The following is a 57,671-nucleotide window of genomic DNA, read 5'->3' on the forward strand; positions in this document are numbered from 1 at the left end:
GGCGTTGACTTTTGGCACGCTGTTGAGTTCTCAAGGAACGGACGCTTCCTTCGTACTCACCCTCTCGGGCTTTCCTCCGGGCGCTTCCCTTCGGTGTTTCCAACTCTACCAGTGTTTTTCCGGCCCTCCGACCACCGTTCTGCGGGCATGCAGAAGGGGACCTGGAGATCAGGATCTAGAAGAGTTGGTTTGCTGCCCGGGCCAGCACGCTTGGCCGCGTCACTCACCCCCTGGCAGGAGTACGACAGTACACGGGGTCGCGGAGCGCGTGCAAATCGATTATGGTGAGGTGGTCTAGACCTCTGGTTCGGGAGCAGTCGCCCGAATCGGTACGTCATATGACATACGCTGCTGCACAGTGCGCCGTCGGGCACGAGCAGTGACGGCGCCCATGTAGATCTCCACCTCTGGGAGGCTTCCCATGACCACCGTGACGTCCCCGCTCGCTGGTCGGGCCATCGGCCTGGCGTCCGTGCCCGATCCGGTCTTCTCCCAGGCCATGGTCGGTCCGGGCACTGCGATCGACCCCGTGCGGGAGCCCTCCGAGGCCGTTTCCCCCGTCGACGGCGTCATCGTTTCTCTGCACCCGCACGCGTTCGTCGTCGTAGACGAGAGCGGGCACGGGGTGCTCATTCACCTCGGCATCGACACCGTGCAGCTCAACGGCGAGGGCTTCGAACTGCTCGTGAACAAGGGCGACACCGTGACGCGGGGGCAGAGCATCGTGCGCTGGGACCCGGCCGCCGTCGAGGCCCTCGGCAAGTCCGCCGTCTGTCCGATCGTGGCGCTGGAGGCCACGGCCGACTCCCTCTTCGAACTTCGCGACCAAGGTGATGTGAAGGCCGGCGACAGCCTCTTCCTCTGGAAGTGACGTCAGTGCCGTCGTACGACGGCGAAGAGAACGACCACCGCGGCGGCACGTCCCGCCGCTCTATGGGAGACGGGTGAGATGGAGACAACGCTGCGAGGCGTCGGCGTGAGCCACGGAGTGGCGATCGGCGAGGTTCGGCACATGGGAACGGCGGTGCTCGAGCCGCCGGCCAGGCAGATCCCGGCCGAGGACGCGGAGCGTGAGCAGGGGCGCGCCCGCAAAGCCGTGGAGGCTGTCGCGGCCGATCTGATGGCGCGCGGCAACCTGGCGGGGGGCGAGGCCCAGGCCGTGCTGGAAGCGCAGGCCATGATGGCCCAGGATCCGGAGCTGATGGCGGACGTGGACCGGCGCATCGCCGTCGGCAGCACCGCCGAGCGCGCGGTGTACGACGCGTTCGCCGCGTACCGGGAGCTTCTGGCGGGTGCCGGTGAGTACCTGGCGGGCCGCGTCGCCGACCTGGACGACGTGCGGAACCGTATCGTCGCCCGTCTGCTCGGAGTGCCGATGCCGGGTGTGCCGGACAGTGACGCGCCCTATGTGCTGGTGGCGCGGGATCTCGCGCCGGCGGACACGGCGCTGCTCGACCCGACCCTGGTGCTCGGCTTCGTCACCGAGGAGGGCGGGCCGACCAGTCACAGCGCGATTCTCGCGCGGGCACTCGGCGTCCCGGCCGTGGTGGCGCTGCCGGGTGCCGGCGAGCTGGCCGAGGGCACGGTGATCGCGGTCGACGGCAGCACCGGTGAGATCTTCGTGGACCCCAGTGCGGAGAAGAAGGCGCAGCTCGAAGCCGCGGCCGCCGAGCGCAAGGCGGCGCTGGCCGCCTCGACCGGCCCGGGCGCCACGGCGGACGGTCACAAGGTGCCGCTGCTCGCCAACATCGGTGGCCCGGCGGATGTCCCGGCCGCCGTCGATGCCGGGGCGGAGGGCGTGGGTCTCTTCCGGACCGAGTTCCTGTTCCTGGACGACAACAGGCAGGCTCCTTCCGAGGAGAAGCAGATCGCGGCCTACCGTCAGGTTCTGGAGGCGTTCCCCGAGGGCCGTGTGGTGGTGCGGGTACTGGACGCGGGGGCGGACAAGCCGCTGGACTTCCTCACTCCGGCCGACGAGCCGAACCCCGCGCTGGGCGTGCGCGGTCTGCGGACCCTGCTCGACCACCCCGAGGTGCTGCGGACACAGCTGACGGCGCTGGCCAAGGCCGGCGAGGGATTGCCGGTGCACCTCGAGGTCATGGCCCCGATGGTGGCGGACCGCGCGGATGCCAAGGCATTCGCCGACGCCTGCCGGGCGGCGGGGCTCCGGGCCAAGTTCGGTGCGATGGTCGAGATCCCCTCGGCCGCGCTGCGGGCGCGTTCGATCCTGCAGGAGGTGGAGTTCCTGTCGCTGGGGACGAACGACCTCGCGCAGTACACGTTCGCCGCCGACCGTCAGGTGGGCGCGGTGTCCCGCCTTCAGGACCCCTGGCAGCCCGCGCTGCTCGACCTGGTGGCGCTGTCCGCGGAGGCGGCGAAGGCCGAAGGCAAGAGCTGTGGTGTCTGCGGTGAGGCCGCGTCCGACCCGCTGCTGGCGTGTGTGCTGGCCGGTCTGGGTGTCACCTCCCTCTCCATGGGCGCGGCGTCCATCCCGTATGTGCGGGCGGCGCTCGCGAAGTTCACGTTGGCCCAGTGCGAGCGGGCAGCGGCAGCGGCCCGGGCGGCGGACAGCGCCGAGGAGGCGCGCAACGCCGCTCAGGCGGTGCTGTCGGGCGAGTAGCCGGAGCGGTCGCGTCGCGGCGTCTTCGGTGAGGGGCGCTCCACCCCTGGTGGGGCGCCCCTTTTCCGCGCGCGCCTCAGTGGTGGTGGTCCGGGCCGGGGTCCTCCCCGAGCGGGGGAGCCTGGCAGTAGTCGACGTTGGACTCGGGTGAGATGAGGTCTCCGGTTTCGATGTCGGTGCAGTAGGCGTCGAAGACCTCGCCGGCGGTGAGGGGCTCGAGACCGTGGGCGCGCAATCGCCAGCCGTGGACGCGGTCCGGGGCGCCGGGGGCGGTGGTGCGCATGACGAGTCCGCCGGGGCGGTCGGTGGCGATGCCGGCGGCCAGGACGGTGGTGAACTCCAGGGCCTCGGTGTCGTCGAGGTCCACGCGGCCGGTGGTGTCGTCCGGGGCATGGAGGACCGCGACGAGGGTGTCGGGTGGTCCGGAGACGCTGCACACGAGGTGCCGGTCGCCGGGCGGGGCGGTGTCGAGGATGCGGACGAGCAGCTGGGAGGCGCGGGCGAGGGCGGCTCGGCCCAGGTCCTCGCCGCAGGAGGCGCAGGGGCCGAGCCGGGCGAGGAGGGTGGTCGCGTACTCCCAGGTTGCCTGGCGGACGGCCTCGTCGACGAGGGTGGGGAGAAGGTCGGTCAGCGGCTGCCCCTCATAGGGAACGCTGGGGCCGGTCGCCGCGAGTTCCGCGGTGAACCGGGTGCGGCTGGCCGGGGTGTCGGGGTCGAGGCCCTTCCGCGCGCAGAAGTCGGCGTACTCCTCCGGGTCGAACAGGGCGAGGGTGGTGTGGGCGCCTTGGAGGCTGCGGGTCCTGAGGAGGCCTTCGACCTGTTTGAGGTAGGTGGTGTGGTCGTCGAAGGTGAAGCTGCGGTAGCGCCGCATGGTGCGGAAGTCGTGCTCGTCGGCCAGCAGGCCGATGGTTCCGGCGATCTCACGGCGCAGGACGCGTCGCATGGTCCGCTGGTCGGTGTGCGTCATGGTTCCCCCTGTGAGCGGTCGTCGATCAATGCTCACTCACAGTAATCGGAGGCACTGACAACGGGGGCCCGGTGAGGCGGTCGCGGAGCAGGCGGTGCTGGACGAGGCAGGTCAGGGCGATGGTGGTGCCGTAGACGGTCCAGCCGAGGGGGCCGGCGGCGATGGCCAAGGTGACGGCGAGTGGTCCGACGCTGCGTTGGGCGGACTGGGCGAGCCCGTGGACACCGAGGTAGCTGCCCTGTGCGGTGTCCGGGGCCAGGGCGACGGAGAGTTCCCACGAGACGGTGGCGTGGAGCATCTCCGCCACGGTGAAGGTGATGGCCGAGGCGATGAGCAGCAGGGTGGCGGTGACGGTGCCGCCGGTCGCGGAGAGGGCCAGGGTGAGGCCGCCGAGGGCGAAGAGGGCCGAGAGGGGCAGCAGCAGGGCGCGGGCGGCGGCCGTGGTGGCGCCCAACCGGGCCAGGGGGACCTGGAGGGCCACGACCATCACGTTGTTCAGGACCATCAGCAGGGGTGCGAGGCCGTGCGGTGCCTGGGTCGAGTGGGCGATCCACAGGGGCAGGCCGATCTTGAAGACGGCGTCGTCGAGGAAGAGGACGGTCTCGGTGGCCACGAAGGCGAGGTAGGTCCGGTCCCGCCAGGGGTTCGTGGGCTCGGCCTGGGCCTTCGGGCCCTTGGACGTCCGGACGGTGCGGGAGGGTGACGGGGGTTCGCCGCAGCGCAGGGTGAGGAGGGCGCAGCCGAGGAAGGAGAGGGCGTCGCCGATCAACAGGGCCCGGTAGGCGCCGGTGCTGCCGAGGGCGAGGGCCGCTGCCGCGGCCAGGCCTCCCAGGGCCCAGCCGGCGTTGGCCGCGGTGCGGTGGACGGCCTGGTAGCGGACGCGGTCGGCGCCGGCGACGCGGGCCGCGTAGAGCTTGGTCAGGACGTTGCCAGCGCGGTCGCCGAGGCCGCCGACGGCGCAGAAGGCGAGGAGCAGGGCGTACCGGTCGGTGGTGAGAAGGGCGAGGGAGGCCAGGGCGCGGGTGATCTGGACGGCGATCAGCAGGCGGGTGAGGGGCAGGCGGTCGGCGAAGCGGCCCGCCAGGGGCGCACCGGCGATGCCGATGGTCCCGGCGACGGCCACCAGGGTTCCGATCTCCGCGAGGTCGAGGTGGGAGACGAAGGTGAAGTACAGGACGGAGACGGAGGTCCACAGGCCGCTGCCGACGCGGTCGACGAAGGCGATGGTGACCATGCGGCGGCCGTCCCGTCCCCCGGGTATGCCTTGCGGCCGGGTGAGTGCGCGACGCACTGGATTCACTGCTCCCCCTTGTGTGAAATTATGTACTGATACATCATCAGCAACGTGGTAATACAATATGCGTTCAGTGGTTCGACGGCCAAGGGGATTGCCGTGTCCGTCGAACGCGGCGTGGTCGAGGGTGCGTTGGGCCCCGGGACGGCACTGCCGCCGGTGCGGCGGCTGGCGGACGACCTCGGGGTCAGCCCGGGCACGGTCGCGGCGGCGTACAAGGAGTTGCGCCGGCGCGGCATCGTGGTCACGCGCGGACGGGGCGGCACGGTGGTCGCGCCGGGGCCGGCGGTGGCGTCCCGGCGGCCGCCCAAGGTGCCCGAGGGCCTGCGGGACCTGGCCGGCGGACATCCCGATCCCGCTCTGCTCCCGGGCCTGCCGCCCGCCGTGCGCTTCTCCCCCGGGGCCCGGTCGCACCGCTCCACGCCCAGGCTGGAGCGGTTGGAGGAGACCGTGCGGGACTGGCTGCGGCCCGACGGCGTACCGGTGGAGCACGTGACGTTCGCGCACGGCGCTCTGGATCTCATCGGGCGGCTGCTGTCCGTGGAACTCCGCCCCGGGGACGCGGTGGCCATGGAGGACCCCGGCTATCACCATCTGCTGGATCTGCTCACGGCACTGGGCCTGCGGGCGGTGCCCGTGGCAGTGGACGGTGAGGGCATGCGGCCGGACGCGCTCCAGGGTGCGCTGCGGGCGGGGGTCCGCGCGGTGGTGTGCAGCCCGCGGGCGCAGAATCCCTACGGCGGCTGTTTCTCGGAGGAGCGCCGGGACGCACTGGCCGGCCTGCTCTGTGACGAGCCGGACGTGCTCGTGGTGGAGAACGACCACGGGTCCGCGGTCGCCGGAGTGCCCCTGCACACGGTGACCGCCTGCGGGCTGACGCGCTGGGTGCACGTGCGGACCGTGAGCAAGGTACTGGGGCCGGATCTGCGGTGGGCCGCGGCGGCCTGCGATCCGGTGACGCTGGCCCGGCACGACGGACGGCTGCTGCTGACCTCCGGCTGGGTCAGCCATCTCCTCCAGGAGGTGGTGCACGAACTCCTCGTCGACGACGGCACGCGCGCGTCGGTCGCCGGCGCCAGGCGCGCGTACGGGCTGCGCCGCGACGCCCTCCTGCGGGAACTGCAGCAGCGGGGCGTCGCGGCGCACGGGGGGAGCGGGCTGAACGTGTGGGTGCCGGTGGAGGACGAGTCCGCCGTCGTGAACGGGCTGCGCTCGCACGGCTGGTGGGTGGCCGCGGGGGCGCGGTTCCGACTGGCGTCCGCGCCGGGCGTGCGGATCACGACCGCCGGACTCGAACCGGCCGACGCGGCGCGGCTGGCCTCGGACTTCACCGCCGTGCTGGGCGAGTCCGAGGCCACCTACGGAGGCTGATCGGCCTCCTCGGGCCGCTCGGCGAGGGGATCAGGCGCGCTTGCGGGCCAGATCCTCGTAGAAGGCGAGCAGCCCGAGGTTGTCGATGGATCCGGGATTGACCGCCTTCTCCAGCGGGGTCCCCTGGAGGAGGCGCTTGACCGGGACCTCGATGCGCTTGCCGGTGAGGGTGTGCGGGATGCCGGGCACCTCGATGACCTCGTCGGGGACGTGCCGCGGCGACAGTTGTTCCCGGATGGTCGCTTTGATGCGGTTCAGCAGATCCTCGTCGAGGGTCGCGCCCGGTGCGAGGTGCACGAACAGGGGCATCCAGTAGCCGCCGTCGGGTTGTTCGACGCCGATGACGAGGGACTCCCTGATCTCGGGGAGGCGCTCGACGGCTTCGTAGATGTCGGCCGACCCCATGCGCACGCCCTGGCGGTTGAGCGTGGAGTCGGAGCGGCCGTGGATGACGACGGAGCCGCGCGAGGTGACGGTGATCCAGTCGCCGTGCCGCCAGACGCCGGGGTACGTGTCGAAGTAGCTGTCGTGGTAGCGGCTGCCGTCGGGGTCGTTCCAGAAGCGGATCGGCATCGAGGGCATGGGGTTGGTGACCACCAGTTCGCCGACCTCGTCGATCAGCGGCTTGCCGCTCGGGTCCCAGGACTGGAGGTCGGTCCCCAGGCAGGGGGCCTGGAGTTCGCCCACGTGGACCGGGAGCGTCGGGACCGCGCCCGCGAAGCAGGAGCACACGTCCGTGCCACCGCTGACGGAGGCGATCCACAGGTCGTCGCGGACCTCGTCGTGCAGCCAGCGGAAGCCGTCGGGCGGCAGGGGGGAGCCGGTGGTCGCGACGCACTTCACGGCGGACAGGTCGAAGTCGCGCGCCGGATGCACGCCCGCCTTGCGGCAGGCCATCACGTACGCGGCGGAGGTGCCGTAGAGGGTTGCGCCGGTGCGTTCGGCGATCCGCCACTGGGCACCGGTGTCGGGGTAGCCGGGGCTGCCGTCGTAGAGCACGACCGTGGTGCCGGTGAGGAGGCCGGAAACGAGGAAGTTCCACATCATCCAGCCGGTCGAGGTGTACCAGAAGAAGCGGTCCTCCGGTCCGAGGTCGCAGTGCAGGCCGAGCTGCTTGAGGTGTTCGACCAGGATGCCGCCCTGGGACTGGACGATGGCCTTGGGCAGCCCCGTGGTGCCGGAGGAGTAGAGCACCCACAGCGGGTGGTCGAACGGCACCTGCTCGAAGACCGGTTCGGTGTCCCCGGCCGTGAGGGCCGACCATTCCAGGGCCCCTTCGGAGGCCTCCGTGCCGAGCAGGGGGATGTGCACGACCGCGCGCAGGGTGGGCAGCTCCCGGCGCAGCTCCGCGACGACGTCGCGGCGGTCGTGCTCCTTGCCGCCGTAGCGGTAGCCGTCGACGGTGAACAGGACGACCGGTTCGACCTGCTGGAAGCGGTCGAGGACACCGCGGGCGCCGAAGTCGGGCGCGCAGGAGGTCCACACGCCGCCCACGGCGGCCGTGGCCAGCAGGGCGACGACGGCCTGCGGGATGTTCGGGAGGTAGCCGCTGACGCGGTCCCCGGGGCGTACGCCGAGGGCGCGCAGCTCGGTGGCGAGCGCGCCGACCTGGCGGTTCAGCTCGGCCCAGGTCACGGGGCGCGGTTCGTGGGTCTCGTCGACGTACAGGAGGGCCGGTTCGTCCGCGCGGGTCGCGGCCGCGCGCAGGGCGTGCTCGGCGTAGTTCAGGGTCGCTCCGGGGAACCACTGGGCACCCGGCATGGCTCGCTCGCCCAGCACGCGCGTCCACGGGGTCGAGAAGCGGACGTTGAACCACTGCGTGACCGCTTCCCAGAAGGATTCCAGTTCCTCGACGGACCAGCGGTGCAGGGCCGCGTAACCGCCTTCGGCGGGGGCACCGTGGTGTTCGGCGGCCCAGGCCTGGAACTCGGTGATCCGGGCGGTGCGGTCCGGATCCGGCTGCCAGAGCGGCTGGAGGTTCTCGGTCGACATGGGGCGGCTCCCGGACTGTGCGCGTCGTGTGCGTCCTCCGCGCACGGGCTGGGTGTGCGCGTGACGCGGCTGACAGGGACGATGCCATGTGATCGACTTCTGCACCAGGGTGTCCCCCACACAGTCCCCGACGTGAAGATGTGGTCCGATCACGGGTGAACGGCAGTTGAACGACACGTCCACGGACGCCGGTCGGTGGCAGGGTGAGGTCCATGAACGGTCGTGACCTGGTGCGTTCGGTGAAGTCGGTCGGTTGGGTGGGGGCGGCTAAGGGGTTGCGTACCGTACGAGCAGCGTGGCGCAGGCGGCAGGCGGACGCCACCGGGCTGCCCCCGCGTGGGGCGGAGCGCGCCCGCGTGCCGGGTGCGGTGCGCGAGGTGGAGCACGGGCCGGGTGGCGGAGTCGTCCGGTTCGCCCGCTCCGAGCTGCGGATCCTCGTGGCCGTGAACGGTGCGGTCTTCCTGGGCTGGGACGGCGCCCGCCCGGAGCCGTCGTACGCGCTGGCGGGCCGGTGCCCCGAGCCGGACCCGCGGGCGGTGCTGGAGCCGGACAAGGACGGCGGCTGGCGCGTCGTGGCCGAGCGGGTCACGGTCGCCGTCTCGCGGCACGGGGCGGTGGACGTGCTCACCCCGGGGGGCATGCTGCTGCGCCGCGAGCTGCCGCCGAGGTGGTGGGAGCCGGTCGGCGGCGGCACCGCGCGCTGGATGCAGCGGTCGGAGGTGGCGTCGGACGCCCGGTTCTTCGGGCTCGGGGGGCGCGCCTCGGGCCCTCGGCTGCGCGACGGCACGTACCGGCTGTGGAACTCCGGTCCGGGCCGCGCCTTCACGCCGCAGGACGATCCGCTGTACGTCACGATGCCGGTGCAGTTGGTGGTGGCGGACGCCGGTACGCACCTGGTGTTCCACGACGTCTCCTGGGACGGCGCGGTGACTGTTCGGGAGGGCGAGGAAGGGGCGGGTTCCGGGCACGACCGCCCCGGGGCGAGCGAACTGCGGATGGACGGGGGGCCGCTGCGCCGCTGGGTGCTGGTGGGCACTCCCGCGCGTGTGCTGCTCACCTGGGTCTCCCTGACCGGTGCACCCGCGCTGCCACCCGTGTGGGCACTCGGCCACCAGTGCGGACGGTGGGGCTTCAGCGGCGAGCAGGAGGTGCGCGAGGTCGTGACGGGTCACCTGGAGCGCGGCCTGCCGCTCGACGCCGTTCACCTCGGTGCCGACGACCGCGACGCCGGTCGTCCGTTCACCGTCGACCAGGAGCGCTTTCCCAAGCTGCCGGTCCTCGCCGACGAGCTGCGCCGGAACGGGATCCGTCTGGTGTCCGTCGTCGACCCGGCGGTGCGGGCGGAGCCCGGCGACGCCGTCTTCCAGGCGGGGGCCGCGCGGGACGCGTTCGTGCGGGACGCCTCCGGGGAGCTCGTGCAGGGTGTCGCGCGGCCCGGTGAGGCGGTCTTCCCGGACTTCACGCACGCGCGCGTGCGTGAGTGGTGGGGCGGTCTGTACGCGGAGTGCCTGGGGCACGGGATCGCGGCTTCGTGCACGACCTGAACGAACCGACCTCGTTCACCGCGTTCGGAGAAGCGACGCTGCCGCGCTCGGCCCGGCACGATCTGGAGGGGCGCGGCGGTGACCATCGCGAGGCGCACAACGTGTACGCCCTGTGCATGGCCCGGGCCGCGTTCGAAGGGCTGCGCGAACTGGCCCCGGAGGAACGGCCGTTCCTCCTCTCGCGCTCCGGGTGGGCGGGCCTCCAGCGTTACGGCGGGGCCTGGTCGGGTGAGGTGGCGGCGGGCTGGCCGGGGCTGCGGGCGTCGCTGGCGCTCGTCCTGGGGCTGGGGCTGTGCGGCATTCCCTACTCCGGGCCGGACGTCGGCGGCTTCGACGGGGATTCCTCACCCGAGCTGTACCTGCGGTGGTTCCAGCTCGGCACCCGTCTGCCGCTGTTCCGCACCCACGGCGGGCCGCGGGCGGGACGGAGGGAACCCTGGGAATTCGGTGCCGAGGTGCTGGAGCACGCGCGCGCGGCGCTCGTCGAGCGGCGCCGGCTGCAGCCGTACCTCATGACGCTGGCCCATCTGGCCCGGCGTACCGGAGCGCCCTACGTACGGCCGCTGTGGTGGTCGGCGCCCGAGGAGCGGGCCCTGCGCGACTGCGAGGACGCCTTCCTGCTGGGTGACAGCCTGCTGGTGGCGCCGGTGCTCGAACCGGGCGCCCGCCGACGGGCCGTGCTGCTGCCGCGCGGGCGCTGGTACGACACCGCGACGGAACGAGCGTACGAGGGGCCGGCCCGGGTGGTGGTCGAGGCGCCACTGGAGCGGATACCCGTGTTCGCGCGCGGGGGGTCGGTTCTCCCGGTGCGCGGCGGGAACGGCGCACTGGAACTGGAGGTGTGGGCCCCCGCGAGGGGACGGACCGGGGGCGGGCTCGTCGTACCGGACACGGGTGAGGGATGGGACGAGCCGGAGATCGAGCGCTACACCGCCCGCTGGGCGGGCCCGCGGGTCGTGGTCGAGCGGGACGGTGAGGACGGCGTGAGCGGGCCGTCCCACCCGGTGCGCGTCCGCGGGCTCGGACCGCACTGAGGGCCGGACCGGCCGAGGGGCCGCCCGGGACGGCCCCCTCGCTCAGACGTACCGGCCCGCGAACCAGGCCCGCACGGCCAGGGTGTGCAGGGGAAAGGCGAGTTCTTCGGGGCGGCGCAGCAGGTGCCGGCCCTCCGTCTCGTCGGTGGCGGCGAAGGGCGGCAGGCCCTCCGCCGGACGCTCGGGGAGGAGCCCGAACAGGAGCAGGTGTCCGTCGGGCGAACTCATGGCGTCGACGAGCCGTACGTCCCGGCTCTCGGCGTTGATGCCGGTCTCCTCCTCGAGCTCACGCACGACGGCCCGCCGCCAGTCCTCGCGGTCGTCGATGTAGCCGCCCGGCAGGGCCGTGCCCCCTCGCGCGGGGGCGACGGTCCGGGTGATGACGACCAGGGCGGTGCCCTGGGTGTCGTAGACGGGCTGGAGGGCGACCGCTACCGGCAGCGGGTTGCGGTAGGCCACCGTGCCACATGCCGGACAGGTGCGGGGCCAGCCGGTGACGCCCTCGTCGAAGGGCGTGCCGCAGCTCGCACAGTGGGAGTCCGGCGCGGGGTTGGGCGCGGAGTGCTGATTCTCGGACACGCGGCGGACTGTATCCGATCACAGGAGCGATTTCTCCCGGAGGCCGCTCAGGGGCGGCCGGTGAGAGACCTGCGGGACACCGGGAAGTCGAAGTACGTGTCCGGGTGGGGTTCGGGCTTGAAGGTGTAGTGCCACCACTCCTCGGCGAGGTTCACGAAGCCGAGGTCCTCCAGGGTGCTCCTGAGCAGCAGCCGGTTGGCGCGCTGGTCTTCGTCGACGCGCGGGTCGAGCGTGTGGGAAAGCGTGTCGAAGCAGTCGTAGCCGGTGCCCATGTCGACGGAAGTGTCGGGGAACCGCTCGCCCACCGGTGCGACGCAGGGCGTGAGGGGTTGTCCGGGGCGGTACGGCCGGGTCGGCGCGGCGGGGAGCTTCACGAGGGTGAGGTCCACCGTCGAACCCCGGCTGTGGCCGGACTTCTCCGCGAGGTAACCGTCGGCGAAGAGCCGGGTCTTGTCCATGTTCGGGTAGAATTCGGCCTTTATGGCCTGGGCGTCGAGGCCCTTCACCCAGCACACGAAGTGGTCGACGGCGCGCTGGGGCCGGTGGCAGTCGTACACCTTGAGGGGGTAGCCCTGACGCAGCAGCTCGGTCTGGGCCTCGCGGAGGGCCAGGGCGGCGGGGCGGGTGAGGATGCACAGGGACTGCGCATGGCCGTCGATGCGCTCGGCGACGAAGTTGTGCGGGGTGGAGTAGCGCATCTCCTGGACGATCGTCGGGTCGAGTGCGCCCGGTGCCACTAAGTCCTTCGGCGCACGGGGCCCGGTGCCTGCCTCCGCGGGGGTGACGGCGGCCAGCAGGGTGGCGAGGGCGATCGCGGGAACGCGTACCACGGGGGAGAGGCGTGTCATGTCTCCCGCATCCATGAGGGAGGGACCCCCGGCAGGCGCTCCGCCGTCCCGGGGCCGGCGGGGGCACGCTGCTGACGGTGCCTCTGCCGTGCCGCCTTCGACACGACCATGCAGCAGATCATACGCTGAGTGACGGTGCCATAATCCTCCGTGAACGTCTCATGAACTGGGCCCCGGCGCATGGGAGCGGCGCCACCATGCTCCCGTGCGCTCTTGGACGGAAAGTCTTCGCTTCGCCTTCCAGCCGGTGGTCAACCTGACCACCTCAGGGGTGGCGGGCCTGGAGATACTCGCCCGTCCGGAGACCGGCGACATCCTGGCCGAGGCCAGGCGCCACCCGGAACTCGACGCCCGGCTGGCGGTGTCGGCACTCCGCGCGGCCACCCGCAGGGAGACGCTGCTCCCGCTCTACATCAACGTGTTCGCCGGAACCCTCGCCGACCTCGGCGGGCTCCGCCCACTGCACGACGCCGTACGGGAGACGGGACGGTTGCCGTGGGAGGTGACGGTCGACATCGGCCCGCCCTACACCCATGTGCCGCACCGGGCACTTCTGGACGCGGTGGCCGGCCTGCGCGGCCAGGGCTTCCGGATCTGCGCGGACGGTGTCGGAGACGGGGACCTTCCGCTGCGCCTGCTCGCGGACCTGGCACCCGACCTGGTCAAGCTGGACGCGTCGCTGCTCGCACGGCCCGCGGCGGTGCGAGCGATGCGGGCGCTCTGCGACGAACTGGGCGGACTGCTGTGCGTGGAGGGCGTCGAGACCGAGGGACAGTGCGCGGCGGCACTGGCGGCCGGTGCCCAGCTGGCGCAGGGCGAGCTGTTCGCTCCGCCCGCCCGGCTGCCCGCGGCCGACGTGTATGTACCGCCCCGTTCGTCGGGGTTCGTGGCGGCGCCGCGATCCGGGCCGTCGGTGCGGGAGTTCGTCCGGCCCGCCGCGCTGCTGCCCGCCAGCGCGTCCGCCGGACAGGTGCGGGCGCTGCTCACCGGCTCGCCGGACGTGTCCGGGGTGCTGCTCGTGGACCGGACGGGGGTTCCGGTGCGGTCGGTGCACCGGTCCCGGTTCCTGCTGTCGATGTCCGCGCGTTACGGGCACGCCCTGTACGCCGACCGGCCCGCCGCCAAGCTCGGGGACCCGCCCCGGACGGTCGGCGTGGACGCCACGGCCTGGGAGGTCCTGGACGTCGTGGCGGTCGGCGACCGGGGCCGCGCCTCGGACGACGTGGCCGTGGTGGACGCGTACGGGCGGTGCGTGGGCGTCGTGCATCTCGCGGACCTGCTGCGGGCGTTGGCCGAGACACGGGTGGAGGAGGCGGCCGGGCTGAATCCGCTGACGCGGCTGCCCGGATCGGACGTGATCACCGAAGAGGTGGACCGGCGGATCGCGGGCAACCGGGTCTTCGCGCTGAGCTGGCTGGACATCGACCACTTCAAGAAGGTCAACGACGGCGCCGGCTTCGCGGCCGGTGACGAGCTGATCCGGACGGTCGGGCGGGCCCTGCACCAGGCGGCGACCGGCGTCACGCGCGTGGGGCACATCGGCGGGGACGACTTCCTGGTGCTCGCCGACCCGGAGGCGCTCGAACCGCTGGCGTCGCGGCTGCTGGACGCCCCCTGGGCGGCCGCTGGCCACCCGGTCACCCTGTCACTGGCCACGGTGCTGTGCGTGCCGGGCAGCGTGGCCGACCACCGTCAGGCGGCCGCCTGTCTGACACCCCTGAAGAAGGCGGCGAAGGCCTTGGACGGGGCGAGTTGGGTGCTGGGTCGGGCGGGCCTGCCCGGGCACGAGATCCGCCGCGGCGGGGAGGGGACACCGCAGCGGGCGGAATGCGCGGTGGTGGAGCCGGGCAGGGGGTGAGCGAGGGGAGACCCCGGGTGGGGATCGCCGGCGTTCCGGTGTCTCCTCGCCTCCTCCGTCCGGCCCGGCGGAGCCCGCTGCTCGGGGGGCTCGTCACGAACGGTTCTCGTCAGTGACCTTGACGGCCCCTGAGCGCCGGTGAACACTTCCGGTGTCAGTCGACATCGTCGTACATCTCGGCGCATTCCGGAACGGCGCCGCTCGGGCCCCTGTGTGTCAGGGCCACTCCCCCACAGGCGATTCGACTGCGTCGGCACGCTCGTCACGGACGCCGGGCGGGGCGCGGGACCTCCCTGCCTTCGGCTGAAGTCGCCATGGGAAACGCACCCTGCACGTGAGGTCCGGGGCCGATCGTCCCGGGCCGGGCCTAGGAGCCGCCATGAGCAACGGAGACATTTTCGTCGGGGAGATCATCGGCACGGCCATCCTCATCCTGTTCGGCGCCGGAGTGGTCGCGGCCGTCGTCCTGAACTACTCGAAGGCGAAGGACGCCGGCTGGGTCGTCATCACGTTCGGCTGGGGTTTCGGCGTGCTGGCCGGGGCCTACACCGCCGCCCCGCTGTCGGGCGGCCACCTCAACCCGGCGGTGACCCTCGGGATCGCCATCGACACCGGAGACTGGGACCAGGTCCACATCTACGTCGCCGGGCAGATGGTCGGCGCGATGCTCGGCGCCTTCCTGTGCTGGCTGGTCTACTACGCGCAGTTCCGGGCGAACGCCGAGGAGGACATCGCCCAGCCGACGCTCGGGATCTTCTCCACGGCGCCCGCGATCCGCAATCCCGTCGCGAACCTCATGACCGAGATCATCGCGACCATCGGCCTGGTGCTGCCGATCCTGGCCTTCGGACTCACCGAGGGCCTGGGCGAGTCCGGGACCGCGATCCTCATCGTGGCGTTCCTGGTCGTCGGCATCGGCCTGTCGCTCGGCGGTCCGACGGGATACGCCATCAACCCGGCCCGCGACCTGGGGCCGCGCATCGTGCACGCCCTGCTGCCGATCCCCAACAAGGGCACGTCGGACTGGGGATACGCGTGGGTTCCCGTCGTGGGACCGCTGATCGGTGGTGCGCTGTCCGGGCTCATCTTCAACGCAGCCTTCTGAACGAACCGACGAAGGGGACGTCATGACGGACAAGTTCGTCGCCGCGATAGATCAGGGCACCACCTCCAGCCGCTGCATCGTCTTCGACCGGAACGGTGCCGTCGTCGCCGTCGACCAGCGCGAGCACCGCCAGATCTTCCCGAAGCCGGGCTGGGTCGAGCACGACGCCACTGAGATCTGGTCCAAGGTGCAGGCGGTGGTGGCGGGTGCGCTCGCCAAGGCCGGCCTGCGCGCCGACCAGCTCAGCGCGCTCGGCATCACCAACCAGCGCGAGACGACCGTCCTCTGGGACCGCGCGACGGGCAAACCGGTGCACAACGCGATCGTCTGGCAGGACACGCGGACCGCCGCGCTGTGCCACCGGCTGGGCGGCACGGACGGGCAGGACCGTTTCCGCGAGACGACGGGGCTGCCGCTGGCCAGCTACTTCTCCGGCCCCAAGGCGGCCTGGCTGCTGGAGAACGTGCCCGGTCTCAGGGCCCGTGCGGAGAACGGCGAGATCGCGTTCGGCACCATCGACTCCTGGCTGATCTGGAATCTCACGGGGGGCACGGACGGCGGGCGGCACGTCACCGACGTGACCAACGCCGGGCGGACCATGCTGATGAACCTCGAGACGCTCCAGTGGGACTCCACCATCCTGTCCGCGATGAACGTGCCGGAGGCGGTCCTGCCGGAGATCCGGTCCTCCGCCGAGGTGTACGGCACCGCGGTCGGACAGCTCTCCGGCGTGCCCGTGGCCTCAGCGCTGGGCGACCAGCAGGCGGCGGTGTTCGGGCAGGCCTGCTACGACGTGGGCACGGCGAAGAACACCTACGGCACGGGCAGTTTCCTGCTGCTCAACACCGGCAACCGGCCGGTGCCGTCGAAGAGCGGGCTGCTCACGACGATGGGCTACAAAATCGGAGGCGAGGCGCCCGTCTACTGTCTGGAGGGGTCGATAGCCATAACGGGCGCACTCGTGCAGTGGTTCCGCGACCAGCTCGGCATCATCCGGACGGCGGACGAGATCGAGCCGCTCGCGGCGAGCGTGGAGGACAACGGCGGGGCGTACATCGTGCCGGCGTTCTCCGGTCTGTTCGCGCCGTACTGGCGCTCCGACGCCCGCGGTGTGGTCACCGGGCTCACCCGGTACGTGACCAAGGCGCACCTCGCGCGGGCGGTGCTGGAGGCGACGAGCTGGCAGACGCGTGAGGTCGTGGACGCCATGTACCAGGACTCGGGGGTGCGGATCACCACCCTGAAGGTCGACGGCGGCATGACGAAGAACCATCTGCTGATGCAGCATCAGGCAGACGTCCTGGGCGTACCCGTGATCCGGCCGAGGGTCTCGGAGACGACCTGCCTGGGTGCCGCCTACGCGGCCGGCCTCGCCACGGGCGTGTGGAACGACCTCGACGAGCTCAAGTCCCACTGGCAGCGGGACGCCGAGTGGACGCCCGCCATGGAGGCGTCGGTCCGGGACCGCGAGTACCGCAACTGGCGCAAGGCCGTTGAGAAGAGCTTCGGCTGGCTGGAGGACGGCGACGACTGACCACGCGCGCGTGGCGCCTCGTTCCGTTGATCGCGCGCGTGGCGCCTCGTTCCGTTGATCGCGCGCGTGGCGCCTCGTTCCGTTGATCGCGTGCGTGGCGCCTCGTTCCGCGGTTCGCGGGCCCGCATCCCCGTGCCGAAGGGGTGCGGGCCGCGTGGGGCGGCGTCGGCCGTCGTCAGGTGGTGACCGCCTGACGGCGTTGCGCGGCCTGTGCCATCGCGTGCTGGACGACGCCGACAAGCACCTCCTTGACGGACTCGCGGTCCCGCGCGTCGCACATCGTCAGGGGCACGTGGTCGTCGAGATCGAGCGCCCGGCGGACGGCCTGCGCGGGGTAACGCGCGGCTCCTTCGAAGCAGTTGACACCGACGAGGAACGGGATGGAGCGGCGCTCGAAGTAGTCGATGGCCGCGAAGCAGTCCTCCAGCCGACGGGTGTCGGCGAGGACGACCGCTCCGAGGGCGCCCTCGGAGAGCTCGTCCCACATGAACCAGAACCGTTCCTGACCGGGCGTGCCGAACAGGTACAGCACCAGGTCCTCGCGCAGGGTGATGCGGCCGAAGTCCATGGCCACGGTGGTGGTGTTCTTCGCCTCCACCCCGCTGGTGTCGTCGACCGGGCGCCCGGCCTCGGTGAGCAGTTCCTCGGTGCGCAGCGGCCTGATCTCGCTGACCGCGCCGACGAGCGTGGTCTTGCCCACGCCGAAGCCGCCGGCCACGAGGATCTTGAGCGTGACGGGCTCGACCGGGGGCTTGCCGCGCTCAGAACGCCCGAAGATCATCGATCTCTTCTCCTGCTCGGTGGTGGTCGGGCGGTGGTGGGCCGTAGCCACCCCCGCCGGGGGTTTCGACGACGAGTACGTCGCCGGGTCCGACGTCCGCGGATCCGCTGCCGCCGAGCCGGGTGCTCGTCCCGTCGGCGTGTTCCACCCGGTTGGCACCCGGCGCGCCGGGCTCGCCGCCCGCCATGCCGTAGGGCGGGACCCGGCGGTGCTGGGACAGCGTGGAGACGGTCATGGGTTCCAGGAAGCGGATGCGGCGCACCGCTCCGTCCCCGCCGCGCCACCGTCCGGCTCCGCCGCTGCCGCGCCGCACCGCGAACTCCTCGAGGCGGACGGGCAGTCGCCACTCCAGGATCTCGGGGTCGGTGAGCCGCGAATTGGTCATATGGGTCTGGACGACGGGCGCGCCGTCGAAGCCGTCGCCCGCTCCGGAGCCGGAGGCGACGGTTTCGTAGTACTGGTGGCGCGCGTTGCCGAAGGTGACGTTGTTCATGGTTCCGGAGCCCTCGGCCTGGACGCCGAGCGCCGCGTAGAGGGTGCCGGTGACGGCCTGGGAGGTCTCCACATTGCCCGCGACGACGGCGGCCGGCGGCTCGGGGGCCAGCATGGAACCGGGCGGCACGACGATGTCCAGGGGACGCAGGCAGCCGTCGTTGAGCGGGATGTCGTCGGCGACCAGGGTGCGGAAGACGTACAGGACGGCGGCGTTGACGACCGACAAGGGGGCGTTGAAGTTGGTGGGGAGCTGGGCGGAGGTGCCGGTGAAGTCGATGGTGGCGCGGCGGTTCTCGCGGTCCACGCGCACGCGGACGCGGATGACGGCGCCCGAGTCGGTCTCGTAGGCGTACTCGCCGTCGTCCAGGGCGTCGATGACACGCCGCACCGCCTCCTCGGCGTTGTCCTGGACGTGCCTCATGTACGCCTGGACGACGTCGAGGCCGAAGTTGTCGATCATGCGGCCGACCTCGTCGACGCCCTTCTGGTTGGCGGCGATCTGGGCGCGCAGGTCGGCGAGGTTGGTCCGGGGGTTGCGGGAGGGGTGGGGGGCCTCGGTGAGCAGTCGGAGGGTCTCCTCCTCGCGGAAGCGCCCGTCCTCGGCGAGCAGCCAGTTGTCGAAGAGGACGCCCTCCTCCTCGATGGTGCGGCTGTGGGCGGGCATGGAGCCCGGCGCGATCCCGCCGATCTCTGCGTGGTGGCCGCGTGAGGCGACGTGGAAGAGGACCTGCGGGTCACTCTCCGTGTCGTCCGGGGAGCCGGTGTCGAAGACCGGAGTGATCACGGTGACGTCGGGCAGGTGGGTGCCGCCGTGGTAGGGGTCGTTGACGGCGTAGGCGTCGCCGGGGCGCATGAGCGGACCGCGCCGCCGGATGACCTCCTTGACGCTGGTGCCCATGGAGCCCAGGTGAACGGGGATGTGGGGGGCGTTGGCCACCAGGTTCCCGTCCGGGTCGAAGAGGGCACAGGAGAAGTCCAGGCGCTCTTTGATGTTGACGGACTGGGCGGTGGACTCCAGGCGGGCGCCCATCTGCTCGGCGATGGACATGAACAGGTTGTTGAAGACTTCGAGCAGCACCGGATCGGCTCTCGTGTCGAGATCGGAACTCTGCGTGACCGCGGCGCGTTCCATGACCAGATGCCCGTGGTCGGACGCGGCGGCCTGCCAGCCCTCGTCGACGACGGTCGTCGCACTGGCCTCGGTGATGATCGCCGGGCCGGTCACGGTGCGGCCGGGAGGAAGGTCCTCGCGGCGGTGGAGGGGTACGTCGCGCCAGGTGCCGCCGGTGTGGAGGCGGACTGTCAGGGGGGCGGCGGGGCTGCCTTCGTGAGGGGCGAGGGCGGAGAGATCGGGGGGTTCGGTGACGCCGGTGGCTTCCACGGAAAGGGCCTCGACGACGATCGGGCGGTCGAGTGTGAAGGAGTACGTGGCGCGATGACGTTCTTCGAAGGCGTGCCGCATCGCGGTGGGCTCGGTCAACTCCACGGTGAGGGTGGTGTCGGTGCCGTCGTAGCGGAGCTGTGCACGGCGGGTGACCTCGATCCGGTTCTCGGGGACGTCCTCGGCGAGGAGCTCGGCGCGGGCCGCGGCCTCCAGGTCGTCGGCGGTCTGGTGGACGCCGGGCATCGAGGCGGGCTCGAGGGGTGCCTCGACGGAGCGTTCGCGCATGGCCGTGGTGTCGGCGAGGCCGATGCCGAGCGCGGAGAGGACACCCGCCATGGGGGGTACGAGGACGGTGCGGATGCCGAGGGAGTCGGCGACCATGCACGCGTGCTGGCCGCCGGCACCGCCGAAGGTGGTGAGGGCGTAGCGCGTGATGTCGTGACCCTTCTGCACGGAGATCCGCTTCACCGCTCCGGCGATGTTGGCGACGGCGATCTGGAGGTAGCCCTCGGCGACCTGCTCCGGGGTGCGGTCGTCGCCGGTCCGTTCGTGGATCTCGCGGGCGAGGGCGGTGAACCGCTCACGGACGACGTCGGCGTCGAGCGGCTGGTCGCCGCCCGGCCCGAACACCCTGGGGAAGTGGGCCGGTTGGATGCGGCCGAGCATCACGTTGGCATCGGTCACGGCGAGGGGACCGCCCGCCCGGTAGCAGGCCGGTCCCGGATCCGCGCCCGCCGAGTCGGGCCCCACGCGGTAGCGGGAACCGTCGAAGTGCAGGAGGGAACCGCCGCCGGCCGCGACGGTGTGGATGTCCAGCATGGGCGCACGCAGCCGCACCCCGGCGATCCGCGTGGTGGAGACGCGCTCGTACTCACCGGCGTAGTGCGAGACGTCGGTGGAGGTGCCGCCCATGTCGAAGCCGATGACGCGATCGAAGCCGGCCAGCCGCGACATGCGGGCCATTCCCACGATGCCGCCGGCCGGACCGGAGAGGACCGCGTCCTTGCCCCGGAACTGCCCCGCCTCGGTCAGTCCTCCGTTGGACTGCATGAACATCAGCCGCACGCCCTCGAGTTCGTCGGCGACATGGCGCACGTAGCGGCGCAGCACCGGCGAGAGGTAGGCGTCGACCACGGCGGTGTCCCCGCGCGGGACGAGCTTCATCAGCGGGCTGACCTCGCTGGACAGGGAGATCTGCGGGAAGCCGATGCGGGCGGCGAGTTCCCCGACCGCCCGCTCGTGGGCGGGGTGGAGGTGACTGTGCAGGCAGACCACGGCGACGGCACGGATTCCGTCGTCGTACGCCCCGCGCAGCGGCCCGGCGAGAGCGTCCAGGTCGGGGGGACGCAGGACCGTGCCGTCGGCGGCGATGCGCTCGTCCACCTCGACGACCCGCTCGTACAGCAGCTCCGGCAGTTCGATGCGGCGGGCGAAGATGGCGGGCCGGTTCTGGTAGGCGATGCGCAGGGCGTCGCGGAAGCCGCGGGTGATGACCAGCAGTGTCCGTTCGCCCTTGCGTTCGAGGAGGGCGTTGGTGGCGACCGTCGTCCCCATGCGCACGGATTCCACGGGGTCGCCGGACCCGGCCAGCAGCTCATGGATGCCCGCGACGGCCGCGTCGGTGACCACGGTCTTCCCGCCCGGGCGGGCCCCGGAGTGGACGGGGTTGTCGGAGAGCACCTTGTGCGTGAGCAGCCGGCCGTCCGGGCGCCGCGCGACGATGTCGGTGAAGGTGCCGCCCCGGTCGACCCAGAACTGCCAGCCTGTCATGTCGGTACCCCGATTCCGCGCCGGTCACAGCGCCCGGAGGCCGTTGATCACGTCGCGCAGAATACTCTCGTCCGGCAGCTCGGCGGGGGGCACCGGCCGGTTCACGTGAACCAGCTCGGTGGCCACGAGGTCCCCCACCAGCACCCGCACCACGCCGATGGGCAAATCCAGTTCGGCGGCGAGTTCAGCGACCGTCTGCGGAGTGTCGTGGCACATCCGGACGATGTCCACGTGCTCCGGGGAGAGTGTCGGATCGGCCTCCGGATCGTCGGCCTGGGGTTCCGTGACGACCACCGCGATCAGGTCCAGGCGGTGCTGGGCCGCACTGGTGGTGCGACCGCGCGTCATGGCGTACGGCCGGACGACCGGCCCGGCCTCGTCGTCGAACCAGTGGCTTCTTCCCTGACCGTCAGCTCTCATGTCATCCCACTACCCGCCGGAGCGCAGATCGGTGCGCGGGGCGGCGCCGAGATGCGCGCCGACCCGCTTCACGAGCAGGGTCATCTCGTAGGCCACCTGTCCCACGTCGGAGTCGGCGTCCGCGAGGACGGCGAGGCAGCTGCCGTCCCCCGCCGCCGTGACGAACAGGAACGCCTCGTCGAGTTCGACGACCGTCTGCCGGACGCTGCCGGCCTCGAAGTGGCGGCCGACGCCCTTGGCGAGGCTGTGGAAGCCGGAGGCCACGGCGGCCAGGTGCTCGCTGTCCTCCCGGGTCAGGTCCTTGGACGCCCCCGTGGGCAGGCCGTCGCCGGAGAGCACGATCGCCTTGCGGATGCTCGCGACGCGGTCCACGAGGTCGTCGAGGAGCCAGTTCAGCTCCCCCTTGTCGGTCATGGTGTGGCCGGTCGCCTTCGGTGCGGTCATCGACCGTCGTCCCCCTTGTTCGTTGCCTGTGGTGCTGTGCCGCTGTGGGCGTCGTCGCCCGCGGCGTTCTCCGCACGGCCGCGCTGCCAGCCGCGCTGGAGCGAGGCCATACGGCTGCGTACTTCCTCGGCGTCCCGTTCGGCCGGCCCGGACGTGTCGTCGGCGGGCCGTGCGGCGGTCCGCTTCAGCTGCGGGGCGAGGCTGGCCTGCCGGACCCGCCTGGGCAGGGCCGCGGCGCCGTCCGGCTCCGCTCCGCCGTCCTGCGGTGGGTGGCCGGTGCCGCTCCCGGCGCCGGTGGCGGTCGTGGCTCCGGAAGCTGCGGCGCCGGAAGTCGTGGAGCCGGCCTGCTCCTCGGCACGGGTGCCGATCTCGGGGCGGGAGGGTATCCCGCCACGTCGGCGCGCGGGCAGCGGCGGCAACGGGTTCTCCCCGTCGGGCCCATGCCGCTCACCGGTCGGTCGTCCTTGGTCCTGGTCCGGGGAGGACGACTCGGGGCGGCGGCGGGCGGGAAGCGCCGAGGTGGGCTCCGCATCCGGGCGGCCCGGCGCCCGGCGTCCGACGATCTCGTGCCCACGGCGGCGTGCCGGGAGCGGAGGCGGTGTCGCCTCCAGCTCCGGGCGGCCGGTACCGGCGGGGTCCGCATCGCTCCGGTCGCGGCGGGTGCGCCGGTCGCCGACGGGGCGTCCGTGTGAGCTGACCAGCTTGGGCGTCGCACGGCGGGGCAGCGGGACGGGGGCGCGCACCTGGTCCCCGGTCTCCGGATCCGCTCCGGCGCGCTTCTCCCGGGCCGGCGGGTGCGGCTCGCGGCGACCGGGCCGCTCGTCCTTGGTGCGGGCGAGGGGGCGGCGGGGGCGGAACAGGCCGTCGTCGCCCTCCTCGTCGTCGAGAGCGCCCGGGAAGCCGTCGAGAGCGTCCAGGTCGACGGGTGCCTCCAGCTCGACCGGGCCGTCCAGGAGCGAGGCGGGCAGGCCGGGCAGCTGGACGGGCACCTGGGACAGTGCGGCGCGGCGGCTCTCCGCCGCCTCCTTGTCCTTGGTGTCCTTGGCGCGCGGGGGACGGTCGAGGCGGAACCCGACGCCGTTGGTGTCCGGCACATCGTCCGTGAGCAGGGCCTCGGGGAGGAAGACGACCGCGGTGGTGCCGCCGTAGGGGGAAGGTTGCAGGGAGACGCGGACGTTCTGCCGCTGGGCGAGACGGCTGACCACGAACAGCCCGAGCCGGTCGGTGTCGGAGAGTTCGAACTCCGGGGTCTCGGCGAGCCGGAGGTTGGCGTCCAGGAGCGCGTCGGCCGCCATGCCGAGGCCGCGGTCGTGGATCTCCAGGGTGAAGCCGTTGGCCACCCGCTCACCGAGGACCTGGACCGCGGTGTGCGGCGGGGAGAACACCGTGGCGTTCTCCAGGAGTTCGGCGACCAGGTGGGTCAGGTCGGCGACGGCTGGGCCGGTGACGGCGACACGCGGCAGGCGGCGGACCTCGATGCGTTCGTAGTCCTCGACCTCGGCGACGGCGGCGCGGACGACGTCCATGAGCTGGACGGGCTTACGCCACTGCCGGGAGGGCGCGGCGCCGGAGAGGATCACCAGGCCCTCGGCGTGCCGGCGCATGCGGGTGGTCAGGTGGTCCAGGCGGAAGAGGTCGGCGAGTTCCTCGGCATCCTCGGTCCTGCGTTCCATGGTGTCCAGCAAGGTGAGCTGCTTGTGGAGCAGTACCTGGCTGCGGCGGGCGAGGTTGACGAAGACCTCGGAGACCCCGGCGCGAAGTTCGGCCTGTTTCACGGCGGCCTCGACGGCGGCACGCTGGAGGGTGTTGAGGGCCTGGCCGACCTCGCCGATCTCGTTCTTGTCGTACTCCAGGCGCGGCACCTCGGTCTCGACGTCGACCTGTTCGCCCGCCGAGAGGCGGCGCATGACGCCGGGCAGCCGCACGCCGGACGCCTCGTGAGCCTCGAGGCGCAGCTGCCGCAGGTCGCGGACGAGTCCGCGGCCGACGCGCACGGACAGGAAGAGGGAGACCAGGAGGGCTATCAGGCCGAGGGCACCGGCGAGGACGACCTGGGCGATGACGCCCATGGCCACGGGGCGGACGCGGTCCTGGTAGCGGTCGGTGGCCTGGTCGTTGAGGGTGCCGAGCTCGTCCAGGACCTCGCCGGCGGCGGTGTCCCAGCTCTTGGCGGAGACCCCGCGGAGCTGTCCGGTCCCGGTCCGGACGGCCGCTTCCTCACCCAGACGCAGCGAGGCCGACGCGGCGTCCTTCCAGAAGGCCGCGTAGCGGTCGCGTTCCGACGCGGGCAGCTGCGGCAGGCTCACGTCGTACAGCAGCCTGCGCTGGGCCATGAGGTCGGAGATGTCGTGCGCCTCGGCGCGGGTCAGCCTGCCGACGATCAGGGCGGAGCCGAGCAGGGCGTCTTCGCGGGAGAGCAGTTCGCGGGCGCGGGCGAGGTTGACGAGGGCGCGGTACTGCTTGTCCAGGTCGACGTCGTCGACCGCGTGCAGTTCGGCCAGCAGCGCGTAGCACGGGTCGATCAGCCGGTTGTAGCGGCGCAGGGCCTCGTGGCGGTCGACGGTGCCGTCCTCGACGATGCGTCGCAGGGACCCGATGCCTTCGAACGAGTCCAGCACCGCACCGAGCGCGTCGGTGTCCCCGCCCATCGCGTCGCGCACATCCGTGTCCGTCGCGTTCCTCCGGATCGCGGCGACGGCCTTGTCGGTGGCGGCACGGCTGCGGTGGAGCGCGGCGAGGCCGTCCGAGGCGCGGGGGTCGGCGAGGTAGGCCAGGGTCTGGCGGCGTTCCTGCTGGAGGACGCGGACGGTGTCCTCGATGGGGTAGCCGACCTCCTCCATCACGGACGACGCGTCGAACAGACGGCTCGCCTCGCGGCCCGTGAGCACCGTGGCGAAGGCCCAGATCGCCGTCAGGGACACCAGCGGCACGAGAAGCAGCGCCACGATCTTCCGGCGGATGGACTTCCCGCGAAAGCGCATGGCCTCCCCCAGCTCGACCCCCGACGCGGCGGGGGCACACATGTGCGTCAACAAACGGCGCGAGCCTACTACCGAGCCACAGTTAACTCGAAGGACTGTCCGGAAGCTCAAGTTCCGTGCCAGCGGCGGGAAATGGGGAGTTGTCCGACCATTAAGGGAGATTGCCTCCCGGATTCGGCGCCGTGGCCGCTCGCTCATCCGCTCGGCGAGTCAAGGGTGTTGGCCGAATTTCTTCCCTGCCGGGGAATCTTCGTGACGTGCCGTTCGTCCTTCTCTGTGGGAATTGGGATGGGAATTGGGGGCGGAACCGGCCACAGGAGCCGTGTCCCGCACCTTGGCGGCGTAAAACAGCGCAAGCCGGGCAGCCACTGGGGTACCGGGTCTCCGGACACGAGCGAGCGGTTTGCCGGCGGTGGGGAGTGACACGTTGATGGGCACGGCGGAGCGGCGCATGGCGCCCGAGCACGGCGCGACGGCGCAGGGGACGACGCGGCGGGACGCCGAGGCGCCGGCCCGTGCCGTCCCCAGGGGCGCCCACGGGCCCGGCAGAGTCCGGGAACAGCCGCGGTACCGGCCGCTGTGGGTGGAGGAGCCGGCGCGGCGGCGACGGTTGCCGGATCCCGTGCGGACGGCGGCCGTCCGGGCGGTGCTCGTCATCGCGGTGACACTGATTCAGGCCATGGTGGCGTTCCTGTGCACACTGGCGGGGTCCTGGCTGGCGTTCCCCATGGTGATCAGCAGTGTCGTCAGCACGATCCTGGCCACTTGGGCGGCGCTGGACGTGTGGGTCACCCGCCAGGTCTGGAACCAGCGCCACGGCGTGGTGTCGACGCCCAGCAGTACCGCCCGGTCCCTGCGGCGCGAGCGGCGCAGGGTACGACGGCAGGCACGGGCCGCGGAGCGGGCTCAGGAGCGCATACGCCGGCGGAGCGGGACGGGGCAGTTGTCGCACCCTTGAGAGAGTCGAGGTCTTCGAGGACCGGGCGGCAGCTCGCTCAGACCGGGACTTGCTCCAGACGAAAGCGGCGGGCCCGAGGGCCCGCCGTGTTCGCCGACTTATGACGGTCAGGCCTTGGCGTACTCCCAGCCGCCGCAGCGGTACGGGGTGCCGCTGGACCCGTCCTGGAGGCAGGCGCGGATCTGCAGGGTGGTGCCCTCCGCGAAGGACAGGTTCCAGTCCTTGGGGACGGCGTAACCGTTGCCGTTGTAGTACGAGTGAGTGGCGGAGCTCGAGTTGTAGCGCCACTGAGCGGCGGTGCCGTGGCCGTCCTTCAACATGTCGAGTGCGGTGAGGATCTCTCCATCCTGGGCGAAGTACGTCTTCGCGGTCACCTCCGACGAGATGATGGAGTTGGAGGCCTCGTAGACGTAGCCGTCGGCCTGTGCCGGGGCGGTGGCCAGGACGAGCGCCGACGCGGAGGCCGCGGTTACGCCGAGGACCGTCGTCAGACGACGGTGGGACTTGAGCAAGGCAGGGTTCCCCTCTTCGGACATCTGATCGAGGCTGAACTTACCTGAGGGGAAAGGGAGTTCATCGCTCGATTTTTGCTGTCCGACGGCGCGCCGGGAGGTGCCGCATGCCATCGCGGCCGCCCTCAAGGCGTTGCAGGTGCCGGGCGTTTGAACATCCGGGTCGCCGTGATCTCGCTGTGCACCGTCTCCATGCCCGTGGGCTGCTGCGGCAGACCCGGCCGGAGGTGTTCCTCCACGCTGATGTACTTCAGCCCGGCTCTCAGGTCGGCGTCGTTGCGCAGGCGGATGACCAGCGGGAACTCCGCGAGTGCCGTCGTGTCGAACAGGCCGGTGGTGTAGAGGAGCTGGACGCCGAGGGCGTCGGCCACGGCACGCTGGAGTTCCAGCAGATAGGTGGCGTTGGCGCGGCCGATCGGGTTGTCCAGGAACAGCGTGCCGGCGTGCCGGTGGCGGTCCCGGCCGCGGTCGTTGCTGCGCAGCGCGGCCATCGTGCAGTACAGGGCGATGGCCGCGGTGAGGAGCTGGCCGCCGGAGAACACATCGCCCATCTGACCGACGGGGACGCGTTCCGCGCGCAGCACGGCGTCCGGCTTGAGGATCTCCACGGCGACGCCCTTGGGCCGCAGCGCGGCGGCGACACCACGCAGCAGCAGGGACATGCCGTCGCGCCTCAGGTCCGAGTTCTTCTTCACGGCCGCACGGGTCGCCTCGTCGATGACCTCGCCGAGCCGCTCGGTGAGAGTGGCCTGGTCCGGCTCCTCGAAGCGGATGCGCAGGAACTCCTGCCCGGACCACTCACCGAGCCCTTCCGGCAGCCGGGACAACCGCTGGGCCGAGCGCAGGGTGGCTAGGGCGGACTCGACCAGGCCGCGCAACCGGTCCACGATCGAGTCGCGGTTGCGTTCCAGTTGTTCCAGCTCGTCCGTCAGCACCCGCAGCCTGGGGGCGAACGCGTCGGCCCACTTCTGGGCGTGCTCGGGCAGTGCGGAGGCCGGCAACTCGCGGATCTGCTGCCGCGCGGGGGTGCGCACCTGCTCGTAGCGCGTGGAGTTGGCGTGCCGGACCAGGACGTCGCTCGCCTCGCGCACGGCGGACTCGGCGGCGGTCAGGTCCGCGGCGCAGCCGCGCAGCGAACGGCGGGCCTCGGCGGCGGACTGCCGGGCGTCCTCCAGGCTGCCTGGATACGGCTCGGGCTCGTCCCGCTCCTCCTCGGGGCCGTTGTCGCGCAGCAGGTCGCGGAGCATGGCGGCGATCTCGTCGAAGCCGCCGGCCGCGTCCTCGGCGGCGCGGTGGGCGTCGAGCAGCTCGGCGTGGGCGTCGCGAGCCTGGGTCAACGCCTCGCTGCGGGAGGCAAGTTCGGCCGTGGCGGTGCGCAGCAGCGTCTGGGCGTGCTCGGCGTCGCGCGGCACCAGCTCCTCGGGGAGCCCGGTGTGTGCGTCACCGTCCTCGGGGGCGAGCCGTTCGGCCTCGCCGCGCAGTCGGCCGAGTTGCTCGCTGGCGCTGGACATACGGGTCTCCAGCAGCTGCACCAGTTCCTCGGCACGTGCGGCGGCGGCCTGCCGGCTCGGCCCGTCCGAGCCGTCGGGCGACTCGAGCAACAGCTCCGCGCGGGTGCGGACCTTGTTGCTGAGCCGGTCCAGCTCCGCTCGGGCCGCACTCTCGTCGCTCTCCGCGCGGGCCTGCTCGGCGCGCAGGTCGGCGCCGACGCCGACCTTCTCGTACACCTGGGACGCGGCCCGGTAGGCCTCGCGCAGGGCGGGCAGGGACGCCTGCGGGGCCTCCGGGCCGTCCTCGGGTACGTCGTCGGGGGCGCCGGCGATCTCGGAACGCTCGGCACGCAGCGCACGCGCGGTGCGACGGGCGTCGTCGGCGGCGCGTTGGGCGCCGCGCCGGTCCTCGTCGGCGGCGCGCGCGCGTTCCAGGCAGGCCTGGGCGCGGGCCTCGGCCTCGGCGGCCTCGTCGGCCAGCTCCCGCAGCCTGACCTGCCACCCGGCCCGCTCGCGCAGCCGGAACGCGAGTCCGGCGAGGGCGTCGGCGGCACGCCGGGCCTTCTGCGCGGTCTCCTGCCGGTCGTCGCGGACCCGGGCGGCCTCGGCCGCGGCCTCCTCGGCCTCCGCGCGGACGGTGCGTGCCTCGGCCAGCTCCGCCTCGGATTCCTCGGCGAACGCCCGCGCGTCGTGCGCGGCCCGGGCCAGCTCGGCGAGCCGCCCCGCCGGGCAGCCGGTGCGCCAGGAGGCCAGCCGCGCCGCGAGCTCCCGGTCCTTGCCGAGCCGGGCGGCGAGGGCCCGGATCTCCTCGTCCCGCTCCGTCGCCCGGGCACGCAGAGCCTGCCGCTCCTCGTCGGCGGCGTGTTCGTCGTGCATGGCCGGGTTGGGCGGCACGAGGAACACGTCGCCGGTGTCCGTGTCCGGTGCCGGGGTCGGTGCGAGCAGGGCGGCGGCCGTGCCGACGGCCACGGCGGACCGGGGCAGCAGGGCGGCGTCGCTCAGCGCCTCGCGGGCACGGGCGTGGGAGTCCGGGTCGGTGATGACGACGCCGTCGACCAGCTCGGGGCGGGCGGCCAGCACGCGGGCGTGGTCGGCGGGGTCGACGGCCTGGGCGAGGTAGCGCCAGCCGGGCAGGGCGGGGATGCCGTGCTCGCCGAGGTACTCGACGGTGGCGAGCACGTCCGGGCCGGGCGGCAGCAGCCCTCCGTCACCGAGGGCGCCCAGGATGCGGGCGTCGTCGGCGGCGGCGGTGCGCAGGTCGAACAGCTGCCGTTCGGCGGAGGAGACGGCGTCGTCGAGGAGTTCGCGCAGGTCGTCGGCGAAGCGGTCCAGTTCCTCGGCGGTCAGGGCGGTGCCGGACGGGGTGACGGACGGTTCGGCGTCCGTGTCGTGGCGGGGCCGCGGGACGGCCGGACCGCCGCCGGGGCCGGTCAGGCTCAGCAGTTCCGCCAGCCGCTCCTCGGCGGCGAGGGCCTGCGCGGTGCGGCGCTCGCTCTCGTGGGCGCGCTCGGCCGCCGTGGCCGCGTCCGCCGCGCGAGCGGCGGTGAGTTCCGCGCGGGTCTCGGCGGCGGCCGTCTCCCGCGCGTGCTCGGTCGCCCGCCGGGACGACTCGCGGGCCGCGTCCCAGGCGGCGACCGCCGTCTTCTCCGCGTCGCTGGCGGCGAGGGCGGCGCGGGCCGGGTCGGCGTCGGGTGCGCTGTCGTCGAGCCAGCCGGCCCGGACCGCCTCGGCGGTCTCCTGCTCGACCTCGGCGAGCCGCTGGCGCAGGTGCCCGATCTCGCTGCGGGCGCGCTGCGCCTCGGTCGCCGCGGCAGTCGAGTCGCGGTAGGCGGCGTCGCTGACCTCCTGAAGGGCGGCGGAGCGCTCCTCCTGCTCGTCGGCGAGGTCCTCGGCGTTCCGCGCGGCGGCGTGCAGGGCGCGTACGAGGTCGACGGCGGCCTTGGCGCGGGCGGCGAGCGCGGGCGCGGCGTCCCGCTCGGCCTCCTGGATCGCGGCGGACACGCGGGCGACGCGGTCGGCGGCGGCACGGTGGCGCAGCACGACCTCGGCGGCCTGCCAGGCCGAGTACAGGGTGCGCGCGTCGGCGAGTTCGCGCTTCTGCGCGGCGGCGGACTTCTCGGCAGCGGCGAGGGCCAACGAGGCGTGCCGGTAGGCCAGTTCGGCGGCGATCAGTGCGCTGCACTCGCGGGCGGACTCGGCGTGGGTGACGGCGTAGGCGGCGGCGGTGACGCGCTGCGCCAGGTCGGCCGCGCGGCCCCGTTCCCGTGCGCCGCGCGCGGAGAGCCTGCGGGCCAGGGTGCGGGTGCGGCGTTCGGCCGCGGTGTGGATGTCGCGGGCGCGCGAGCGGGCCTCGGCGGCGTCGACGATACGGCCGAGCAGGTCGACGGAGCCGGCGGTGAAGTCCCGTTCGGCGATCAACTCGGCGCGTCGGCCCAGCTTGTTGCCGAAGCCGCTGACCAGGTCGGCGAGCCCGTCGGTGTCGCGGGTGTCGGTGACGGCGCGCAGCAGCAGGTCGGTGAAGTCCGAATCCTTCTTGACCGCGAAGAGGCCGGCCGCCTCGCCCTCGTCGGCGTTCATCTCCCGCTGGTAACGGAAGAGTTCGGGGTCGAGTCCGAGTTCGCCGAGGTGGTCGGTCCAGCGTTCGTGGATCTCCTCCCAGTGCACCTCCAGGTGCGGGTAGGTCTTGCCCGCCTCCGTGAGGGCGTCGCGGAAGCCCTTCATGGTGCGGCGCCGGCCCTGCGCGCCGGACTGGCCCTCGACGGGCGGACGCACGGCGGTGGACTCCGCGACGGGGAGGTTGTCCAGGCCGAGTCCGGGGCCGGGGCGGAAGCTGTACCAGGCTTCGGCGAACTTCCGCGGGTCGTTGGAGAGCTGGCGCCCGCGCCACTCGCTGACCTTGCCGACGACGACGCTCTCGCCGGTCTGCACGTGCTGCCACTCCAGCGCCACGTGGCCGCAGTCGTCGGCCAGCAGGAACTTGCGCAGCACACCGGAGCTGGCGCCGCCGAGGGTGTTGCGGTGGCCCGGCAGCATCACGGAGAAGATCAGCTTCAGCAGGACGGACTTGCCGCCGCCGTTCTCCAGGAAGAGCACCCCGGCGGGCGCCGGCCGGCGCGGCGGGCCTGCGGGCTCCTCCTCGAAGAACTCCGCCTGCGTGGGCGCGGGGTCGGGCACGGGCTTGCCCACACCGCGCAGGTCAAGCACGGTGTCGGCGTAGCGCGCACCGGCCGGTCCGATGGAATAGAGGCGGACCCGGGACAGCTCGTACATGGCGGACTCTCGTAAGGCTTCGTCAGTGGGGGGAGGTCAGGAGGAGTGGAACGGCAGCCCGGCGTCGGCGGCCAGTTCCAGGTTGTCGCCGTCCTCGGGGGGCAGCAGCGTGGGTGTGCCGTCGCTGACCGGGACGACGCCCAGCTCCAGCAGTTCGGCCATGGCGGCGCTGCCCGCCATGTCGCGCACCTGGAGCTGGTAGCGGGCCGTGGTGCGGTACGTGCCGCCGTGGTCGTCACCGGTGCGCTGGAGGAAACCGGAGTCGGTGAGGAACGTGACGGCCTTGGCGACGATGCCGGTGGTGGAGCCCGCGAGGCGGCGTGCGTCCTTGGTGGCGCCGGTCGCGCTGCGCCGGGCCCAGATCCGCCAGGCGGCCTCGAGACCGGGGGCGTCGCTGGCCGGGTCGGTGTTCTCGCCCTGCTCCGCGGCCCGCTCCTCCAGCCGGCGGCAGGCCTGGCGCACGAAGGCGTCGACGCCGTTGACGGTGACGCGGCCGATGTAGCCGTCGTCGGCGAGGTCCTCGGGGCGGGGGAAGGCCATGGCGGCGACGGCGAGGTGGGCCAGGCCGTGGAGGAAGCGGTCGGCGCCGTCGGCCGAGGTGCGCCGCGCGTAGTCGCCCATGCGGACGGCGAAGACCGAGTCCTCGGCGGCGGTGACGGCCATCCCGGCGCGCGGGGAGACCTCCAGCACGATCAGTCCGAGGCCGGTGGCCACGGCGTCGGCGAGCCGCGCGAAGGCCGGGTCCTCGCGGTAGCGGCGCAGCAGGTCCGCGTACTCCTGGTCGCGGGCGGGCTGGAGCTTGGGCTGGAGCCCGAAGGCGACGAGCCGCGCCGCGTCGGCGGCGTCGGCGGGCGTGACGGCGCTGCTCGCCGGCACGGCGGGAGCGTCGGTCTCACTCCACTCGACGTGCTCGCTCACGGGTGGGACTCCTTGTGATCGGGAGAGGGGGCGGAGGCTGTGCCACCGGGGGCGCGGAACGCGGCGTGAGCGGTCGCCGACGGCCCACGGCCGGAGGACGAAAGGCTGCTCATGCCGCCTCCGTCCGGTCCGCCGCCATGCCCGCCGCGTCCAGCAGGGCGGTGCCGACGACGAGATCGGCGCCGCCGAACTCGGGGTCGTCGAGTTCGGTCCCGTCGTCCACGGCGAACAGCAGTTTGCGCTCGCCCTGGCGGTAGGCGGTGCCGACCGGCGGGCTGGCCGCGTGGATCGCCAGCAGGGCGACCAGGTAGGGCAGTTCGGGGTCCTGGCGGCGGGCGTCGGCCAGCAGTCCGGACAGGCGGCGCGGGGCGTCGGCCGGCAGGTCCAGCAGTTCGGTGGCGGCCGCCAGTTGCTCCTCACTGAAGCGACTGTCGTCGGGCGTGGCGATCAGGTCGGGCTCGGGCATCTCGGCGCCCAGGTGTTCCCGCTCCACGGGCGGCGTCAGCAGGATGTCGACGAGGTCGCCGACCCGGACCGACACCGGTGTGCGCAGGCCGGTGCCGTGGGCGAAGAAGGCGTCGGTGACCCGGACCGCCCGCTTCACGGGAAGCGGCAGCAGGGGGGAGAGGAGCTGGCCGTAGAGGTCGGTGCCGGAGGCCGCCGCATGCGGGGCGAAGGCCTGCCGGTCCTGCTCCGCGCGGAACAGCGGGCCGGCCTCCAGCAGCCGGGACTGGAGCTGGGTGTGGCGGCGGATGCAGTCCTTGACGATGTCCACGAGCTCGGCGGCCCGGCGCTTGTGCTCCGGCTCCTCGGACTCGTCCCGGGCCTTGCGGATGTTGGTGAGGATCGCGTTCTCGTGGCGGTAGCGGTCCGCGACGTGGTCCAGGGCCTCGGCGATCATGTCGGGCACGGCGCTCAGCCAGTCCACCGCGCGGACGTTGCGCCGGGTGGCCTCCAGCGCCCTGCGCAGGGACTCCGAGTACTGCACGGTGCGGTAGCGGGCCTGTTCCGCGGCGAGCTGGGCGTCGGCGAGCCGGCCGCGGCTGATCAGCACCTCGAGCTTGACCTCGGCCGCGATCTGCGCGCTGGTGACGTCCGTGTCCAGGGCGCCGACCAGGACGTTGACCGCCTCGTCCGTGGTGCGCAGGTACACCGTGCCACCGGGGCCGGGGACCTCCTCGATCAGCTTGAAGTCGTAGTCGCGCCGCACATAGGTGCCGTCCGCGTCGAACACGCCGTACACCGCGCGGAAGCCGCGGTCGACGCTGCCGACGTTGATCAGGTTCTCCAGCACCCAGCGCGCCACCCGCTCGTGCTGGGCGGCGGGCCGGCCCGGGGCCTGCGCGGCGATGCGGGGGACGAGGCGGGCGACGATCTGATCGTGGTCCGCGCCCGTGTCGAAGTCCATGTTCAGGGTGACCAGGTCGATGGCCGCCAGGGCGATCTCCGCCATGCCGTACACCGAGTACTCGCCCGCCAGGTTGGCCTTGCGCGCGTCGAGGTCGTGCAGCGGCGCGGTGCAGGCGAGCGCACGCAGCCGCCGCGCCAGTCCCTCGTCGGCGGCCGGGCCCGGCGCGGGCCGCGGCCCCGCGCTGAGCTGGGGCGGAACGCTGTCCGTCGATGCAGGCGAAGTCACGGTGCACAGACTAGGTCCTCGGTCTGACAACGACCCAAACGACGCAGACCCACCCCCGCGTCACGATCGTCACACCCCGCCGCGCACCCGTCGGCGGCACGGTCGCCGCACCCCGCCGCGCACCCACCGGCGTCGCTGCCCCCACCCCGCCGCGCACCCACCGGCGTCGGGTCGTCCCGCGCCCGCCGCGCAGGCGCCGCGCGCCGACGGGATTCAGCCGCCCTGCGGCTCGTCGCCGACCCGGCGCCGGTACACCTCCACCACGCGCTCCAGCGAGTCCTCGAGATAGCCCGCGAGCAGGTCCTCGGCCTTCTCGCGGTCACCGGTCTGCAACGCCTGCAGAATGGCGACATTTCGAGCCATGTACGGTTCGTGCAGGCGTCGGGGCTCGTCCACGACGTGGAAGGCGAGCCGCAGTTCGGCGAACACACTGCGCATCAGCTCGTCCGTGCGCTCACTGGCGGCAAGGCCCACCAGTTCCCGGTGGAAGTGGATGTTGGCCGTACCCACGGCGTTCCAGTCACCCTCGTGTGCCGCCCTGTGCCCCTCCTCCACCACTCCGGCGAGCGCCTCGAGCGCGTACGGCGGCTCGCCGAGCCCGCGGACGACGGCGCACTCGACCAGACGGCGGGTGCGGTAGATGTCCTCCACGTCCTCGACGCTCAGCACCCGCACGAAGACGCCCCGGTTCAACTCGTGGATCAGCAGCCGTTCATGCGTGAGCAGCCGGAACGCCTCGCGCAGCGTGTTGCGGGAGACGCCGAGGGCGCCCGCGATGCTGTCCTCCGACAGCCGGGTCCCGGGCGGGAAGTAGCCCTCGGCGATCCGGCTCCTGAGGATGTCCGAGACGCGTTCGGCGGTACTCGTCCGCCCCAGCAGGGCACGGTCGTCGGCCAGTCCCCTCAGCTGCTCTGCCATGCCCGGAATTCAACCGCACGCGCGACGAAGGGACAACGTGGGGATTGAAGGATCGTTCAACGATCCTCTACCGTGCTGGGCACGGCGCCGCGCCGCTCACCCGGCACCGGACGCTTCCGCACGGCACGGCTCATCTCCGCAAGCACCCTCCGTCCTCCCACTGCGAGGTGCCCATGAGCACGACCCCTCCACCGCAGACCCTGACCGACGAACCACGCCCCGTCCCCGCCGAACGAGCAACGGACGACGGGGCGTTCGGATGGTTGCGCGCCCTGGGACCGCGCGGCCGACGCGCCTTCGGGGGCGCGTTCGGCGGCTATGCCCTGGACTCGTACGACTACTTCACGCTGCCGCTGAGCATGGTCGCGCTGTCCGCGTACTTCGGCCTGAACAGCGGTCAGACCGGGCTGTTCACGACCGTCACCCTGGTCGTCTCCGCGGTCGGCGGGGCCGTCGCGGGCGTGCTGGCGGACCGCGTCGGCCGGGTCAGGGCGCTGCTGCTGACTGTGATCACCTACGCGGTGTTCACGGTGGCCTGCGGCTTCGCGCCCAACTACGAGACGCTGCTGGTGTTCCGGGCGCTCCAGGGACTCGGGTTCGGCGGCGAGTGGGCGGTCGGCGCGATCCTGGTCGCCGAGTACGCGAGCGCCCGGCACCGGGGCCGCACCCTGGGCGCCATCCAGAGTTCCTGGGCCGTGGGCTGGGCACTGGCCGTGATCGTCTACACGATGGTCTTCTCGCTGGTCGACGGGGACCTGGCCTGGCGCGTGATGTTCTGGACGGGCGCCCTGCCGGCGGTGCTCGTCGTGTGGGTGCGGCGCAGTGTGCGGGACGCGCCCGGGGCGGCCGCCGCACGTGAGAACAGCCCCCGCAGGGGCTCGTTCACCGCGATCTTCCAGCCGGCCCGTGCCGGAGCGCCGGGGCTGCTGCGCACCACGCTCTTCGCGGTCCTGCTCTCCACGGGCGTCCAGGGCGGCTACTACACGCTCGCCACCTGGGTGCCGACGTACCTCAAGACCGAGCGCGGGCTGTCGGTGGTCGGCACCGGCGGCTATCTGACGTTCCTGATCTCGGGCGCCTTCATCGGATACCTGACCGGCGGCTACCTCACCGACCGGCTGGGCCGCCGGCGCAACATCTGGCTGTTCGCCCTGCTGTCGGCGGTCTGCATCCTGGCGTACGCGAACCTGCCGGGCGGCGCCGACACCCTGGTCCTGGTGCTCGGCTTCCCGCTCGGGTTCTGCATGTCGGCCATCTTCAGCGGCTTCGGCTCCTACCTGAGCGAGCTGTACCCGACGGCGGTGCGCGGTACGGGACAGGGCTTCACCTACAACACCGGACGGGCGGTCGGTGCCGTCTTCCCGACCACGGTCGGCTTCCTGGCCGACAGCTGGGGCGTGGGCGGGGCACTGGTCTTCGGCGCGATCGGGTACGGCCTGGCGGCGCTGGCGCTGCTGGGGCTGCCGGAGACGCGGGGGAAGGAGCTGGAGTGACCGGAGTGAACCGCACCGACCACCGGCCGACCGCCGTCGTGGACGACCGCCCTGTGAACGACCGCCCGGAGAACGACCGCCCGGTGACCCTTGCCGACGAGCACGCGCGCGGGTGGAGCCCGGCCGCGGCCCGCAGCCGCTTCCGGGAGGGACTGACGGGTCCCACGGCCGGGGTGGCCGCCGGGCACACCCAGGCCAACCTGATCGCGGTGCCCGCCGACTGGGCGTACGAGATGCTGCTGTTCTGCCAGCGCAACCCCAAACCGTGCCCCGTCCTCGACGTCACGGACGCGGGTTCGGCCACCACCGTCCTCGCCGACGGCGCGGACCTGCGCACCGACCTGCCGCGCTACCGGGTCTGGGAGAACGGCGAGCTGGTCGACCAGCCGACCGACGTGCGGGCGCACTGGCGCGGCGACCTGGTGTCGTTCCTCATCGGTTGCAGCTTCACCTTCGAGTGGGCGCTGACGGCGGCGGGTGTACCCCTCCGCCACGTCGAGCAGGGCCGCAACGTGCCGATGTACGTGACCACCCGGCCGTGCCGCCCCGGCGGGCGCCTGCGCGGGCCGATGGTGGTGTCCATGCGGCCGGTGCCGCCCCGGCGGCTCGGGGCGGCGATCCGGGAGAGCAGCCTGCTCCCGGCGGTTCACGGCGGGCCCGTGCACTGCGGCGCCCCCTCGGGGCTGGGCATCGACGACCTCGGCCGCCCCGACTTCGGCGACCCGGTCGACCTCCAGCCCGACGACATCCCGGTGTTCTGGGCGTGCGGGGTGACCCCGCAGGCCGCGGTCATGGCCTCGCGCCCGCCGTTCGCCATCACCCACGCACCGGGACAGATGTTCCTCACCGACGCCCGCGACGAACAGTACCGCGTGGCCTGAGAAGGAGACGCGAGAACTCCATGACCTCGATCGACTTGAACGCCGACCTCGGCGAGGGCTTCGGCCGCTGGCGGCTCACCGACGACGAGCGGCTGCTGTCCGTGGTCACCAGCGCCAACGTGGCCTGCGGCTTCCACGCCGGGGACGCGGTCACCATGCGCCGGGTCTGCGAGCTGGCGGCCGCGCGCGGTGTACGGATCGGCGCCCAGGTCTCCTACCGGGACCTGGCCGGGTTCGGTCGGCGCGCGATGGACGTGCCTGCCGCGGAACTGGCCGCCGAGGTCGCCTACCAGATCGGCGCCCTGGAGGTGTTCGCCCGCGCCGCGGGCGCACGCGTGGCGTACGTCAAACCGCACGGGGCGCTGTACAACCGGGTCGTGCACGACGAGGAGCAGGCCGGCGCGGTCGTGGAGGGGGTCCTCCTCGCGGACACCGGCCTGCCCGTGCTCGGCCTGCCCGGCTCGCGCCTGCTGGAACTGGCCGGGAAGGCCGGGCTGCCCGTCGTCACGGAGGCGTTCGCGGACCGCGCGTACACCGACGAGGGCACGCTCGTGGCACGCCACCAGGAGGGTGCCGTCGTCACCGATCCGGAGGCCGTCGTGGCGCGCTCGTTGGACCTGGCCCGTGCGGGGGAGGTCGTCGCGCGCTCGGGGCGGCCCATCGAGGTGCGGGCACGTTCCCTGTGCCTGCACGGTGACACGCCCGGCGCCGTGGACCTGGCGCTCCGGGTCCGGGAGCGGCTGGAGGCTTCGGGGGTCCGGGTGGAGGCCTTCGCATGAGGGTCCTGCCCGTAGGTGAGGACTCCCTGCTCGTGGAGGTCTCCTCGGACGGCGAGGCGCAGGCACTCCACGCCGAGCTGTTGCGGCGCCGCGCGGAGGGCGTACTGGCGGCCCGCGAGATCGTGCCGGCGGCGCGCACCGTCCTGCTGGACGGCCTGGCCGACCCCGCGCGGGTGGCCGCCGAGCTGAGCGCCGCGCAGCTGCCGCCCGTCGCCCCGAGCGTCCGGGAGACGGTCGAGATCCCGGTGCGCTACGACGGCCCGGACCTCGCCGACGTCGCCGCGCACTGGGGCGTCGGCGTGGCGGAGGTGGCCCGCCTCCACGCGGCTGCGGAGTTCCGTGTCGCCTTCTGCGGCTTCGCGCCCGGCTTCGGCTACCTCACGGGTCTCCCGCCGCACCTCGACGTGCCGCGACGGGCGACTCCGCGGACGTCCGTGCCGGCCGGGTCGGTGGCCATGGCGGGCCCCTACACCGGGGTGTACCCGAGGTCGTCACCGGGCGGCTGGCAGTTGATCGGCACGACCGACCTGGTGCTGTGGGACCACGCGCGCGTGCCGGCGGCGCTGCTCTCCCCCGGCGCACGGGTGCGCTTCGTCCCGGTGGACGGTCCCGCGCCGGCGGGTGCGGCATGACGGACCGCGCGCTCGCCGTCGTACGGGCCGGGGTGCTGACCACCGTGCAGGACCGCGGGCGCCCGGGGTACGCGCACCTGGGCGTGCCCCGCTCCGGGGCGCTGGACGGGCCCGCGGCGGCGCTCGCCAACCGGCTGGCCGGGAACCCGCCGGACGCGGCGGTGCTGGAGACCACCCTCAACGGCTGTTCCCTGCGCCCCCGTTCCGCGGTCACGGTCGCGGTCACCGGCGCGCCCTGCCCGGTGACGGTGGACGGCCGTCCGGTCTCCTGGGGAGCACCGGTACGCATGCGGGCCGGGTCGCTGCTGGACGTCGGAGGGGCGGTCCGCGGCGTGCGCGCCTATGTGGCCGTCTCCGGTGGGATCGCCGTCGAGCCGGTGCTCGGCAGCCGTTCCACCGACCTGCTGTCGGGCCTCGGTCCGGAGCCCCTCACGGACGGTGCCGTCCTGCCCCTGGGGTCTCCCCGGCCGGCGCCCGCACCCGTGGACGTCGCCCCGCAACCGGCACCTCCGGCCGAGCTGGTCCTGCGGGTGGCGCCGGGTCCGCGCGACGACTGGTTCACGCCGGCCGCGCTACGGGAGTTCACGTCCCGGGCGTACCGGGTGTCCCCGGCGAGCAACCGCATCGGGCTGCGCACCACCGGCCCGGCGCTGGAGCGGTCCCGGCACGACGAACTGCCCAGTGAGGGGGTGGTGCTGGGCGCGGTGCAGGTGCCGCCCGACGGGCTGCCGGTGGTGTTCCTGGCCGACCACCCGACCACCGGCGGCTACCCGGTGATCGCGGTCGTCCGTCGCGCCGACCTCCCGGCCGCCGGCCAGGCGGCACCCGGCACTCCGGTGCGCTTCGTCCCGGTACGGCGCCGCTGAGGACCTGTGGGCAGCGGCGGGCAGGCCCGGCCGGGCGGCGGCTCGTTGCCGGGCGCACCGGAACCGAACAGGCGGTCAGGGGGACGGGGCGGCCCGGTGCTCGACGAGCGCGCGGCCGAGGAGTCGGCCGGGCAGGGCGACGCGGACCCGTGGGGGCCGGGAAGCGGGAGGGAGGCGACGCGGGCGACGGGACACGGCGCCTCGTCGTCGGGTTCTCGGGTGCGCCGACGGGGGCGCCGACCCGGGCGCGTGACCGCGGTCGACGAGGTTCCGGGCGATCCGCAAGAAGCAGGCGCCCAGGGGGCCACGCCGTTCGCGAGGGCGTCACACGGCGGTCCCCTCCGGACCGATCCTGCTGCGCACCGCCGTCTGGACCTCGGCCTCCTCGGCCGGATCCGCGGCGAGCCGGCGCAGGCGTTCGACGACGCGGGTGTCGCCGGTCTCGGCGTGCCGGGCGGCGATCTCGCGGGTGGACTCCTCGCAGTCCCACAGGCACTCGACGGCGAAGCCGGTGCCGAAGGAGGGGTCCGTGGCGGCCAGGGCACGGGCGGCCCGGCCTCGCAGATGGGAGGAGGCGGTCTCGCGGTAGATGTGACGGAGGACGGGCGCCGCGCAGGTGATACCGAGGCGTCCGGCGCCGTCGACGAGCGTCCACAGGGTGGGCGCGTCGGGGCCGTCGCCGCGTACCGCCTCCCGCAGAGCCGCGAGGACCGCTTCGCGGTCATGCGCCCCGCCGCGGCAGGCGAGGACACGTCCGGCGGCGGCGCCCAGCGGATCGGGCCGGCGGGCCCAGCCGCGGGCCCGGTCGACGGCGACGAGACTGCGCATGCGTTCGAAGGCGTCGAGGGCCGCCTCCACCACGGCCGTCGAGCCCGTGTCCACGGCGCCCTCGATGAGGTCGAGGGCCTCGGGGTCGTTGCTGTCGGCGAGGTACCGCAGGGCGGTGCACCGGGCTCCCTCGGTGCCGTCCTTGGCGGCCCGGACGATCTCGGGACGGTCCTCGGGCCCCGCCACGGCGCCGAGGCAACGGGCGGCCGGCACATGCAGCGCGGCGCCCCGCTCGACGCCCTGCTGGGCCCAGTCGAACACGGCCCGCACGCTCCAGCCGGGCCGGGGCCCGCCGGGTCGCATCTGGCGTTGCCAGCGGTCGAAGCAGCCTGCCTCCTGGGCGGTCCGCACCCGTCGGGCGATTGACTCGCGCGGGTCGTCGGCCCACAGGCGCCAGGGCCGCGGCTCGAAGGCGTCGCGCACGGTGGCGGCCAGTTCCGCTTCGCCCTCCGGATCGGTGGCGAACCGCGCGAGCACGGGGGCGGCGAGGGCGCGCAGGCCCTCGTCGTCGTCCCGGAGCGCGAGTTCGTCCAGGGCCCAGGCCCAATTGGTGCCGCGGGCGGCGTACCTGCGCAGCAGTTCGAGGGCGTCCCGCCTGCCGTAGGAGGCGAGGTGGCCGAGGACGGCGAGCGCGAGGCCGGTGCGTGACTCGTCGCCGTCGAGGACGTCCTCGGGGTCGAAGAGGTGGGCCTCGATCGCGTCGAGTTCGCCGTGCAGATCGAGGTAGAGGCGGGCGTAGTACAGGGAGCGGTTCTCCACCTGCCAGTCGTGGCGCGGGTCGCGCAGCACGCAGTGGTCCAGCGCCGCCAGCGCCTCGGAGCGCGGGGCGGTGAGCGCGTGCAGCGTGCCGTCGCCGCGGCCCCGCTGAAGCAGGCCGAGCAGCGTACCGCTGGGCGCTATGACCGGATCGAACATGGGAAACAGCCTCACATCAAGCGTCGACGCAACCGGGGACCTGCATTACCTGGCCGCGTGACAACACGTCGGGGCGCCCGCCGTTTCCTGCTTGCTGTAGACCATCTCTCTCTGCCTCTCGTCGGTGGCCCATGCGGACCGCATCACGGCCCGCGCGGTGCGGCAACACCTGCCCAGCCATCGCGTCCGTGAATCACGTCGTCATGATGACCCGGCGGTTCCATCTGCCGCGACCGAAATTTCGGCGGCCCCGTACCGCCTCCCCCGTATTCCGTGTCTTCGCTGGTCAGAGCGTTCCGGTCAGTGCTCGCCGAACAGTTCGAGCACATCCGTGCGGCCGAACATCCGGGCCGTGTCGACGGCCGAGGGGGTACCGGCGGACGGGTCGGCGCCGCCCTCCAGGAGCGCCTTGACGACCTCCGTCTCCCCCTTGAAGACCGCCCCCGCGAGTGGAGTCTGGCCCCGGTCGTTGACCCGGTCGGCTTCGGCGCCGCGCGCCAGCAGCGCGCGGACCGCCCCGGCGTGACCGTGGTACGCGGCCAGCATCACGAGCGAGTCGCCGCGGTCGTTGGTGAGGTCGGCCGGAACTCCCGCGTCGACGTAGGCCACGAGTTCGTCGGTCCGGCCCCTGCGGGCCAGCTCGAAGATCTTGGTCGCCAGCTCCACGACCTCGGGGTCGGGGGCTTCAGTCATCGGCCGGACCGCCTCTCACTACGGATCACCTGGTGCATCGGGAACGGGCGTACGGCTGCGAGCGGCGCAGCCGTACGGGTGAATCGCCAGGGTACTGGCTCGCGCGGCACATGACCCGATGTGCCCGAGGTAAGGATCACGGCGGATTCGCCAGGACGCGAGAACCCGGCTCCACCAGGTCAAGCACCGATACGCCACGAGGGCGAAATCAGCACTGATTCACCCAGTTGCACCTTTTATCGTATAGATACATTCTGTGAGCCTGGAAGTACTCATGGTGACTGTCCCCGCGAACCAGGAGAACTCACATGATCCTCTCGATCTCAGGCGTGGTCCTGCTCGGCATCGTCGTCTTCATCTTCTTCCGCAAGGACGGCCTGAAGGCGTCGCACGCCGTGATCACGATGCTGTTCGGCTTCTACCTGGCCAGCACGGCCATCGCGCCGAGCATCAAGGCGGGCGGCGAGAGCCTGGCCAGCCTCCTCGGCGGCATCAAGTTCTGACCCACCGGCCCCGACGCCCAGCCCGCACGCACACCTTGGAGACAGCAGTGGCCCGGCGCCCCCTCCCCCGCATTCTGAGCCACGGCAGCGCGCAGCTCGCGCGGAGTCGGGACCTGGCCCGGACGGCCGCCGACAGCGCCACGGACGTCCTCCACCCGCTGATCACGATCATGCGCGGTCTGCGCCGGCTGGCCTCGGCCGGGCGGCGCAGATGGTCCGCCACCCCCAAGGACAAGCGCGGAGCGCTGCTCTTCCTGGTGGCGTCGGTGCTGCTGGTCGTGGCGCTCGCCCCGTACGGCCCGCTGCTCGCCGTCGCCACCCTCATGGCGGCGGCCGCGTGGCAGGGCCGCGACCGCACCCCGACGGTGCCCGACGGCCCCGACGAGTCCCAGGCCCAGCGCCTGCGGTCGCTCTACGACGCCCTGGTCCCGTACTTCTCGGCCACCGAGGACCCCGAGCCGCTGTACGCCCACGGCGGCGGGTGGGAAAGGGCCTTTCCCGGTTACGAGTTCGACGCCACCGGCCGCATCACCCGGTTGACCGTCCGCTACCCCGCCTACTTCACGGACGGCGAGCCTGAGTCCCGGGCGCGCATCGAGCACCTGCTCGCCGCGAAGTCCGGTCGCGGCCGCGAATACCACTTCGCCTGGGACGAGGAGGGCAACGAGCTGACGCTGCGCGTCCTTGCGCCCCTGCCCACCGACCTCGTCGCCCAGCGCTTCGTCACGTCACCGGGCGAGACGGTCCTCGGTTTCACCGACCCGACCCGGGTGCGGCGCACCCTGCCGCTCACCCACGGCGAGGAACGGCGCGACGTCCCCCCGGTGATCTGGCGCACCGGCGTCCGCTCCACCGAGCCGCACCTGCTCGCGGTCGGCCAGCCGGGCAGCGGCACGTCGACCCTTCTGCGCTCCGTCGCCCTCCAGGCCCTGCGGGACGGCGACGTGGTGATCCTCGACGGCGGGGGCACCGGCGAGTACGCCTGCCTCACCGGCCGGGACGGCGTCCTGGCCGTCGAGTGCGGGCTCACCGGGGCACTGGCGACGCTGGAGTGGGCCACGCAGGAGACCGAGCGCCGGCTGGTCGCCGCCAACAGGGCCCGTCAGGCGGGCGACCCACCGCCCGAGGACACCAGGCGGCCCCTGTGGATCCTCCTGGACCGCCCGACCGCCTTCACCCACCTGGCCGCCGCCCACGGCCGCAAGGACCCCCAGTCCCTCCTCCAGGTGCCGCTGCGGCACGGCCGCCCGGCCAACGTCACCGTCGTCGTGGCCGAACAGCTCGACAGCCTGGACTCGCTCAGCGAGGCGGTGTGCCTGCACACCCGGGCGCGGGTGGCCCTCGGCCCGGCGACGGCGGAGCAGCTGGAGGCCGTCCTGGGCGCTCCCCCGCACACCACGCCCGTCGACCACGTCCCCGCCGGGCGCGGCTACGCCCGTCTGGGCACGGGCCCGGTGCACCGTCTCCAGGTACCGGCCACGCCGGACCCGTACGACGAGGCGACCGGCGAGGCGCACCGCCGGGCGGTGCTGGACCTCCTCCCGCCGCGGACCACCCCGGCGGACGCGGAACCGCAGCCGACGCGACCGCAGCCGGTGGGCCCGGGCGGGGCTCAGCCCCGGGAAGTGGCGGTGGTCCTGGAGAAGGTGCGTGGAGAAGAGGTGCCCGTCGAGAAGGCCCCGACGGAAAAGCTGCCGGTCGACGACGTGCAGCCCCACCAGGTGCCCAGCGGGACGACGGCCCCGGAGCCCGCGCCTTCGGCGCCCGTCCCCGCCGAGGCGGTACCCACCGAAGCGGCCCCCGCGGAAGCCCCACCCGCCGAGGCCACCCCCACGGAGGCCCTCCCCGCGAAGGCCGCGGTCGCGGAGTCCCCCTAGGCGACGGCCTCGGGCGGCGTCCCCTGCCCGGGCGACGGCTTCACCCGGTCTCCCGCGCCCGGGCGAGGGCCTCCGACGGCGCTCCCCGCCGGACTCGCCCGCCGGTCACGCCACGAACGTCCGCGGTGCCTCGGCCCCCGACGTCCCGCCGGTCTCCACCAGCCGGGCCGCCGCCGCGAGCCGCACCGCGGCCTCCTCCGCGACGGCGCCGCCGACGGTGAACGGCAGCCGTACGTACCCCTCGAACGCCCCGTCGACCCCGAAGCGCGGTCCGGACGGTACCCGCACGCCGACCCGCTCCCCCGCCTCGGCGACCCGCGAGCCCGAGAGCCCCCCGGTGCGCACCCAGAGGGTGAGTCCGCCGCGCGGGACCTCGAACTCCCACCCGGGCAGCTCCCGTCGCACCGCGCTCACCAGCTCGTCCCGGTTCGCCCGGGCCTGCTCGCGGCGGATCTCCACGGCCTGCTCCCAGCCACCCGTGCCGAACAGCCAGTTCACCGCCAGTTGCTCCAGCACGGGGGTGCCCAGATCGGCGTACGCGCGGGCGGCCACGAGACTGCGGATCACGTCGGGGGCCGCGCGCACCCAGCCGATGCGCATCCCGGCCCAGAACGCCTTGCTGGCCGAGCCGACGGTGATCACCGTGGATCCGGCCGGGTCGAAGGCGCACACCGGGCGCGGCATCTCCACGTCCAGGTCGAGCCACAGCTCGCTCATCGTCTCGTCGGCCACCAGCACCGTCCCGGCCGAGCGTGCCGCGTCCACCAGACGGCGACGCTGGTCCTCGTCGGCGAGGGCGCCAGTCGGATTGTGGAAGTCGGCGACGACGTACGCGATCCGGGGCGCGGACTCGCGCAGCACCTGCCGCCAGCGGTCCATGTCCCAGCCGCTCAGGCCCTCGGCCATGGCCACGGGGACGAGCCGGGCGCCCGCCTCCCGCATCAGCTGCAGGATGTTGGCGTAGGAGGGCGACTCGACGGCGATGCGCTCGCCACGGCCGCCGAAGAGGTGGCAGATGGCGTCTATGGCGCCCATCGCGCCGGTCGTCACCATGATCTGCTCGGGCATCGTGGGGATGCCCCGCGCGGTGTAACGATCGGCGATCATCGAGCGCAGCGCGGGCAGTCCGGCGGGGTAGTCGCCGTGGGTGTGCGCGTACGGCGCGAGCTCCTCCAGGGCACCCTGGACGGCTCGGGTGAGCCAGGGTTCTGGCGCGGGCAGGGCGGCGCAGCCGAGGTCGATCATCGAGCCGAGGGCCTCGGGCGGCAGCGGTTCGAGTCCCCGAGCGGGGAGCGGATTGCCGGCCGGCACGGCGGTCCAGCTGCCGGCGCCGCGCCGCGACTCCAGGAAGCCCTCGGTGCGCAGCGCCTCGTAGGCGGCAGCCACGGTGGTGCGGCTGACGGACAGGGCGAGGGCCAGTTCCCGCTCGGCGGGCAGCCGGGCGGCCACCGGGACGCGGCCTTCGAGCACCAGCAGGCGGATGCCGTCGGCGAGCGCGCGGTAGGCGGGCGGACGGCGGGTGCCGGGGCCGGCGGGCCGGTCCTGCTGGGAGCCGAGCAACCGGGCGAGCTGTGCGGCGCCCACCGCCGAGGTCCACTGCGCCATGAGAATCAGTCCACCTTCCCCGGATTGGCCATGGATGGCACCTCCGTTCACGCCACAGGGTGTCATGCATCGGTCCACTTCCACCACAGGGGGGCACGTCTTGGCCAGGTATTCGTCCCGGCACGGGCATCTCGAGCGTCGGCTGTTCCAGCTGTACGCCGGACTGGCGCTGTACGGCGCGAGCTCGGCGCTGCTCGTGCGGTCGGGGCTGGGCCTGGAGCCGTGGAACGTGCTGCACCAGGGTCTGTCCGAGCGGACGGGGCTGTCCATGGGCGTGGTGCTGACGATCGTGGGCGCGCTGGTGCTACTGCTGTGGATCCCGCTGCGCCAGCGACCGGGCCTGGGCACGATCTCGAACGTGCTGGTGATCGGCGCGGCGATGGACGCGACACTGGCCGTGGTTCCCGGCGCGCACACCCTGGCGGTCCGTGTCCCGCTGATGGCCATGGGTATCGTGCTGAACGGCGCGGCGACCGGGCTCTACATCGCCGCGCGGTTCGGTGCGGGCCCGCGCGACGGCCTGATGACGGGGCTCCACCAGCGCACGGGGGTGTCGATCCGTCTGGTCCGCACGGCCCTGGAGATCACGGTGGTGGCCACGGGCTTCGTGCTCGGCGGCACCGTGGGGATCGGCACCCTGCTGTACGCGGTGACGATCGGTCCCCTCGCCCAGCTCTTCCTGCGGCTGTTCGCCGTCCCCTCGACGTCGGACGGCAGCACGGTCGTTGCCACCGGTCGCCCCCGGCGAGCGATACTGCGTCCGTGACCCCGCGGATACGCCACCCCTACCTCGACCATCCCGGCCCCATCGCCTTCGCCCACCGGGGCGGTGCGGCGGACGGCCTGGAGAACACCGTGCGTCAGTTCCGGTGCGCGGTCGAGGCCGGATACCGGTACATCGAGACCGATGTCCACGCCACGCGCGACGGCCGGCTCGTCGCCTTCCACGACGCGACCCTGGACCGGGTGACGGACGGCGCGGGCCGGATCGCCGACCTGCCGTGGCGCGAGGTGGCACAGGCGCGTGTGGCGGGTGCGGAACCGGTACCCCTGTTCGAGGACCTGATGGAGACCTTCCCCGACGTGCGCTGGAACGTCGACGTCAAGGCGGAGCCGGCCCTGCTGCCCTTCCTGGAGCTGGTCGGGCGGACGAACGCCTGGGACCGGATCTGTCTCGGCTCGTTCTCCGAGGCACGTGTGGTCCGCGCCCAGCGGCTCGCGGGGCCGCGCCTGGCCACCTCGTACGGGACACGGGGCGTACTGAACCTGCGGCTGCGCTCGTGGGGAGTGCCGGCCACGGTGCGCCGGTCGGCGGTCGCCGCCCAGGTCCCCGAGGTCCAGTCGGGCGTCCCGGTGGTGGACCACCGATTCGTGCGGGCCGCCCACGCGCGCGGGCTCCAGGTGCACGTGTGGACGGTCAACGACCCGGACCGGATGCACCGGCTCCTCGATCTGGGGGTGGATGGCATCATGACCGATCACATCGACACACTGCGCAAGGTCATGGAGGACCGCGGCGTCTGGGTCTGAGACCTTCGTGCCCCGACGCCTCGGCGCCTTCACGGGGAAGCGAGGAGCACGGGTGGGCACCGACACCGTGCGGTCACCGGCGGCGGACGAGGCCGCCGGAAGGCGACGCGAGCAACGCGGCTGGTACTTCTACGACTGGGCGTGCTCCGTGTACTCCACGAGCGTGCTCACCGTCTTCCTCGGCCCCTATCTGACCTCGGTCGCCGAGTCGGCGGCCGACGCGGAGGGGTTCGTGCACCCGCTGGGCATCCCGGTGCGCGCGGGATCCTTCTTCCCGTACGCGGTGTCCCTGTCGGTGGTCCTGGCGGTGCTGGTGATGCCGCTGGTGGGTGCCGCCGCCGACCGCACCGGCCGCAAGAAGCCGCTGCTGGCGGCCGCCGCGTACACCGGAGCCGTCGCCACCGCGGGCATGTTCTTCCTCGACGGCGAGCGTTATCTGCTCGGCGGGCTGCTGCTGGTGGTGGCGAACGCGGCGCAGTCCGTGGCGATGATGCTCTACAACTCCTACCTGCCGCAGATCGCCCCGCCCGAGGAGCGCGACGCCGTCTCGTCCCGGGGCTGGGCCTTCGGCTACGCGGCGGGGTCGCTGGTCCTGGTCGCCAACCTGGTGCTGTACAGCGCGCACGACACCTTCGGCATCTCGGAGGGCACGGCGGTGCGCATCTGCCTGGCCTCGGCGGGCCTGTGGTGGGGCGCGTTCACCCTCGTACCGCTGCGGCGGCTGCGCGACCGGCGGGCCCCCGCGCGGGAGGCGGCCCTCCCGGGCTTCCGGCAGCTCGCCGCGACCCTGCGCGACATGCGCCGCCACCCGCTGACGCTCGCCTTCCTGCTGGCGTACCTCGTCTACAACGACGGCATCCAGACGGTGATCTCCCAGGCGTCCGTCTACGGCTCGAAGGAGCTGGGGCTGGGGCAGTCGACGCTCATCGTCGCCGTGCTCCTGGTCCAGGTCCTGGCGGTGGCGGGCGCACTGGCGCTGGGCCGGCTGGCCGGCCGGTACGGGGCGAAGCGCACCATCCTCGGCTCGCTGGTGGCCTGGACGCTCACCCTGGCCGCCGGGTACTTCCTCCCCGCGAACGCGCCCGTGTGGTTCTTCGTGCTGGCGGCGGGCATCGGTCTGGTGCTCGGCGGCAGCCAGGCCCTGTCCCGCTCGCTCTTCTCGCACCTGGTGCCGCCCGGCAAGGAGGCCGAGTACTTCTCGGCGTACGAGGTGAGCGACCGCGGGACGAGCTGGCTCGGGCCGCTGCTGTTCGGCCTCACCTACCAGCTGACCGGCAGCTACCGGGACGCGATCGTCTCGCTGGTGGGCTTCTTCGTCCTGGGGTTCGCGCTGCTCGCACGCGTCCCGGTGCGGCGGGCGATCGCCGACGCGGGCAACCCCGTTCCCGAACGGATTTAGCGCTCGGCACGAAAGGGCTGTAGTGTACGCGTTTGGCCTGCCAGGCGTACCGTTACTGCGCGTCAAAGATGCCGAAACGCGGGGTCACATCAGGCATGAGATGTGACAAACCGGGCGCCGGTGGGTACTGCACTGGTTGACAAGGCTGCGGCTACGACGGCGACGCACGACCCGGAACGGGACTCGGAACGGGAATCTTTACCGCCGACCGGACGTTGACCGGATGACGACGACAGCGACACCTGTCCTGTGGGCGACAAGCCCGGGAGGCACGATTCATGAGTGAGCGAGCTCTTCGCGGCACGCGCCTCGTGGTGACCAGCTACGAGACGGACCGCGGCATCGACCTGGCCCCGCGCCAGGCCGTGGAGTACGCATGCGAGAAGGGGCACCGCTTCGAGATGCCCTTCTCGGTCGAGGCGGAGATCCCGCCGGAGTGGGAGTGCAAGGTCTGCGGTGCCCAGGCACTCCTGGTGGACGGCGACGGCCCCGAGGAGAAGAAGGCCAAGCCCGCGCGTACGCATTGGGACATGCTGATGGAGCGGCGCACCCGAGAGGAACTCGAAGAGGTCCTCGAGGAGCGTCTCGCCGTTCTGCGCTCCGGTGCGATGAACATCGCCGTTCATCCCCGGGACAGCCGAAAGTCGGCGTGATCCCAGCGGGGGCTTGAGCGGCGGCACAGCGCGACAGGACCGGGCGCCCCACCCGTTACGGGTGGGGCGCCCGGTCCTGTCGCGCTCGCTGTACGACTACGTCGTCAGCGGCGGGCGGGGTTCCCGAGGCGTGTCACCCGGCGTGTGCCCGGGCTCGTCCCGCACGACCTCCCCCTGGACGACCCTGCCGTCCGGCCGGTGGATGCGCGCCTGCCGGAGGGCGTCGCCCAGGCCGCCCTGTGCGGCCTCGCGGAGCCTGCGGTCGAAGGTGCGCTCGGCCCGGCGGCTCACGGCCCGCTGGACCGGTGGCACCAGCAGGAGCAGTCCCAGCGCGTCGGAGACCAGACCAGGGATGATCAGCAGCAGGCCGCCCAGCATCGTCAGGCCGTTGCCCTCGCTGTTGGGCCGGGCCTCGGACGGCATGCCGCCCTGCTGCTGTTGCAGGGTCCGCGTCAGGTTGTCGAAGGCCCTCCGGCCGGCCCGCTTGATGACGACCGAGCCGAGGACCATGCCGGCCACCAACAGCAGGAGGACCACCAGGCCGCTCGACGCCCCGGCGACCACCGTGAGCAGCCAGATCTCCAGCACGAGCCACGCGGCCACACCCAGCGGCAGGACGGTGCGCAGGCGGGAGCGCCGGGGCCGGACGGGATACGGGGTCTGAGCGCCTGTCGTCATGCTCCCAGTGTGCCCGCGCCCGGCTCAGCGCGGGATAAGGGGCCGGCCCAAGCGGTCGGACCCGTGTCCGGTGGTCGACCGGCGTCTAAGCCTTGGCAGGCCTGTCCTGCCCGGCGTCGTCCTTGGTGTCCCCGCCCTCGACCGGCTCGTTCCCCCCGCCCCCGCCCCTGGCGTCGACCTCGACCGACTCCTCGTCCAGGGCGTCGGCCTTCGCCGGCATAGGGTCACCGGCGTCGGCCTTCGCCGGCTTGTCGTCGCCGCGGCCGAGGACCTTGCCGACCCGCTCCCCCACGCCCCACGCGGTGACCCGCCACAGCGCTTCCACGAGGATGTCCCGGCTCATCTTCGAATCGCCGAACTCGCGCTCGACGAAGGTGATCGGCACCTCGACGACGTGGTAACCGGCCTTCACCGCGCGGCGGGCGAGGTCGACCTGGAAGCAGTAGCCCTGGGAGGCGACGTCGTCGAGGCCGAGGCCCTCCAGGGTCTCGCGCCGGAAGGCGCGGAAGCCACCGGTGATGTCGCGCAGCGGGAGATCGAGCGCCACACGCGAGTAGAGGCTGCCGCCGCGCGAGATGAACTCGCGGGACTTCGGCCAGTTCACCACCCGGCCGCCGGGCACCCAGCGCGAGCCGAGCACCAGGTCGGCGCCCTTGAGGGCGGTGAGCAGGCGGGGCAGTTCCTCGGGCTGGTGGGAGCCGTCGGCGTCCATCTCGACGAGCACGCCGTAGCCGTGCTCCATGCCCCAGCGGAAGCCGGCGAGATAGGCCGCGCCCAGTCCCTCCTTGCCCTTGCGGTGGAGCACATGGACGTGGTCGTCCTCTGCGGCCAGTTCGTCGGCCAGCTTGCCGGTGCCGTCGGGGCTGTTGTCGTCGGCCACGAGAACGTGCGTCTCGGGGACGGCCTTGCGCACCCGGCGGACGATCGCCTTGATGTTCTCCGCCTCGTTGTAGGTCGGGATGATCACCAAGGCCGTGCCGAGCGGGCCGAACTTCCTCCCCTGGGCTTCTGCCGCGAGAGTCCCGTCGCCGTCGTTCACTGCTGCCCCTTCATCTCCTGTGCGCAGGGTCCCACCATAGTGGTCACGTCCTGCGATGACATGACAGGACGTTCGTGTGGTGGTGTCGTTGACCGACAATCAGCCCCGATGGCCCGCTGCGGGGCCGGGGGGTTTCGGTGACGGGCCGTGCGGTGCCGTGAGCGCCGCTGTGCGGCGGATGGGGGCCCGGTGCCCTTCGGGCCGGCCCGGGACCCGCCGGCTGCGGGTCGACCGAAAGCCGTTGTCTACTGAGCGCCCGGGCCCCACCCGGGGTCGCACCTTCCCGACCTGCCGGAACGTCCCTCGGCGCCGCGCCGACGCTGAGCCTGGCACCCAGCGACGGTGCCCCGGTGCGGCACACCGTCCCTGACCCAGCGGCGCTGCGCCCGAGTGGCCGGAAGTTCCCCGGTCGGGCGTCCGGTGGTGGACCCGAGCGAACCTACCGGCCCCCCGCGGCCGCCTGTCAACAGTCGTCCGACCAGCCACGCGGCCGTCATATGCCTGGTCAGCGCGGAGGATGCGCAGGTCGCGCGGTGCATGATCGTCACCGGTCCGCCCGTGCAGATCACTCGCCCGGCCGTACGAAGACGGTGTGACCGCCGACCACGGTGCGCAGGCAGACCGGCAGGTCACGGCCCGGGGTCAGATCGGGCAGACCGGGAGTGCCGGAGCGGGGGTCGGTGGACCAGCGCGCCACCCGGTCGTCGGGCGCCTGCACGACCAGGTCCCCGGTACGCCAGACGGCGTAGTCGGCGGGAGCGCCCGGGACCAGAACGCCCGCGTCGTCGCGTCCGACGGCACGCCAGCCGCCACGCGTGTGCGCGGTGAAGGCGGCGCGCACGGAGACACGGTGCTCCGCGGTGCGATGGAAGGCGGCGGCGCGCACCGTGCCCCACGGGTCGAGGGGCGTGACCGGGCTGTCGGAGCCGAAGGCGAGCGGGACACCGGCGCGCAGCAGGGCCGCGAAGGGGTTGAGGGTGCGGGCCCGCTCCCCGCCCAGGCGACGGGCGTACATGCCGTCCTCACCGCCCCACAGGGCGTCGAAGGCGGGCTGGACGGAGGCGGTCAGGCCCAGTTCGGCGAACGCGGCGACGGTGCCGGGGGTGAGCATCTCGGCGTGCTCGACACGGTGCCGGGCGGCTCGGATCCGGGCGAGGCCGGCCTTCTCGGCGGCGGCGCGCACCCCGTCGACCACGGTGCTCACCGCGGCGTCGCCGATGGCGTGGAAGCCGGCCTGGAGGCCCGCTTCGGTGCAGGCGACGACATGGGCGGCGACGGCGGCGGCGTCCAGGTGGGCGGTGCCCGTGTGGCCGGCGTCGGCGTACGGCTCGTGCAGGCAGGCGGTGTGCGAGCCGAGGGCGCCGTCGGCGAACAGGTCGCCCGCGGCGCCGAGCGCGCCGAGTTCCCGCGCCTTGGCGACGTCCTGCTCGGCCCAGTAGCCGACGACCCGGGGGCCGGGCTCCTCGGCGGCCAGCCGCAGCAGGCGGGTGAAGTCGTCCTCGGAGGAGATCTCCGGGCCGCCGCACTCGTGGACGGTGCCGATGCCGAGGGAGGCGGCGTGGGCGAGGGCGGCGCGCTGTGCGTCGGTGCGCTGGGCGGGCGTGACGGCGGCCAGGGCCGCGGCGCGCACCGCGTGGTGGGCGTCGCCGGTGAGCGGGCCGTCCTCGCGGACGCCGGCGCCGGGGGCGAGGTCCAGCAGGGCGGTGGTGACGACCGCGGAGTGGACGTCGATGCGGCTGAGGTAGAGGGGGCGACCGCCGGTGGCCTCGTCGAGTTCGGCGCGGGTCGGGGGCCGGCCGCCGGGCCAGCGGGCGGCGTCCCAGCCGTGGCCGAGCAGGACGCGGTCGTGCGGACGGCCGGCTGCGAACTCCCGTACGCGGGCGAGGGCGTCCTCGAGGGAGGGGGCGGTGGACAGGTCGAGGCCGGTGAGAGCGAGGCCGGTGGCCGTGGTGTGCACGTGCGCGTCGGTGAACGCCGGGGTGACCAGCGCCCCTTCGAGGTCGATGACCTCGTCGGCGCCGTCCGCGAAGGCCTCGGCGGCGCCCTCGGAGCCGACCCAGGCGACCTGGCCGCGCTCGACGACCATCGCCGTCGCGAACGGGTCGGCGGGACTGTAGACCTCTCCGCGGCGGAGCAGGACGGTGCGCGTCGGGGCGGTGCGTTCACTCATGTCCCACAGTCTCGCCCCTCGGACACCCGGAACCGCACCCAGGGCGGCCCTCGGCGGACCGCCCGCCCTCCGTCCCGCTCCCGCGGGGCGTCGGTCCTCGGAGGCGTGATGCCGGACGCGTGTGTTCAGATGCGCGGCGGCCGGGCCTCGTACGGCGTGGACAGCACCACCGTCGTCCGGGTCGACACACCCGCCAGCGAGCGCACGCGTGCGAGGAGTTCCTCCAGTTCGTGCGGCGTCGCCACGCGCACCTTCAGGATGTAGTTCTCGTCGCCCGCGACGCTGTGGCAGGCCTCGATCTCGGGGACGCCTGCCAGGCGGTCGGCGATGTCGTCGGGGGCGCTGGGGTCGAACGGTTTGACGGAGATGAAGGCGGTCATCGGCAGCCCGACCGCCTCCGGGTCGACGACCGCGGCATAGCCGCGGATGACGCCACGCTGTTCGAGTCGGCGCACCCGCTGGTGCACGGCCGACGTGGACAGGCCCGTGGCCTTGCCCAGGTCTGTGTAGCTCATCCGCCCGTCCTTGACGAGCAGCTGCACGATCTGTCGGTCCAGCTCCTCCATGGCGCTAGAACCTACAGTGCCCTTGATCTCTCCGGATACCTGACGGCCCAGGTCATACCCGGTTCGTGATGCGGGCGGCCGAAAAAGCAGCAGCGGGGCACCTGCGGGCGGCATGTGACGAACACCACAGCCCTGGAGCCGTCTCCGTGATGTTCCCGTGATTACCCCCCGAGGGGGGCGGGAAGTGCTTGCTGTGGTCGAGGCCGCAGTGCCGTCACGGCCCAGCCCGAGGGGGAGAATCCCATGCAGAGTCTTAAGCGCGTCGGTCGTACCGCGCCCAAGCGCCGGCAGCCGGTCGTCGAGCCCGAGCCGGAGGGCGTCGAACCCGACGCCCCCGACGACGAGTTCGACGCCTACGACACCTTCGAGATGTACCGGGTGATCTGCCCGGACTGCGCGCAGCCCATCGCTTTGCTGGCGGACGAGGAAGTCCTTCCCGAGCACGCGCTGTGCGCCTCGCCCTGGAACCCGTTCGGCCTCACGGTCTGCGCCGGCACCGGCCGCCGCGCCTCCGAGGCCCGGCCGGCGGACGAGTCCTTCGCGCCACAGGAGCAGGACACCGCCCTGCTGTTGACGCTCCCTCAGGGTCTCGACTGGCGCACGCAGCCCTTCTCGCACGTCGGCGGCCCGGGCTCGCGCCCGATCAGGGGCCCCGGCCTGCGGCGCGACGCCGCCTGAGCGCACGGCCGCACCGCGGGCGGAGCCGCCGCGACGGAACCCGTCGCCCTTGTCCGCGGCCCTGCACGGCTGCCCGCGACAACGGTCGGCACCGGCCGCCGGATCATGGTCACGCCGCCCACCCGGGGGGCGGTCGCGAACGCACGCACTATTCCGGCGGTCGGTGACCTGCCCGGCGGCTTCGCCGTTGCCCAGGCATGACGACCCCCACGTACTCGACGACCGGGCGTCAACGCCGTCTCACCGTCCCGCCCCCGGTCCTCGCGCCGCACACAACACAACAGAAACATCAGACACAGAAGACGCGAACGTCCCAGCAGGCCGGGGAGTCCGCGACACCCGAGAGGACCGAACAGTCCCGGCCGGGCGGGAGGGCGCAGGAAGCCGAGGCGTCCGCCCCGGCGCTGCCCCAGCCGGAAACGCCGATCTACAGCGATCTGATGCGGACCTGGGCCGACGGGGGCCGCACCCTGCCCGGGCGGCCCGACCCGGAGTGGACCCGGCTCGCGGCGCCCTGGCGACGGCTCGGCGAGTTCAGCGCGACTCCGGCCCCGCCAGGTGGCGGGCGATGACCATGCGCTGGATCTGGTTCGTGCCCTCGACGATCTGGAGGACCTTGGCCTCGCGCATGTAGCGCTCGGCCGGGAAGTCCGCCGTGTAGCCGTAGCCGCCGAGGATCTGGACGGCGTCGGTGGTCACCCGCATCGCCGTGTCGGTGCAGTGGAGCTTGGCCATCGCCGCCTGCTGGGCGAACGGCCTCCCCGCGTCGCGCAGCCGGGCCGCCGCCAGGTACAGCGCACGCCCCGCCTCGATCTGCGTGGCCATGTCGGCGAGCATGAACCGCAGCCCCTGGAAGTCGGCGATCGGCCTGCCGAACTGCCGCCGCTCGATGGCGTGGGCGACCGCCTCGTCGAGCGCCGCCTGGGCCAGGCCGACGGCGCAGGCCGCGATGCCGAGCCGACCCCCGTCCAGCGCCGACAGGGCGATCGCGAAACCCTCGCCTTCCCCGCCGATGCGCCGGCCGCCGGAGATCCGCACGCCGTCGAAGTGGAGCTGCGCGGTGGGCGAGCCCTTCAACCCCATCTTCCTCTCGGGCACGGCGGCACTCAGCCCCTGGGCGTCGCCGGGCACCAGGAACGCGGTGATGCCGCGCGGCCCCTCCTCGCCGGTGCGGGCCATCACGGTGTAGAAGTCGGCGATGCCGCCGTGCGTGATCCACGCCTTGGTGCCGGTGATCACCCAGTCCCCGCCGTCGGGCGCCGCCCGGGTGCGCAGGGATGCGGCGTCGGAGCCGGAGGAGGGTTCGGAGAGGCAGTAGGCGCCGAGCAGACCGCCGCCGAGCATCGCCGGAAGGAACTCGTCCCGCTGCTCCTCGGTGCCGTGGGCGGCGAGCGCGTAGCAGGCCAGGGTGTGCACGCTGACGCCGAGGCCGACGGTGAGGCGGGTGGCCGCGAGTTCCTCGAGGACCTGGAGGTAGACCTCGTACGGCTGGTCGCCACCGCCGTACTCACCGGGGTAGGGAAGGCCGAGCAGACCGGACTCGGAGAGCAGGGCGAACAGCTCGCGCGGGAAGCGCCCGGCGTCCTCCTCCTCGGCCGCGTGCGGGGCGATCTCGCGCCGTGCGATGTCACGGACGAGCGAGAGCAGGTCCCGGGCCTCCTCCGTGGGCAGGTGCCGGTCCACCGGCTGCGGGGCGCGGTCGGGCATGGCGACGCTCTCCTCCCTGTGGGGACGCCTCGGCGGACGCGTGCCGTGGGTGGGGGCGCTCCGCCCGGGCCGATTGCGGTGCCTGCCGATGCTCGCACTTCCGGGTCCCGGAAGCTGCCGACCAGCGGCTGTGCCCTGTGAGTATGCCCGGCCGGCCGCATCGGGTCACCGGTCGACGACCACTCCCCCGACCACTGCCTCGACCACTCCTCCGGGGCATGTCCTACGCCGCACGCACCCTTATTGGTCCGCACCATTGACGAAATGGTCTAGTCCTCCTAATGTTCCGTCACCGAGTCACCCGCCTTCCTGCCGATCGACTCGCGCTCCCCTCCCCCACGAGGAGACACCCGAATGCACACCCCCCACCGCCCCCGCATCCTGCGGGCGCTCCTGTCCACCGCCTGCACTGCCCTGCTCGGCGCCGGACTGCTCGCCGGCCCTGGCACCTCGGCCGCCACCGCCGCGGCCTCGGCCCAGGAGGCCGCCAGGGGCTCCGAGGCCGCCGCAGGTTCCAAGGTCATCGGCTACTTCACCGAATGGGGCACCTACGATCGGAAGTACTACGTCAAGAACATCGACACCTCGGGCTCGGCCCGGAAGCTCACCCACATCAACTACGCCTTCGGCAACGTCACCGGCGGCAAGTGCGCGATGGGCGACTCCTACGCGGCCACGGAGCGCGCCTACACCGCCGGCGAGTCCGTCGACGGCGTCGCGGACACCTGGGACCAGCCGCTGCGCGGCACCTTCAACCAGCTGCGGGAACTGAAGAAGAAGCATCCCGGCATCAAGGTCCTGTGGTCCTTCGGTGGCTGGACCTGGTCCGGCGGCTTCGGCGAGGCCGCGAAGAACCCGGCCGCGTTCGCCCGGTCCTGCTACGACCTGGTCGAGAAGTCCCAGTGGGCCGACGTCTTCGACGGAATCGACATCGACTGGGAATACCCGAACGCCTGCGGCGCCACCTGCGACACCGGCGGCCGGGACGCCTTCCGGAACCTGATGTCCGCGCTGCGCGCCCGGTTCGGATCCGGGATCCTGGTGACCGCGGCGATCACCGCCGACGCCACCCCGGGCGGAAAGATCGACGCGGCGGACTACGCCGGTGCCGCGCGGTACGTGGACTGGTACAACCCGATGACGTACGACTACTTCGGCGCCTGGGACGCCACCGGCCCCACGGCGCCGCACTCACCACTGACCTCCTACCCCGGCATCCCGAAGGCCGGCACCCACACCTCGGCGACCGTCGCGAAGCTCAAGAGCCTGGGCATCCCGTCCGCCAAGCTGCTGCTCGGCATCGGCTTCTACGGCCGGGGCTGGACCGGCGTGACACGGTCGGCGCCCGGCGGCACGGCCACCGGCCCGGCGGCGGGCACGTACGAGCAGGGCATCGAGGACTACAAGGTGCTGAGGACCAAGTGCCCGGTGACCGGCACCGTGGGCGGCACGGCCT

43 protein-coding genes and 1 pseudogene (1 of these 44 running past the window's edge) are annotated in these 57,671 nt (G+C 73.0%); 21 read left to right on the plus strand and 23 right to left on the minus strand.

The genetic code is table 11. The annotated features are described in order from the left end of the window. The first annotated feature begins 421 nt into the window (after positions 1-421). Together ACFYOV_RS20970 and ptsP are read left to right on the plus strand one after the other, a co-directional pair. Positions 422-871 carry a PTS glucose transporter subunit IIA gene (locus ACFYOV_RS20970; protein WP_389089670.1) on the plus strand — a complete coding sequence of 150 codons (450 nt, stop codon included), beginning with the start codon at positions 422-424 and terminating at the stop codon, positions 869-871. 78 nt (positions 872-949) lie between these two features. Continuing rightward, positions 950-2,620 carry a phosphoenolpyruvate--protein phosphotransferase gene (ptsP, locus tag ACFYOV_RS20975; protein ID WP_389089672.1) on the plus strand — a complete coding sequence of 557 codons (1,671 nt, stop codon included), beginning with the start codon at positions 950-952 and terminating at the stop codon, positions 2,618-2,620. 76 nt (positions 2,621-2,696) lie between these two features. Here the strand turns inward: ptsP and ACFYOV_RS20980 are convergent, their stop codons facing one another. Beyond that, the gene (locus ACFYOV_RS20980; protein WP_389089673.1) at positions 2,697-3,587 is read right to left on the minus strand and encodes a hypothetical protein; all 891 of its coding nucleotides are present in this window, start codon (positions 3,585-3,587) and stop codon (positions 2,697-2,699) included. A 25-nt stretch (positions 3,588-3,612) separates the two neighbouring features. Then, the gene (locus ACFYOV_RS20985) at positions 3,613-4,821 is read right to left on the minus strand and encodes an MFS transporter (protein ID WP_389089675.1); all 1,209 of its coding nucleotides are present in this window, start codon (positions 4,819-4,821) and stop codon (positions 3,613-3,615) included. Between the two features lie 111 nt (positions 4,822-4,932). Between ACFYOV_RS20985 and ACFYOV_RS20990 the strand changes: the two genes are divergently transcribed. Beyond that, on the plus strand, positions 4,933-6,252 hold the full coding sequence (locus ACFYOV_RS20990) for an aminotransferase class I/II-fold pyridoxal phosphate-dependent enzyme (protein ID WP_389089676.1): 1,320 nt from the start codon (positions 4,933-4,935) through the stop codon (positions 6,250-6,252). Between the two features lie 30 nt (positions 6,253-6,282). On the opposite strand, the gene ACFYOV_RS20995 is transcribed toward ACFYOV_RS20990, so the two are convergent. Then, a complete protein-coding gene (locus tag ACFYOV_RS20995; protein ID WP_389089678.1) occupies positions 6,283-8,244 on the minus strand; it encodes an acetoacetate--CoA ligase in 1,962 nt (653 codons plus the stop codon). A gap of 212 nt (positions 8,245-8,456) precedes the next feature. On the opposite strand from ACFYOV_RS20995, the pseudogene ACFYOV_RS21000 reads away from it, so the two are divergent. Next, a pseudogene (locus ACFYOV_RS21000) lies at positions 8,457-10,822 on the plus strand (glycoside hydrolase family 31 protein). A gap of 42 nt (positions 10,823-10,864) precedes the next feature. Here ACFYOV_RS21000 and ACFYOV_RS21005 read toward each other — a convergent pair. Further along, positions 10,865-11,401, minus strand: coding sequence for an NUDIX domain-containing protein (locus ACFYOV_RS21005; RefSeq protein WP_389089679.1), 537 nt, complete (start codon positions 11,399-11,401; stop codon positions 10,865-10,867). Between the two features lie 47 nt (positions 11,402-11,448). Next, positions 11,449-12,249 (minus strand): M15 family metallopeptidase, encoded by an 801-nt coding sequence (locus ACFYOV_RS21010; protein WP_389089681.1) that lies wholly within the window; start codon positions 12,247-12,249, stop codon positions 11,449-11,451. A gap of 205 nt (positions 12,250-12,454) precedes the next feature. Here ACFYOV_RS21010 and ACFYOV_RS21015 point away from each other — a divergent pair, with 205 nt between their 5' ends. The 3 genes from ACFYOV_RS21015 to glpK all read left to right on the plus strand — a co-directional run bounded on the left by ACFYOV_RS21015 (position 12,455) and on the right by glpK (position 16,746). Continuing rightward, positions 12,455-14,107 (plus strand): EAL domain-containing protein, encoded by a 1,653-nt coding sequence (locus tag ACFYOV_RS21015; RefSeq protein WP_389089682.1) that lies wholly within the window; start codon positions 12,455-12,457, stop codon positions 14,105-14,107. 379 nt (positions 14,108-14,486) lie between these two features. Then, positions 14,487-15,212 carry an MIP/aquaporin family protein gene (locus ACFYOV_RS21020; protein WP_389089684.1) on the plus strand — a complete coding sequence of 242 codons (726 nt, stop codon included), beginning with the start codon at positions 14,487-14,489 and terminating at the stop codon, positions 15,210-15,212. Positions 15,213-15,234: 22 nt separating this feature from the next. Further along, positions 15,235-16,746, plus strand: coding sequence for a glycerol kinase GlpK (gene glpK / locus ACFYOV_RS21025; protein WP_389089685.1), 1,512 nt, complete (start codon positions 15,235-15,237; stop codon positions 16,744-16,746). A gap of 175 nt (positions 16,747-16,921) precedes the next feature. On the opposite strand, the gene ACFYOV_RS21030 is transcribed toward glpK, so the two are convergent. From ACFYOV_RS21030 to ACFYOV_RS21050, 5 genes are read right to left on the minus strand one after another with little or no spacing between them, the layout of a single operon-like run. Continuing rightward, positions 16,922-17,527, minus strand: coding sequence for an ATP/GTP-binding protein (locus tag ACFYOV_RS21030; protein WP_389089687.1), 606 nt, complete (start codon positions 17,525-17,527; stop codon positions 16,922-16,924). Beyond that, on the minus strand, positions 17,508-21,176 hold the full coding sequence (locus ACFYOV_RS21035) for a hydantoinase B/oxoprolinase family protein (protein ID WP_389089688.1): 3,669 nt from the start codon (positions 21,174-21,176) through the stop codon (positions 17,508-17,510). The genes ACFYOV_RS21030 and ACFYOV_RS21035 overlap by 20 nt, the downstream gene beginning before the upstream one ends. A 24-nt stretch (positions 21,177-21,200) precedes the next feature. After that, positions 21,201-21,596 (minus strand): DUF742 domain-containing protein, encoded by a 396-nt coding sequence (locus ACFYOV_RS21040; protein WP_389089690.1) that lies wholly within the window; start codon positions 21,594-21,596, stop codon positions 21,201-21,203. Between the two features lie 9 nt (positions 21,597-21,605). After that, on the minus strand, positions 21,606-22,040 hold the full coding sequence (locus tag ACFYOV_RS21045; protein WP_389089691.1) for a roadblock/LC7 domain-containing protein: 435 nt from the start codon (positions 22,038-22,040) through the stop codon (positions 21,606-21,608). Then, on the minus strand, positions 22,037-25,021 hold the full coding sequence (locus ACFYOV_RS21050; RefSeq protein WP_389089693.1) for a nitrate- and nitrite sensing domain-containing protein: 2,985 nt from the start codon (positions 25,019-25,021) through the stop codon (positions 22,037-22,039). Before ACFYOV_RS21050 ends, ACFYOV_RS21045 begins: the two co-directional genes overlap by 4 nt. Positions 25,022-25,451: 430 nt before the next feature. Here ACFYOV_RS21050 and ACFYOV_RS21055 point away from each other — a divergent pair, with 430 nt between their 5' ends. Further along, positions 25,452-25,979 carry a hypothetical protein gene (locus tag ACFYOV_RS21055; protein ID WP_389089695.1) on the plus strand — a complete coding sequence of 176 codons (528 nt, stop codon included), beginning with the start codon at positions 25,452-25,454 and terminating at the stop codon, positions 25,977-25,979. Positions 25,980-26,086: 107 nt separating this feature from the next. On the opposite strand, the gene ACFYOV_RS21060 is transcribed toward ACFYOV_RS21055, so the two are convergent. The 5 genes from ACFYOV_RS21060 to ACFYOV_RS21080 form a co-directional block, all read right to left on the minus strand. Then, positions 26,087-26,515, minus strand: coding sequence for a hypothetical protein (locus ACFYOV_RS21060; RefSeq protein WP_389089696.1), 429 nt, complete (start codon positions 26,513-26,515; stop codon positions 26,087-26,089). A 101-nt stretch (positions 26,516-26,616) separates the two neighbouring features. Beyond that, positions 26,617-31,251 carry a hypothetical protein gene (locus tag ACFYOV_RS21065; RefSeq protein WP_389089698.1) on the minus strand — a complete coding sequence of 1,545 codons (4,635 nt, stop codon included), beginning with the start codon at positions 31,249-31,251 and terminating at the stop codon, positions 26,617-26,619. 36 nt (positions 31,252-31,287) lie between these two features. After that, positions 31,288-32,169: a hypothetical protein gene (locus ACFYOV_RS21070; RefSeq protein ID WP_389089699.1), complete on the minus strand. Its 882-nt coding sequence runs from the start codon at positions 32,167-32,169 to the stop codon at positions 31,288-31,290. 109 nt (positions 32,170-32,278) lie between these two features. Next, positions 32,279-33,805: a hypothetical protein gene (locus tag ACFYOV_RS21075; protein ID WP_389089700.1), complete on the minus strand. Its 1,527-nt coding sequence runs from the start codon at positions 33,803-33,805 to the stop codon at positions 32,279-32,281. 213 nt (positions 33,806-34,018) lie between these two features. Beyond that, positions 34,019-34,723: a GntR family transcriptional regulator gene (locus ACFYOV_RS21080; RefSeq protein WP_389089701.1), complete on the minus strand. Its 705-nt coding sequence runs from the start codon at positions 34,721-34,723 to the stop codon at positions 34,019-34,021. Positions 34,724-34,896: 173 nt separating this feature from the next. Between ACFYOV_RS21080 and ACFYOV_RS21085 the strand changes: the two genes are divergently transcribed. Genes ACFYOV_RS21085 through ACFYOV_RS21105 form a run of 5 tightly spaced genes read left to right on the plus strand, consistent with a single transcriptional unit; the run spans position 34,897 to position 39,374 of the window. Beyond that, positions 34,897-36,216, plus strand: a complete 1,320-nt coding sequence (locus tag ACFYOV_RS21085) for an MFS transporter (protein ID WP_389089703.1) — start codon at positions 34,897-34,899, stop codon at positions 36,214-36,216. Positions 36,217-36,269: 53 nt separating this feature from the next. After that, positions 36,270-37,097 carry a putative hydro-lyase gene (locus ACFYOV_RS21090; RefSeq protein WP_389090013.1) on the plus strand — a complete coding sequence of 276 codons (828 nt, stop codon included), beginning with the start codon at positions 36,270-36,272 and terminating at the stop codon, positions 37,095-37,097. 20 nt (positions 37,098-37,117) lie between these two features. Continuing rightward, complete coding sequence (locus ACFYOV_RS21095; RefSeq protein ID WP_389089704.1) at positions 37,118-37,876, plus strand: LamB/YcsF family protein; 759 nt, start codon at positions 37,118-37,120, stop codon at positions 37,874-37,876. Next, positions 37,873-38,508 carry an allophanate hydrolase subunit 1 gene (locus tag ACFYOV_RS21100; protein WP_389089706.1) on the plus strand — a complete coding sequence of 212 codons (636 nt, stop codon included), beginning with the start codon at positions 37,873-37,875 and terminating at the stop codon, positions 38,506-38,508. Before ACFYOV_RS21095 ends, ACFYOV_RS21100 begins: the two co-directional genes overlap by 4 nt. Further along, positions 38,505-39,374 (plus strand): biotin-dependent carboxyltransferase family protein, encoded by an 870-nt coding sequence (locus tag ACFYOV_RS21105; protein ID WP_389089708.1) that lies wholly within the window; start codon positions 38,505-38,507, stop codon positions 39,372-39,374. The genes ACFYOV_RS21100 and ACFYOV_RS21105 overlap by 4 nt, the downstream gene beginning before the upstream one ends. Before the next feature lie 324 nt (positions 39,375-39,698). On the opposite strand, the gene ACFYOV_RS21110 is transcribed toward ACFYOV_RS21105, so the two are convergent. Both ACFYOV_RS21110 and ACFYOV_RS21115 read right to left on the minus strand, forming a co-directional pair. Continuing rightward, positions 39,699-41,117: a HEAT repeat domain-containing protein gene (locus ACFYOV_RS21110; RefSeq protein ID WP_389089709.1), complete on the minus strand. Its 1,419-nt coding sequence runs from the start codon at positions 41,115-41,117 to the stop codon at positions 39,699-39,701. A 300-nt stretch (positions 41,118-41,417) separates the two neighbouring features. Continuing rightward, positions 41,418-41,810: an ankyrin repeat domain-containing protein gene (locus tag ACFYOV_RS21115; RefSeq protein WP_389089711.1), complete on the minus strand. Its 393-nt coding sequence runs from the start codon at positions 41,808-41,810 to the stop codon at positions 41,418-41,420. A 308-nt stretch (positions 41,811-42,118) separates the two neighbouring features. Between ACFYOV_RS21115 and ACFYOV_RS21120 the strand changes: the two genes are divergently transcribed. Continuing rightward, entirely contained in the window at positions 42,119-42,313 is a 195-nt protein-coding gene (locus ACFYOV_RS21120; RefSeq protein WP_389089712.1) for a hypothetical protein, read from the plus strand. Positions 42,314-42,360: 47 nt separating this feature from the next. Then, the gene (locus ACFYOV_RS21125; protein ID WP_389089713.1) at positions 42,361-44,190 is read left to right on the plus strand and encodes a hypothetical protein; all 1,830 of its coding nucleotides are present in this window, start codon (positions 42,361-42,363) and stop codon (positions 44,188-44,190) included. Positions 44,191-44,295: 105 nt separating this feature from the next. On the opposite strand, the gene ACFYOV_RS21130 is transcribed toward ACFYOV_RS21125, so the two are convergent. Next, complete coding sequence (locus ACFYOV_RS21130) at positions 44,296-45,795, minus strand: PLP-dependent aminotransferase family protein (protein WP_389089714.1); 1,500 nt, start codon at positions 45,793-45,795, stop codon at positions 44,296-44,298. 64 nt (positions 45,796-45,859) lie between these two features. On the opposite strand from ACFYOV_RS21130, the gene ACFYOV_RS21135 reads away from it, so the two are divergent. From ACFYOV_RS21135 to ACFYOV_RS21150, 4 genes are all read left to right on the plus strand, one after another. After that, complete coding sequence (locus tag ACFYOV_RS21135; RefSeq protein WP_389089716.1) at positions 45,860-46,561, plus strand: YitT family protein; 702 nt, start codon at positions 45,860-45,862, stop codon at positions 46,559-46,561. Further along, on the plus strand, positions 46,558-47,325 hold the full coding sequence (locus ACFYOV_RS21140; protein WP_389089717.1) for a glycerophosphodiester phosphodiesterase: 768 nt from the start codon (positions 46,558-46,560) through the stop codon (positions 47,323-47,325). The genes ACFYOV_RS21135 and ACFYOV_RS21140 overlap by 4 nt, the downstream gene beginning before the upstream one ends. 52 nt (positions 47,326-47,377) lie before the next feature. Next, positions 47,378-48,724, plus strand: a complete 1,347-nt coding sequence (locus tag ACFYOV_RS21145) for an MFS transporter (RefSeq protein ID WP_389089719.1) — start codon at positions 47,378-47,380, stop codon at positions 48,722-48,724. Between the two features lie 278 nt (positions 48,725-49,002). Continuing rightward, a complete protein-coding gene (locus ACFYOV_RS21150; protein ID WP_003977404.1) occupies positions 49,003-49,377 on the plus strand; it encodes an RNA polymerase-binding protein RbpA in 375 nt (124 codons plus the stop codon). Positions 49,378-49,473: 96 nt separating this feature from the next. Here the strand turns inward: ACFYOV_RS21150 and fxsA are convergent, their stop codons facing one another. The 4 genes from fxsA to ACFYOV_RS21170 form a co-directional block, all read right to left on the minus strand. Then, positions 49,474-50,055, minus strand: coding sequence for an FxsA family membrane protein (gene fxsA, locus ACFYOV_RS21155; RefSeq protein WP_389089720.1), 582 nt, complete (start codon positions 50,053-50,055; stop codon positions 49,474-49,476). A gap of 85 nt (positions 50,056-50,140) precedes the next feature. Further along, the gene (locus ACFYOV_RS21160; protein WP_389089722.1) at positions 50,141-51,094 is read right to left on the minus strand and encodes a polyprenol monophosphomannose synthase; all 954 of its coding nucleotides are present in this window, start codon (positions 51,092-51,094) and stop codon (positions 50,141-50,143) included. Between the two features lie 565 nt (positions 51,095-51,659). After that, on the minus strand, positions 51,660-53,264 hold the full coding sequence (locus ACFYOV_RS21165) for an amidohydrolase (protein WP_389089723.1): 1,605 nt from the start codon (positions 53,262-53,264) through the stop codon (positions 51,660-51,662). Between the two features lie 125 nt (positions 53,265-53,389). Continuing rightward, positions 53,390-53,830 carry an Lrp/AsnC family transcriptional regulator gene (locus ACFYOV_RS21170; protein WP_006136660.1) on the minus strand — a complete coding sequence of 147 codons (441 nt, stop codon included), beginning with the start codon at positions 53,828-53,830 and terminating at the stop codon, positions 53,390-53,392. A 243-nt stretch (positions 53,831-54,073) separates the two neighbouring features. On the opposite strand from ACFYOV_RS21170, the gene ACFYOV_RS21175 reads away from it, so the two are divergent. Further along, positions 54,074-54,508, plus strand: coding sequence for a hypothetical protein (locus ACFYOV_RS21175; RefSeq protein WP_389089725.1), 435 nt, complete (start codon positions 54,074-54,076; stop codon positions 54,506-54,508). A 534-nt stretch (positions 54,509-55,042) separates the two neighbouring features. On the opposite strand, the gene ACFYOV_RS21180 is transcribed toward ACFYOV_RS21175, so the two are convergent. Continuing rightward, complete coding sequence (locus ACFYOV_RS21180) at positions 55,043-56,215, minus strand: acyl-CoA dehydrogenase family protein (protein WP_389089726.1); 1,173 nt, start codon at positions 56,213-56,215, stop codon at positions 55,043-55,045. A gap of 354 nt (positions 56,216-56,569) precedes the next feature. On the opposite strand from ACFYOV_RS21180, the gene ACFYOV_RS21185 reads away from it, so the two are divergent. After that, positions 56,570-57,671, plus strand: partial view of a glycoside hydrolase family 18 protein gene (locus ACFYOV_RS21185; protein ID WP_389089728.1) — the 5' portion only. The gene runs 155 nt beyond the window's last position; 1,102 of the gene's 1,257 nt are visible here — the first part of the coding sequence; its start codon is at positions 56,570-56,572; its stop codon lies beyond the right edge, outside the window.

The organism is Streptomyces sp. NPDC005931, from assembly GCF_042871235.1.
Classification (GTDB): Bacteria; Actinomycetota; Actinomycetes; order Streptomycetales; family Streptomycetaceae; genus Streptomyces.

Bases quoted from the DNA above. Each gene is read 5' to 3' on its own strand.
- ACFYOV_RS20970 (WP_389089670.1), top strand. From the start codon at position 422: ATGACCACCGTGACGTCCCCGCTCGCTGGTCGGGCCATCGGCCTGGCG.
- ptsP (WP_389089672.1), top strand. From the start codon at position 950: ATGGAGACAACGCTGCGAGGCGTCGGCGTGAGCCACGGAGTGGCGATC.
- ACFYOV_RS20980 (WP_389089673.1), bottom strand. From the start codon at position 3,587: ATGACGCACACCGACCAGCGGACCATGCGACGCGTCCTGCGCCGTGAG.
- ACFYOV_RS20985 (WP_389089675.1), bottom strand. From the start codon at position 4,821: ATGGTCACCATCGCCTTCGTCGACCGCGTCGGCAGCGGCCTGTGGACC.
- ACFYOV_RS20995 (WP_389089678.1), bottom strand. From the start codon at position 8,244: ATGTCGACCGAGAACCTCCAGCCGCTCTGGCAGCCGGATCCGGACCGC.
- ACFYOV_RS21010 (WP_389089681.1), bottom strand. From the start codon at position 12,249: ATGACACGCCTCTCCCCCGTGGTACGCGTTCCCGCGATCGCCCTCGCC.
- ACFYOV_RS21020 (WP_389089684.1), top strand. From the start codon at position 14,487: ATGAGCAACGGAGACATTTTCGTCGGGGAGATCATCGGCACGGCCATC.
- glpK (WP_389089685.1), top strand. From the start codon at position 15,235: ATGACGGACAAGTTCGTCGCCGCGATAGATCAGGGCACCACCTCCAGC.
- ACFYOV_RS21030 (WP_389089687.1), bottom strand. From the start codon at position 17,527: ATGATCTTCGGGCGTTCTGAGCGCGGCAAGCCCCCGGTCGAGCCCGTC.
- ACFYOV_RS21035 (WP_389089688.1), bottom strand. From the start codon at position 21,176: ATGACAGGCTGGCAGTTCTGGGTCGACCGGGGCGGCACCTTCACCGAC.
- ACFYOV_RS21040 (WP_389089690.1), bottom strand. From the start codon at position 21,596: ATGAGAGCTGACGGTCAGGGAAGAAGCCACTGGTTCGACGACGAGGCC.
- ACFYOV_RS21045 (WP_389089691.1), bottom strand. From the start codon at position 22,040: ATGACCGCACCGAAGGCGACCGGCCACACCATGACCGACAAGGGGGAG.
- ACFYOV_RS21050 (WP_389089693.1), bottom strand. From the start codon at position 25,021: ATGCGCTTTCGCGGGAAGTCCATCCGCCGGAAGATCGTGGCGCTGCTT.
- ACFYOV_RS21055 (WP_389089695.1), top strand. From the start codon at position 25,452: ATGGGCACGGCGGAGCGGCGCATGGCGCCCGAGCACGGCGCGACGGCG.
- ACFYOV_RS21060 (WP_389089696.1), bottom strand. From the start codon at position 26,515: ATGTCCGAAGAGGGGAACCCTGCCTTGCTCAAGTCCCACCGTCGTCTG.
- ACFYOV_RS21065 (WP_389089698.1), bottom strand. From the start codon at position 31,251: ATGTACGAGCTGTCCCGGGTCCGCCTCTATTCCATCGGACCGGCCGGT.
- ACFYOV_RS21080 (WP_389089701.1), bottom strand. From the start codon at position 34,723: ATGGCAGAGCAGCTGAGGGGACTGGCCGACGACCGTGCCCTGCTGGGG.
- ACFYOV_RS21085 (WP_389089703.1), top strand. From the start codon at position 34,897: ATGAGCACGACCCCTCCACCGCAGACCCTGACCGACGAACCACGCCCC.
- ACFYOV_RS21095 (WP_389089704.1), top strand. From the start codon at position 37,118: ATGACCTCGATCGACTTGAACGCCGACCTCGGCGAGGGCTTCGGCCGC.
- ACFYOV_RS21100 (WP_389089706.1), top strand. From the start codon at position 37,873: ATGAGGGTCCTGCCCGTAGGTGAGGACTCCCTGCTCGTGGAGGTCTCC.
- ACFYOV_RS21105 (WP_389089708.1), top strand. From the start codon at position 38,505: ATGACGGACCGCGCGCTCGCCGTCGTACGGGCCGGGGTGCTGACCACC.
- ACFYOV_RS21110 (WP_389089709.1), bottom strand. From the start codon at position 41,117: ATGTTCGATCCGGTCATAGCGCCCAGCGGTACGCTGCTCGGCCTGCTT.
- ACFYOV_RS21115 (WP_389089711.1), bottom strand. From the start codon at position 41,810: ATGACTGAAGCCCCCGACCCCGAGGTCGTGGAGCTGGCGACCAAGATC.
- ACFYOV_RS21120 (WP_389089712.1), top strand. From the start codon at position 42,119: ATGATCCTCTCGATCTCAGGCGTGGTCCTGCTCGGCATCGTCGTCTTC.
- ACFYOV_RS21130 (WP_389089714.1), bottom strand. From the start codon at position 45,795: ATGGCGCAGTGGACCTCGGCGGTGGGCGCCGCACAGCTCGCCCGGTTG.
- ACFYOV_RS21135 (WP_389089716.1), top strand. From the start codon at position 45,860: ATGCATCGGTCCACTTCCACCACAGGGGGGCACGTCTTGGCCAGGTAT.
- ACFYOV_RS21150 (WP_003977404.1), top strand. From the start codon at position 49,003: ATGAGTGAGCGAGCTCTTCGCGGCACGCGCCTCGTGGTGACCAGCTAC.
- fxsA (WP_389089720.1), bottom strand. From the start codon at position 50,055: ATGACGACAGGCGCTCAGACCCCGTATCCCGTCCGGCCCCGGCGCTCC.
- ACFYOV_RS21165 (WP_389089723.1), bottom strand. From the start codon at position 53,264: ATGAGTGAACGCACCGCCCCGACGCGCACCGTCCTGCTCCGCCGCGGA.
- ACFYOV_RS21170 (WP_006136660.1), bottom strand. From the start codon at position 53,830: ATGGAGGAGCTGGACCGACAGATCGTGCAGCTGCTCGTCAAGGACGGG.
- ACFYOV_RS21175 (WP_389089725.1), top strand. From the start codon at position 54,074: ATGCAGAGTCTTAAGCGCGTCGGTCGTACCGCGCCCAAGCGCCGGCAG.
- ACFYOV_RS21180 (WP_389089726.1), bottom strand. From the start codon at position 56,215: ATGCCCGACCGCGCCCCGCAGCCGGTGGACCGGCACCTGCCCACGGAG.